Genomic DNA, 55,995 nt, shown 5'->3' on the forward strand with positions numbered 1-55,995 from the left:
CGCCCATTGAAAAGCCGCAGGTTCAGATAGCGCCAGAGGGTGCGGTCAACCTCACGAAAGTTGTACGTCACACGGTCAAGGAGCGGTAAAAGGTCACAGTGAGGCGTCTGTGCGTGCGCCGGACACCGGTCGTCGGCCCCGCCCGGCGGACGCGGTCAGCCGCGGCGCAGCAGGCGCGTCGCCCCCGCCGCAACCGTCGTCGCCAGGATCCAGCCCAGCAGGATCAGCGCCGCCGACAGCCACTGCCAGCCGCCGCTCAGCTGCCACTCACCGGCCTGCCCCAGGTCGATGACCGGAAGCAGCAGGTCGAGGGCGAACAGGGCGGGATTCCAGGGCGGGTGCCCGTCGTGGTCGACGGGCGGATGGGCGGCGTGCCCGAAGGCCAGCGAACTCGCCGCCCACAGCAGAGCCATCCACACCGCCGCGCGGCCCGGCCGGTACCCGTAGGCGACCGTCCAGTCCTGCGCATAGCCCCAGAGCTTCGCGGCGGGCGGCAGGGTCTCCCGCCGCCGCCGCTGCTTGGCGAGCAGTGCCTCGCGGGCGTCCTCGTCCTCCCCGCCGGCCCGCAGCACGGTGGCCAGCCGTTCGTACGGCTCCGGGGCGTACTCGGCCGTCGCCGCGGCCACCCAGCGCAGCCGCTCGGCCAGCGGGAACGGGCCCTGCGGCACCAGGTTCTCGTACGCGAAGCCGCCCATGTGCAGGCTGCCGGGGCCGGGCCAGGCGCTGGCCCGGTCGACCAGGTTGATCACCCGGGCGCCCGACAGCACCACCTTGCCGCGCCTCGGTGGTTCCCCGAGGAAGCGCAGCTCGGGCGTCTGCACCCGGCGCAGGGACAGTTCCTGGTCCTCCGTGAACAGGAACCGGGCCCGCTCCAGGTCCACGGCGTCCCCGAACCGCCCGTCGTCCAGGCGTACCCCGCCCCGGCACTCGAAGCGCTGGATACGCGTCCCGCGCGCGGGTGTCGTGCCGCTGAGCGCCTGGCCGCCGACACCGGCCGGAGTCAGGTACAGCGAGCGCTCCACCGTCAGCTGGGGCGCGTTCAGCGCGAGCCGCGTGTACGGGTTGGCCAGCCGCGCCCCGCGCAGGCTCAGGGAGACGCCGATCTTGGCACTGCGCAGGCTCAGCTCGCCGTGCGACTCGAGCAGCTCGGCCTGGAGGTCCTGGCCGACCGTCATGCCGTCGGCGGCGATCGAGCGGCCGCTGCGGTCGCGGTAGACGATCGCCTGGTTCAGCAGCAGATCGGTGCCGATGTGCGCGTCGGTGAGCCGCACGCCGTTGTGGAAGCGGCAGCGGGGCAGGTGGAGATCGCCCTCGGTGTGCACCCGGGCCGCCTCCAGGCGGGGCACCGAGCAGTCCACCATCCGCAGGGTCGTGAACCGGGCCTCCGGCAGCAGCACCTCCCGCTCGAACCGGCAGCGCTTCATCTCCAGATACGGCACCACCGTGCCGCCCGCGAGGTCCAGGCTGCCGCTGATCTGCACGCCCACCAGCTTCAGCGAGGCGACCCGGCCGGCCAGCGCGGGCGGCCCGGCCAGCAGCAGCCAGGCGACGATCCGCGCCCGCACGGTGCGCGACGCGCCCCAGGGGTGCCCCCCGTGCGGGTCGTCGACGACCGTGTCCCCGCTGCTCAGGTCGTACACGCTGCCGTTGCGGAAGGCCTGCCACATGCCGGCCTCGGCGGCGGTCAGGTCGTCCGGCAGATCGCCCGCGTCGTCTCCGGCACGGATGCTGGCCCCCTCGGTCACTCCACGTACCCCTTCCGTCACTGACGGGTGTCGCACAGCTGTTCATGCCCGGCGAGCGACCCCCGAACGCTAGACCCGAAGGCGATCTTCCGGATTCCGGCCACGTTCTGTATCAGCCATTGATACGTGCGGACGACGCCCGATCCCGGTCTGAGAGAATTGAGCCTGTGATCTCCCGAATCGATCTGCGCGGCGACGCCCTCCCCGAGGGACCCGCCCTGCGCGACCTGCTGCCCCGAGCCGACTTCGACGTCTCGGCCGCCCTGGAGAAGGTGCGTCCGATCTGCGAGGCCGTCCATCATCGGGGTGACGCGGCGCTGATCGACTTCGCCGAGAAGTTCGACGGTGTGAGGCTGGAATCCGTACGCGTTCCCGCGCGGGCGATCGCGGAGGCGCTGGAGCGGCTCGACCCGGCCGTGCGCGCGGCCCTGGAGGAGTCCATCCGCCGCGCCCGCCTCGTCCACCGCGCGCAGCGCCGCACGACGCACACGACCCAGGTCGTGCCCGGCGGGTCGGTGACCGAGAAGTGGGTGCCGGTCGAACGGGTCGGGCTGTACGCGCCCGGTGGCCGTTCGGTCTACCCGTCCTCCGTCGTCATGAACGTCGTCCCGGCGCAGGAGGCCGGCGTCGGGTCGATCGCGCTCGCCTCCCCGGCGCAGGCCGAGTTCGACGGCCTTCCGCACCCGACGATCCTCGCCGCGTGCGCCCTGCTCGGCGTCGACGAGGTGTACGCCGCCGGCGGCGCGACCGCCGTCGCGATGTTCGCGTACGGCACCGAGTCCTGCGCCCCCGCGAACATGGTCACGGGCCCCGGCAACATCTGGGTCGCCGCCGCCAAGCGTTACTTCGCCGGCAAGATCGGCATCGACGCCGAGGCGGGACCGACCGAGATCGCCGTCCTGGCGGACTCCACGGCCGACCCCGTCCACGTCGCCGCCGACCTGATCAGCCAGGCCGAGCACGACCCGCTGGCCGCCGCCGTCCTGGTCACCGACTCCGTCGAGCTGGCGGACGCGGTCGCGAAGGAGCTGGAGCCGCAGGTCGCGGCCACCAGGCACGTCGAGGACCGGATCGTCCCGGCGCTCGCCGGCCGGCAGTCGGCGATCGTGCTGGTCGACGGCGTCGACGAGGGCCTGCGGGTGGTCGACGCCTACGGCGCCGAGCACCTCGAGATCCAGACGGCCGACGCCGCCGCACTGGCCGACCGGGTCAAGAACGCGGGCGCAATCTTCGTCGGACCCTGGGCGCCGGTCTCCCTCGGCGACTACGCGGCCGGCTCCAACCACGTGCTCCCGACGGGTGGCTGCGCCTGCCACTCCTCCGGGCTGTCCGTGCAGTCCTTCCTCCGCGGCATCCACATCGTCGACTACACCCGGGACGCGCTGGCCGAGGTCGCGCACCACGTGGTGACGCTGGCGGAGGCGGAGGACCTGCCGGCCCACGGAGCGGCGATCAAGGCGCGGTTCGACTGGAAGGTACCGACGAGCAAGTGAGCTTCGGAATCGACGATCTCCCCGTCCGGGACGAGCTGCGCGGCAAGTCCCCCTACGGCGCGCCCCAACTGGACGTCCCCGTACGGCTGAACACCAACGAGAACCCCTACCCGCTGCCCGAGGCGCTCGTGGAGCGGATCGCGGAGCGGGTGCGCGAGGCGGCCCGCAACCTCAACCGCTACCCGGACCGGGACGCCGTGGAGCTGCGCACGCGGCTCGCGCAGTACCTGACGGACACCTCCGGGCACGAGGTCGGCCCGGCGAACGTGTGGGCCGCCAACGGCTCCAACGAGGTCATCCAGCAGCTGCTCCAGACCTTCGGCGGACCGGGCCGCACCGCGATCGGCTTCGAGCCGTCGTACTCGATGCACGGGCTCATCGCGCGCGGCACGGGAACCGGATGGATCTCGGGTCCCCGCAACGAGGACTTCACCATCGACCTGGCGGCCGCCGAGCAGGCCGTCGCCGAGCGCCGGCCCGACGTCGTCTTCATCACCACCCCCAACAACCCCACCGGCACCGCGGTCCCGGCCGAGACGGTCCTCGCGCTGTACGAGGCCGCGCAGCGCGCCAAGCCGTCGATGGTGGTCGTGGACGAGGCGTACATCGAGTTCAGCCACGGCGACTCACTGCTACCGCTGCTCGAAGGTCGGCCGAATCTCGTCGTCTCGCGCACCATGTCGAAGGCATTCGGCGCGGCCGGCCTGCGCCTCGGCTACCTCGCCGCGCACCCGGCGGTCGTGGACGCCGTCCAGCTCGTCCGGCTGCCGTACCATCTGTCGGCCGTCACCCAGGCGACCGCGCTGGCCGCCCTGGAGCACACCGACACGCTGCTGAAGTACGTCGAGCAGCTCAAGTCGGAGCGCGACCGGCTGGTCACCGAGCTGCTCGCGATCGGCTACGAGGTCACGGCGTCCGACGCCAACTTCGTGCAGTTCGGGCGGTTCGAAGACGCCCACACGGTCTGGCGGCAGATCCTCGACCGGGGCGTCCTGGTCCGGGACAACGGCGTACCCGGCTGGCTGCGGGTCACCGCCGGAACCCCCGAAGAGAACGACGCGTTCCTCGACGCGGTCCGTGATGTGAAGAAGGAGCAGAGGCCATGAGCCGCGTAGGACGTGTAGAGCGCACGACGAAGGAGACGTCGGTCCTCGTCGAGATCAACCTCGACGGCACCGGCAAGGTCGATGTCTCGACCGGCGTCGGCTTCTACGACCACATGCTGGACCAGCTCGGCCGGCACGGGCTGTTCGACCTCACCGTGAAGACCGACGGCGACCTGCACATCGACTCCCACCACACGATCGAGGACACGGCCCTCGCGCTCGGCGCCGCCTTCAAGCAGGCCCTCGGCGACAAGGTGGGCATCTACCGCTTCGGCAACTGCACGGTCCCGCTGGACGAGTCCCTCGCCCAGGTCACCGTCGACCTCTCCGGCCGTCCGTACCTCGTGCACACCGAGCCCGAGAAGATGGCGCCGATGATCGGCGAGTACGACACCACGATGACCCGGCACATCCTGGAGTCCTTCGTGGCCCAGGCCCAGATCGCGCTGCACGTGCACGTGCCCTACGGGCGCAACGCGCACCACATCGTGGAGTGCCAGTTCAAGGCGCTGGCCCGGGCCCTGCGCTACGCCGCCGAGCGCGACCCGCGCGCGGCCGGCATCCTCCCCTCCACGAAGGGCGCCCTGTAAGCCATGAGCGGACTGTCGACCGTCCTGATCGTCGTCGGCCTCTTCCTGGCCGGCGGCATCTACTCCTTCGTCAAACAGCAGATGCCCAAGAGCCTGATCGTGCTGCTCTCGATCGGCGCCGGGATGTGTCTCCTCGCCGGCGTCGTACGGCTGGAGGTGTGGAATTGAGCACCGCCCCGAACAGCTCGAAAAGCCCCAAGAAGGTCGTCGTCTTCGACTACGGCTTCGGCAACGTCCGCTCCGCCGAGCGCGCCCTCGCGCGCACCGGGGCCGACGTCGAGATCACCCGTGACTTCGACACGGCCATGAACGCCGACGGGCTGCTGGTGCCGGGCGTCGGCGCCTTCGCCGCCTGCATGCGCGGCCTGAAGGAGGCCCGCGGCGACTGGATCATCGGCCGCAGGCTGTCCGGCGGGCGCCCCGTGATGGGCATCTGCGTCGGCATGCAGATCCTGTTCGCCCGCGGCATCGAGCACGGCGTGGAGACCGAGGGCCTCGACGAGTGGCCCGGCGCGGTCGAGCCGCTCCGGGCCGAGATCGTGCCCCACATGGGCTGGAACACCGTCGACGCCCCGGCCGGCTCCGAGCTGTTCGCCGGACTGGACGCGGACGCGCGCTTCTACTTCGTGCACTCCTACGCCGTCCAGGACTGGTCCCTCGATGTGCACAACCCGCTGATGCGCGCTCCCAGGGTGACCTGGTCCACGCACGGCGGGCCGTTCGTGGCCGCCGTCGAGAACGGCGCGCTGTGGGCCACGCAGTTCCACCCCGAGAAGTCCGGCGACGCCGGAGCCCAGCTCCTCACCAACTGGATCGGAACACTGTGAGCAAGCTCGAACTCCTCCCCGCCGTCGACGTCCGCGACGGCCAGGCCGTCCGCCTCGTGCACGGCGAGTCGGGCACCGAGACCTCCTACGGCTCCCCGCTCGAGGCCGCCCTCGCCTGGCAGCGCTCGGGCGCCGAGTGGCTGCACCTGGTGGACCTGGACGCCGCGTTCGGCACCGGCGACAACCGCGCCCTGATCGCCGAGGTCGCGGGCGCGATGGACATCAAGGTGGAGCTGTCCGGCGGCATCCGCGACGACGACACCCTCGCCGCCGCCCTCGCCACCGGCTGCACCCGGGTGAACCTGGGCACGGCCGCCCTGGAGACGCCCGAGTGGGTCGCCGAGGTCATCGCCGAGCACGGCGACAAGATCGCCGTCGGTCTGGACGTCCGGGGCACGACTCTGCGAGGCCGCGGCTGGACCCGCGACGGCGGCGACCTCTACGAGACGCTGGCCCGCCTCGACAAGGAGGGCTGCGCCCGCTACGTCGTCACCGACATCGCCAAGGACGGCACCCTCCAGGGCCCGAACCTGGAACTGCTGAAGAACGTGTGCGCGGTGACGGACCGGCCGGTCGTCGCGTCCGGCGGCGTGTCCTCCCTCGACGACCTGCGGGCCATCGCCGAACTGGTGCCCCTCGGCGTGGAGGGCTCCATCGTCGGCAAGGCCCTGTACGCCGAGGCGTTCACCCTGGAAGAGGCGCTGGAGGCGGTCGCCCGGTGAGTGACGTACGACGTGTGACGACCGGCGCGCCCTGGGAGGACACCTTCGGGTACTCCCGCGCGGTGGAGCTGCCGAACGGCCTGGTGCTGGTCTCCGGGTGCACTTCGGTCGTGGACGGCGAGATCGCCGGCGGCGGCCCGTACGAGCAGACGGTCAACGCCTTCAACGTCGCGTTCGCGGCGCTGGAGCAGCTGGGCCTCGGGCGCGACGACGTCGTGCGCACCCGCCTGTACCTCACCCACGCACGGGACGTGGACGACGTCGGACGCGCCCACAAGGAGCTGTTCGACTCCGTCCGGCCCGCCGCGTCCATGCTCATCGTGTCCGGCCTCGTGGACCCCAGCCTCGTCGTCGAGGTCGAGGTGGAGGCCTACCGAGGAGGGTCCCCGGCATGACCCTTGCCGTACGAGTCATCCCCTGCCTGGACGTGGACAACGGCCGGGTCGTCAAGGGAGTCAACTTCCAGAACCTGCGCGACGCGGGCGACCCCGTCGAGATGGCCAAGGTGTACGACGCCGAGGGCGCCGACGAGCTGACGTTCCTGGACATCACCGCCTCGTCGGGCAACCGCGAGACGACGTACGACGTGGTGCGCCGCACCGCCGAGCAGGTGTTCATCCCGCTGACCGTCGGCGGCGGGGTGCGCACCCCCGAGGACGTCGACAAGCTGCTGCGGGCCGGTGCGGACAAGGTGGGCGTCAACACGGCCGCCATCGCCCGCCCGGAGCTGATCAAGGAGATCGCCGAGCGGTTCGGCAGCCAGGTGCTGGTGTTGTCGGTGGACGCCCGGCGGACCGCCGCCGGGACCTTCGAGGTGACCACCCACGGAGGCCGCAAGGGCACCGGCATCGACGCGGTCGAGTGGGCGCACCGGGCGGCCGAGCTGGGCGCGGGCGAGATCCTGCTCAACTCGATGGACGCGGACGGCACCAAGGACGGCTACGACCTGGAGATGATCGCCGCCGTCCGCAAGCACGTGACGGTCCCGGTGATCGCCTCCGGCGGCGCCGGCAAGCTCGCCGACTTCCCGCCGGCCGTCGGTGCGGGCGCGGACGCGGTGCTCGCCGCGTCGGTGTTCCACTTCGGCGACCTGCGGATCGGCCAGGTCAAGGACGCGCTGCGGGAAGCGGGCCACCCGGTGAGGTGACGCCGCCCGCTCCCGAGAGCCCCGGTCGCCCCAGGGAGACCGGGGCTCTTTCTCGTCCGGATGCGAAGGGAACCTGTGCTTCGGGCACCTGCGCCGCGCCGAACTGCCCCGCTGACCGCCCTCACTCCTTCGGCTGAGCCAGTTGCACCAGATTGCCCACCGTGTCGTCCAGGACGGCCGCGACGACCGGACCCTGGTCCTGCGGCGGCTGCGTGAAGCGCACACCCAGCCCGCGCAGCCGCTCGTACTCCGCCTCGATGTCGTCGACGGAGAAGACGATGCACGGCAGCCCCGCCTCCCGCAGCGCCGTCCGGTACGGCTCCGCGATGGGGCCCTGGCCGGGTTCCAGCAGCAGTTGGAGATCCTGCTGGGCCCCCTCCGGCGCGCCCACCGTGACGAGCAGCGTGCCCCCGCCGAGCTCCATGTGCAGACGCGTCTCGAAGCCCAGGACCTCCGTGTAGAACGCGTGGGCCTTCGCGACGTCGTCGACGTACACGCCCGTCATGGAGACCTTGATCATGTCCGGCCCTCTCAGATTCCGAGCTGCTTGGCGGCGTGCAGCCTGGCGATCGCGTCCTTCTCGCCGTCCAGCTCCACGTCGGCGGCGCTCTGGCGGCCGTGCAGGAACAGCAGCAGCTCCGACGGCTCACCGGTGGCCGTCACGACCGGCGTGCCCCGGTTGGCGACCGCCGTACGGCCGTCCGGGCGCCGCAGCACCAGACCGGTCGGGGTGCCGCGGCCCATCAGCCGCGCGGTGCGCTCCAGGCGGGACCACAGGGCGTCCTGGAAGACCGGGTCGAGCTCGCGCGGCGTCCAGTCCGGCTCGGCGCGGCGGACGTCCTCGGTGTGGACGTAGAACTCGATCGTGTTGGACGCCTCGTCGAGCTGCTTGACCTGGAAGGGGGAGAAGCGCGGCGGACCCGTGCGGATCAGCTGGATCAGCTCCTCGTACGGCTTGGCGGCGAACTCCTCCATCACCTTGTCCAGACGGGACGCGAGCTGCTTGATCAGGATGCCCCCGGCGGCGTCAGGACGGCGCTCGCGCACGACCACGTGCGCGGCCAGGTCGCGGGTCTGCCAGCCCTCGCAGAGGGTCGGAGCGTCGGGACCCGCCGTCTCCAAGAGGTCGGCGAGCAGGAGCCGTTCACGCTTGGCGAAAGTCGACATGCAGTCAGCCTACGACCGCGTACCGGCTCCGCCCACCCGTCGCCCCGCCACCGCCACCCACCGAAGCCCCTCGCGCCGCTCCTTCCGATCGGTGGACACGACCCGTCACCGCCGGTGGCGCGCGGCACAATGGCGGACATGACCAGCACGCCGTCCGCCCGCCGCCAGACCCCCACTCCCCGGTCAGGCGCTTCGCCCCACGGTTCCGCCTCCCCCGCCGGCCGCCTCGACCCCGAGATCGCCGCGCGCCTCAAGCGCAGCGCCGACGGCCTGGTCCCCGCCATCGCCCAGCAGTACGACACCGGTGAGGTGCTCATGCTCGGCTGGATGGACGACGAGGCGCTGCACCGCACCCTCACCACCGGCCGCTGCACCTACTGGTCGCGCAGCCGCCGCGAGTACTGGGTCAAGGGCGACACCTCCGGCCACTTCCAGTGGGTCAGGTCCGTCGCCCTCGACTGCGACGCCGACACCCTGCTCGTCAAGGTCGACCAGGTGGGCGCCGCCTGCCACACCGGCGCGCGCACCTGCTTCGACGCCGACGTGCTGGCCGTCGTACCGGCCCCGGACGCCGATTCCGGCGTACCCGCCACGGATCAGTAAGGTCAGCCGCCATGGACCTCGAGACGTTCCGCAAGCTGGCCACCGACCGCCGCGTCATTCCGGTCACCCGCAAGCTCCTCGCCGACGGCGACACCCCGGTCGCGCTGTACCGCAAGCTCGCCGCCGAGCGCACCGGCACCTTCCTGCTGGAGTCCGCGGAGAACGGCCGCACGGCATTTCAATGGTCCCGGTACTCCTTCGTGGGCGTCCGCTCCGCCGCCACCCTCACCGCGCTCGACGGCCGGGCCCACTGGCTCGGCACCCCGCCCGTCGGCGTCCCGGTCGACGGCGATCCGCTCGCCGCCCTGCGCGCCACCGTCGAGACCCTCCACACCCCCCACGAGGACGGTCTGCCGCCCTTCACCGGCGGCATGGTCGGCTACCTGGGCTACGACATCGTCCGCCGTCTGGAGAAGATCGGCCCCGGCGAGCGCGACGACCTGAAGCTGCCCGAGCTGACCATGCTCCTGACCAGCGACCTGGCCGTCATGGACCACTGGGAGGGTTCGGTCCTGCTGATCGCCAACGCGATCAACCACAACGACCTCGACACGGGCGTCGACGAGGCCTACGCGGACGCGACGGCCCGGCTGGACGCCATGGAGGCCGACCTCTCCCGCCCGGTCGCCCAGCCCCCGGCCGTCCTGCCGCCCTCCGAACTCCCCGAGTACAGCGCCCTGTGGGGCGGCCCGGACTTCCGGGAGGCCGTCGAGGACATCAAGGAGCGCATCCGGGCCGGCGAGGCCTTCCAGGTCGTCCCCTCGCAGCGCTTCGAGACGGCGTGCACGGCGAGCGCGCTGGACGTGTACCGGGTGCTGCGCGCGACGAACCCGTCCCCGTACATGTACCTCTTCCGCCTCGACGGCTTCGACGTCGTCGGCTCCTCCCCGGAAGCCCTGGTCAAGGTCGAGGACGGCCACGCGATGGTCCACCCCATCGCCGGCACCCGGCACCGCGGGGCCACCCCGCAGGAGGACCAGGCCCTCGCCGACGAACTGCTCGCCGACCCCAAGGAGCGCGCCGAGCACCTCATGCTCGTCGACCTCGGCCGCAACGACCTCGGCCGGGTCTGCGAACCGGGCTCGGTCGAGGTCGTCGACTTCATGTCCGTCGAGCGGTACTCGCACGTGATGCACATCGTCTCGACCGTCACCGGGAAGGTCGCGGCCGGCCGCACCGCCTTCGACGTCCTCACCGCCTGCTTCCCGGCCGGCACCCTCTCCGGCGCCCCCAAGCCGCGCGCCATGCAGATCATCGACGAACTGGAGCCGTCCCGCCGCGGTCTGTACGGCGGCTGCGTGGGCTACCTGGACTTCGCGGGCGACTCCGACACCGCCATCGCCATCCGTACGGCCCTCCTGCGCGACGGCACCGCCTACGTCCAGGCCGGCGCGGGCATCGTCGCCGACTCCGACCCGGTCGCCGAGGACCAGGAGTGCCGCAACAAGGCGGCGGCGGTCCTGCGCGCGGTGCACACCGCCAACCGACTGGCCGAGCACGGCGTTTCCGGACGGCCGGCCGGCGTGCCCGTCCACAAGTAGGACGCGTCTCACGTGAACCCCGGGTGCCGGTTCGCCCGGGGTTCAGGCGATAGTGGAGTACGTGACTGCCGTACCGCACCCTCGATCCGAAGCCGCCCCCGCCGGGTCCGGCCGCCGGAGCCTCGCGCTCGCCCTGCTGTTCGGCGCGCTGGGCTCGGCCGTGACCCTGCTGTCCACCCGGCAGCGCTGGTCGGAGGGCACGGCCACGGTGGCCGGCGGCGCCTTCCCGCTCACCGCCAGGGGCAGCGACGTCACGGGCGTGCCCGCGGCGCTCGCCATAGCGGCCCTCGCCGCGCTCGTCGCCGTGTTCGCCGTCCGCAAGGCCGGCCGCTTCGCGGTCTCCGCCCTCCTCGCGCTCTCCGGCGCCGGCATCCTGACCGCCGCCCTGCTCGGCGCCTCCGACGGCTCAGCGCTCGACGAGCAGGCCGCGCGCGCCTCCGGCGACACCTCGGCGACCGTCGCCTCGTTCAGCCACACCGCCTGGCCCTACGCCGCGGCCGCGGGAGGCGCCCTGATCCTCCTGGCCGGCCTGCTCGCCCTGCGCTACGGCCGCCTGTGGCCCGCCATGTCCGGCCGCTACGAACGCGACGGCACCCCGCGGCCCCGGCGCGCGGCCAGGCCCGTCGACCCGGACCGGCCCGAGGACATGTGGAAGGCCCTCGACCGGGGCGAGGACCCGACCGGCGCGGGTCCGGCCTGAACAGCGCGTCACCCACCGTCGACGGTCCGTCTCCGGCACGGGTCCGCGCCTGCGCGGCCGGGCGGCTCCCGGTGTGGTGAATCAGACGCGACCGGAAGCCACCCCCGCGTCCGGGACGTGCACGGGTACGGGACAATGGACCAGGAACGTCCGGCTCGGACGGACACAGAGACAGCAATGAGGAGCAAGTCATGGCGGGCAGCAGCCACGGACACACCCCGGCCGCCTGGACCGGTGTCACCATCGCCTTCATCGGTTTCGCCGTCGCGGGCGCGTTCATGGTGATGGCCGAGCCGATCGGCTTCTGGGCCGGCATGGCGATCGTGGCGCTCGGCGGTGTCGTCGGAGGCATCATGCGCGCGATGGGCCTCGGCATGCCGCGGGAGGCCCACCCCGTGCACCAGGTCACGGCCGCTCGCGAGCCGGCGGGCGCCGAGGGCTGAGCCCCCACGACCTCAGCAGGACACCCGTGAGGGGCGGCCGGTGCACACCGGCCGCCCCTCACGCGCGCGTGGCGCCCCCGCGGGGCACAATGCGAGGCGTGAACGCCGACAGCCGACGGGTGACGCCCCCGGCCCCCCGCACCAGCCCGGACACCGTGCGCGGACGGCTCGCGGTGCCCGCCGGGATCCTCGCGGCCGTCGCCGGGGCCTTCGCGTACGTCGGGACCGTCGACCCCAACGAGCCCGGCCACTACCCGGTCTGCCCCCTGCTGCGCGTCACGGGCCTGTACTGCCCGGGCTGCGGCGGCCTGCGCAGCGCGCACGCCTTCGTGCACGGGGACCTCGCCGCCGCCCTGCACGACAACGCGATGGCCGTCGTCGGCTTCCTGGGCTTCGCGGTGGTGTGGACCGTCTGGGTGGTCCGCGCGGCCCGCGGACGCCCCGCGCGCATGGAACTCACCCCGGTGCGACTGTGGACCCTGGGCGCGTTCCTGCTGGTCTTCACGGTTGTCCGGAACCTGCCGTTCGGTGGCTGGCTGCATCCTTGATCAACCGGTGAACGTCCACTATGGGGCGCCGCCCGCCCGGGCATGCGAAGCTTGTTCGAGAGCGGGGGAGCGGCCGCCGTCAACCGGATGCGAGGCCTTCGCCTTCCTCCGGATACCATCGCAGTGACCAACGGTTTCTCCCTGGTCGCTGGAACTGTCAACCGCCTGTCAGCCGTCTGAAAGGGGGCCGCTCGCGTGAGTGTGCTCGACGAGATCATCGACGGAGTCCGTGCCGACCTCGCGGAGCGGCAGGCGCGCGTCAGCCTCGACGAGCTCAAGGAGCGCGCGGCGAAGGCCTCCGCCCCCAAGGACGGGGTGGCCGCGCTCCGGGGCGACGGCGTCAAGGTCATCTGCGAGGTCAAGCGCTCCAGCCCCTCCAAGGGCGCGCTGGCCGCGATCGCCGACCCGGCCGGACTGGCCGCGGACTACGAGGCGGGCGGTGCGGCCGTCATCTCCGTCCTCACCGAGGAGCGCCGCTTCGGCGGCTCCCTCGCCGACCTCGAAGCGGTCCGCGCCCGGGTGGACATCCCCGTGCTGCGCAAGGACTTCATCGTCACCTCGTACCAGCTGTGGGAGGCCCGCGCGTACGGCGCCGACCTCGCGCTGCTGATCGTGGCCGCCCTCGAGCAGTCGGCCCTGGAGTCGCTGATCGAGCGTGCCGTCTCCATCGGCCTCACCCCGCTCGTCGAGGTCCACGACGAGGACGAGGTGGAGCGCGCCGTCGACGCGGGCGCCAAGGTCATCGGCGTCAACGCGCGCAACCTGAAGACCCTCGAGGTGGACCGGGGGACCTTCGACCGGGTCGCCCCCGAGATCCCCGCCCATGTCGTCAAGGTCGCCGAGTCCGGCGTCCGGGGCCCGCACGACCTGATCGCGTACGCCAACGCCGGCGCCGACGCGGTCCTGGTCGGAGAGTCCCTGGTCACGGGCCGCGACCCGAAGACGGCGGTGGCCGACCTGGTGGCGGCGGGCGAGCACCCCGCACTGCGCCACGGCCGGGGCTGAGACCCCGCTAGGCTTGCCCCGATGACTCCGACGACGCCCGGGACGATCACGGACCGGTACGCCCGCCTGGCGCGCGGCTGCCGCCCGCGGGGCTGCCGCGCGCCCGCCCGCAGGGTGCACGGCCGCCGGGTCCGGTACGTCATCGGCGACGAGCCGGGCCAGGTGAACGGCATGCGATGGCAGCGGCGCCCCGCCAGGGGCGCGGGGCTCGGTCGGCCATGCGGCTTCGCCGCGTGAGCGCGACCGGCCACGGACGGCCCGCGGCCGTCTGACAGACCCCGCCCCCACGGCGATTCGTGTTCACCCACACCGTCTCACCGTGAGGTTTCCGCATGCCCAGCGAGTTCTTCATTCCCGACCCCGAGGGTCTGGTCCCCAGCGCCGAAGGCTACTTCGGCGCGTTCGGCGGCAAGTTCATCCCGGAGGCCCTCGTCGCCGCCGTGGACGAGGTCGCCGTCGAGTACGACAAGGCCAAGCACGACCCGGAGTTCGCCCGCGAACTCGACGACCTGCTCGTGCACTACACCGGCCGCCCCAGCTCCCTCACCGAGGTGCCCCGGTTCGCCGAACACGCCGGCGGCGCCCGGGTCTTCCTCAAGCGCGAGGACCTGAACCACACCGGCTCCCACAAGATCAACAACGTGCTCGGTCAGGCGCTGCTCACCAGGCGGATGGGCAAGACGCGCGTGATCGCCGAGACCGGCGCCGGACAGCACGGCGTGGCGACGGCCACCGCCTGCGCCCTCTTCGGGCTCGAGTGCACCATCTACATGGGCGAGATCGACACCCAGCGGCAGGCCCTCAACGTGGCCCGCATGCGCATGCTGGGCGCCGAGGTCGTCGCCGTGAAGTCCGGCAGCCGCACCCTGAAGGACGCCATCAACGAGGCGTTCCGCGACTGGGTCGCCAACGTCGACCGCACGCACTACCTCTTCGGCACGGTCGCGGGGCCCCACCCCTTCCCGGCCATGGTCCGTGACTTCCACCGGGTCATCGGCGTCGAGGCCCGCCGCCAGATCCTGGAGCGCGCCGGACGCCTGCCCGACGCGGCCGTCGCCTGCGTCGGCGGCGGCTCCAACGCCATCGGCCTCTTCCACGCCTTCATCCCGGACGCCGGCGTCCGGCTCGTCGGCTGCGAACCGGCCGGTCACGGCATCGAGACAGGCGAGCACGCGGCGACCCTGACCGCGGGCGAGCCCGGCATCCTGCACGGCTCACGCTCTTACGTCCTCCAGGACGACGAGGGTCAGATCACCGAGCCGTACTCCATCTCCGCGGGTCTGGACTACCCGGGCATCGGCCCCGAGCACTCCTACCTCAAGGACACCGGCCGCGGCGAGTACCGCGCGGTCACCGACGACGCGGCGATGCAGGCGCTGCGTCTGCTGTCGCGCACCGAGGGCATCATCCCCGCCATCGAGAGCGCGCACGCGCTGGCCGGAGCCCTGGAGCTCGGCAAGGAACTCGGCAAGGACGGGCTGATCGTCGTCAACCTGTCGGGTCGCGGCGACAAGGACATGGACACGGCCGCCCGCTACTTCGGCCTGTACGACACCGACGGCGAGGTCGCCGCCAACGCGGCGGACACCGCCGAGATCGAGGGGGACGCCAAGTGAGCGGGGCCGCATTCACCGGTGGGAACAGCAGGCTGCTGTCGGACACCCTTGCCGCCGCCAAGGCGCAGGACCGCGCCGCTCTCATCGCTTACCTCCCGGCCGGTTTCCCGACCGTGGACGGCGGCATCGAGGCGATCAAGGCCGTCTTCGACGGCGGCGCGGATGTCGTCGAGGTCGGTCTGCCGCACAGCGACCCCGTTCTCGACGGCCCGGTCATCCAGACCGCCGACGACATCGCCCTGCGCGGCGGGGTGCGGATCGCGGACGTCATGCGGACGGTCCGGGAGGCCTTCGAGGCCACCGGGAAGCCGGTCCTCGTCATGACGTACTGGAACCCGATCGACCGCTACGGCGTCGAGCGCTTCACCGCCGAACTGGCCGAGGCGGGCGGAGCGGGCTGCATCCTGCCCGACCTGCCGGTCCAGGAGTCGGCGCTGTGGAGGGAACACGCGCACAAGCACGGTCTCGCGACGGTCTTCGTCGTGGCGCCGAGCAGCCAGGACGCGCGGCTCGCGCAGATCACCGAGGCGGGCAGCGGCTTCGTCTACGCCGCCTCGCTGATGGGCGTGACCGGCACCCGTGAGTCGGTGGGCACCCAGGCCCAGGACCTGGTCGAGCGGACCAGGGCCACCGGCACCGGTCTGCCCGTCTGCGTCGGCCTCGGCGTCTCCGACGCGGCCCAGGCCGCGGAGGTGGCCGCCTTCGCCGACGGCGTGATCGTCGGCTCGGCCTTCGTCAAGCGGATGCTGGACGCGCCCGACGACGCGGCCGGCGTCGAGGCGGTGCGCGCACTCGCGGGTGAGCTGGCGAGGGGCGTACGCCGACAGGCGTAGCCAGGACAAGAGGAACAGAGCGGGACATTTCCGCGGAGATGTCCATGGGTCACTCGAACGGGTGGACCTGGGACCGGGGAGGCGCAATGCGCCTCCCCGGTTCGTTCTGGGGGTGTGAGCGAGAAGAATCGTGCGGGAAAGCGCACCGCCAGGGAGCGGCTGGCGGTCGAGCGAGAGAAACAGAAGGCCGTGGAGCGGCGTCGGCGGACGCTGATCGTCGCCTCCAGCGTCCTCTGCGTCCTGGGCCTGGCGGCGGTGATCGGAGTGGTCGCCGCGAACTCCGGAAAGGACGACAGCAGCGACAAGGCGGGCCCGGTCGTGGCGCCCTCGGGGGCCCAGGGCCAGGACGCGCTCGCGATCCCCGTCGGCAAGGACGGCGCCACGTCCACGCTCACGGTGTGGGAGGACTTCCGCTGCCCGGCCTGCAAGGCCTTCGAGACGGCGTACCGCCCCACGATCCACGAACTGACGGACGCCGGGAAGCTCAGGGTCGAGTACCACCTGGCGACCCTCATCGACGGCAACATGGGCGGCAGCGGCTCCCGTAACGCGGCCAACGCGGCGGCCTGCGCGCAGGACGCCGGGAAGTTCCCCGCCTACCACGACGTGCTGTACGAGAACCAGCCGGAGGAGACGGACGACGCCTTCGCCGAGAACGGCAAGCTCCTCGGGCTCGCTGCCAAGGTGGACGGCCTCGACACGCCCGCGTTCCGTACCTGTGTAGAGGACGGCACCCACAACAGCTGGGTCGCGAAGTCCAACCAGGCCTTCCAGAACGGCCATTTCGGCGGTACTCCCACCGTGCTCTTCAACGGCAAGAACATCTACGCGGACCAGTCGATGACGCCGGCGAAGCTGAAGAAGATGGTGGAGGAGGCCGACAAGGGGTGACCGGGGCCGGCGGCCCCTCACTGCCGCCCGTTATGGAGCCGTAGCCGGGCTGCCTGCCGTCGGCCCGGTCCGGCACGGTAGCGTCGACCCTGCCATGGAACTTGCCTACATTCCCAGCCCGTCGCACGGGGTGCTGTATCTCGGCCCCGTTCCGCTGCGCGGCTACGCGTTCTGCATCATCATCGGCGTCTTCGTCGCGGTCTGGCTCGGCAACAGGCGCTGGGTCGCCCGTGGCGGGCAGACCGGCACGGTGGCCGACATCGCCGTCTGGGCGGTGCCCTTCGGCCTGGTCGGCGGCCGGCTCTATCACGTGATCACGGACTACGAGCTGTACTTCAGCGAGGGCCGTGACTGGGTGGACGCCTTCAAGGTCTGGGAGGGCGGCCTCGGTATCTGGGGCGCGATCGCGCTCGGAGCGGTGGGCGCGTGGATCGGCTGCCGCCGCCGGGGCATCGCACTGCCCGCGTACGCCGACGCCATCGCGCCCGGCATCGCGCTCGCCCAGGCGATCGGCCGCTGGGGCAACTGGTTCAACCAGGAGCTGTACGGCAAGGAGACCGACCTCCCCTGGGCCCTGCACATCACCTCCTCGGCGGACGGCCGGGTACCCGGCTACTACCAGCCGACGTTCCTGTACGAGTCGCTGTGGTGCGTCGCCGTCGCCCTCCTCGTCATCTGGGCCGACCGCCGCTTCAAGCTGGGGCACGGGCGGGTCTTCGCGCTGTACGTCGCCGCGTACTGCGTGGGCCGCGCGTGGATCGAGTACATGCGGGTCGACGACGCCCACCACATCCTCGGCCTGCGGCTGAACGACTGGACCGCGCTGGTCGTGTTCCTGCTCGCGGTGACCTACTTCGTGATCTCGGCGAAGAAGCGGCCGGGGCGCGAGGCCGTGGTCGAGCCGGGCGCGGATGCCTCCGGCGGCGGGACGGAGGCCGAGGGCGCCGACGAGGGCACGTCGAAGGACGCGTCGAAGAGCGAGGCCGACGGCGACGCGAAGTCCGACGCCGAGGGTGATCCGAAGGACGACGGCGAAGCGAAGGCCGAGACCGGCACGAAGGCCGAGACCGGCACGAAGGTCGAGACCGGCACGAAGGCCGAGTCCGACGTGAAGTCCGATGCCGCGACGGACGCCGGGGCGAAGTCCGGCGCCGACGTGAAGCGCGCCGGGGGCGCCAGGGCCGACGGCGCCGCCGAGGCGGCGGCCGAGGTCAAGGCCGCCGCCGACGCCACAGCCACGGTCAGGGCCGACGCGGACGGGCAGCGCGAGGCCGAGGAACCCGGCGGGGCCAAGGCCGAGGCCAGGGACGAAGCAGGGTCGGCCGGCAAGAAGGGCTGACGGCCGCAGGCCGTACGACGACGAGGGCGCCCGGGGTCACCCCGGGCGCCCTCGTCGTGTGGGGGCGGGCAGGGAGGCCTCAGCCTCCGCGGGCCGCCAGGGAAAGGGTGCGCCGGGCAGCCGCCACCACGGCCGCGTCGATGAACCGGCCGTCCGGGAGCGCCTGGGCGCCCTGGTCCGTGGCCGCCGCCTTCACGATCGTCTCGGCCTCCTCCAGTTCCTGCCGGGTGGGCAGGTAGGCCTGCTCGATGATCGGCAGCTGGCGGGGGTGGATGGCGGCGCGGCCCAGGAAGCCGAGGGTACGGCCTCGGGCGCAGCTGGTGGCCAGGCCCTCCAGGTCGCGGATGTCGGGGTGGACCGACTGCGGCGGGGGCGCCAGGCCGGCGGCCCGGGCGGCGACCACGACCCGGGCGCGGGACCAGTCGAGGCCGGCGTCGTCGCGGACGCCCAGGTCGGCCCGCAAATCCGCCTCGCCGAGGGCGATTCCGCGCAGGGAGGGGTGGGCGCGGGCGATGGCGTAGGCGTGTTCGATGCCGAGTGCCGTCTCCAGGAGGGCGTGGAGGGGGGTGGCTCCACGGTCCGCGGGCGGGATGCTCTCGGCGACGCGGGTGACCTGGTGCGGGGACGTCACTTTCGGCAGGCGCAGCGCGGAGACCCCGGGGAGGGCGGCCACCGTGCGGAGGTCCTCAGCGGCGAACGGGCTGTCCAGGGCGTTCACCCGGACGTGCACCGGGACCGGCTGGGGCTCGCCCAGGCGTTCGGCGGTGGCCGTGCGGGCGTACTCCTTGCGGTCCGGGGCGACCGCGTCCTCCAGGTCGACGATCACGACGTCGGCGCCGCAGGCGAGGGCCTTGGTGACGGTCTCCGGGCGGTCGCCGGGGACGTAGAGCCAGGTCAGAGGGGTCTTGTTCACAGGGCGCCCGCCTCGCGCAGGGAGGTCAGCTCGGCCGGGGTCAGGCCCAGTTCGGTCAGGACCGCCTCTGTGTCGGCGCCGTGCGGGCGGCCGGTCCAGCGGATCGCGCCGGGGGTGGAGGAGAGCCGGAAGAGGACGTTCTGCATGCGGATCCGGCCCAGTTCCGGATCGTCGACCGCGGTGATCGTGTCGAGCGCCTGGTACTGGGGGTCCGTCATCACGTCCCGCACGTCCTGGACCGGGGCGATCGCCGCCTCCGCCTTCTCGAAGGCGGCGAGCACCTCGGTGCGGTCGCGGGCGGCGATCCAGCCGCCGACCGCCTCGTCGAGGAGGTCGGCGTGGGCGGCCCGGTCGGCGCCGGTCGCGAACCAGGGCTCCTCGATCAGCTCGGGTCGGCCGACCAGGCGCAGCACGCGCTCCGCGACCGACTGGGCGGACGTGGAGACGGCGACCCAGCCGCCGTCGGCCGTGCGGTAGGTGTTGCGCGGAGCGTTGTTGGCCGACCGGTTGCCGGTGCGGGCCTGGACGTATCCCAGCTGGTCGTACCAGAGCGGCTGGGGGCCGAGGACGGTGAGGATGGGCTCGATGATCGCCATGTCGACGACCTGCCCCTCGCCGGTGCGGTCGCGCGCGGCGAGGGCCGTCATGACGGCGTAGGCGGTGGCCAGGCCGGCGATCGAGTCGGCCAGGCCGAAGGGCGGGAGGGTCGGGGACGCGTCCGGTTCTCCGGTGATCGCCGCGAACCCGCTCATCGCCTCGGCGAGGGTGCCGAAGCCGGGGCGGTGTGCGTAGGGGCCGAACTGACCGAAGGCGGTGACCCGGGCGAGGACGAGACCGGGGTTGGCCGCCGACAGCGCGTCCCAGCCGAGGTCCCACTTCTCCAGGGTGCCGGGGCGGAAGTTCTCGATGATCACGTCGGCAGTGGCGGCCAGCCGCAGCAGTGTGGCGCGGCCGCCGGGCTTGGAGAGGTCGAGGGTGATGGTCCGCTTGTTGCGGCCGAGGAGTTTCCACCAGAGGCCCACGCCGTCCTTCGACGGGCCGTGGCCCCGGGAAGGGTCCGGCCGGGTGGGGTGCTCGACCTTGACGACCTCCGCGCCGAAGTCGCCGAGCATGGTGGCGGCGAGGGGGCCGGCGAAGAGGGTGGCCAGGTCGAGGACGCGGACACCGTGCAGGGGAGGGGTCTTCTCGGTCATGACGCGCACGCCGTCCCGGTCTCGGAGCGGGAGGGCGTCGAGGCGGTGGCGCCCGGACGGGCGGCGGTGAGCGCCCGGGCGGCGCGCCTGCCGCCGGGGATCGTGCGGCACCGCCGTCGCGTCCCGCTCCGCCCGGGCCGCGGGGGCTGCTCGGGGCGGGCGACGAGGTCCGTGTCCGTGCCGCCGGGCACGACGATGTCGGTCATGGGCGGGAAGCCTCCCGGTGGGTGAGGGACCAGGTGAGGTGGGCCAGGGCGTCGAAGCCGACGCCGTTGAGGTCGGCGACCGAGGTGGCCAGGCGGTTCTTGAGGGGAGCCGTCCAGCGGTCGGGGAGGGCGGCCGGGTCGCCGGTGAGCAGGGCGGCGATCCCGCCGGCCGTCGCGCCGACCGAGTCGGTGTCCAGGCCGCCGGACACCGCACGGCCGATGGAGCCGGTGAAGTCGCCGTCCGCGTGGGTGAGGGCGGCGGCGAGCAGGGCGGTGTTGGGGACGGCGTGGACCCAGTGGTATCCCCTGTGGGTGGCGTGGAGTTCGTCCACCACGGTGTCGAAGTCGGGGTGTTCCGCCGCGAGCCGGACGGCGTGGGTGACGGCCAGCGCGAGGCGGGAGCGGGGCGGGACGACGGTCAGGCCGGCGCGCAGACAGGCGTGGACGTCCTGGGCGCCGGTCGCCGCCGTGGCGATGGTGGCCGCCGTGAACATCGCCGCGTGGACGCCGCTCGCGGTGTGCGTGAGGGTGGCGTCGCGGTGGGCCTGCTCGGCAGCCGCCGCCGGGTCCCCGGGGTTGGTCCAGCCGTGGACGTCGGCGCGGATGAGGGCGCCGATCCACTCGCGGAAGGGGTTGCGGTGGCGGGCGGTGAGCGGGGGTTCGATGCCGCACAGGAGGTTGCGCAGGGCGACGCGTTCGGCGGTGAAGGTGCGTCCCGCCGGGAGTTCGTCGAGCCAGAGCCCGGCCACGTCCGCGGTGGTGAAGTCCCTGCCATGGCGTTGCAGCAGCAGGAGGTTGAGGAGCGGGTAGTTGAGGTCGTCGTCCTCGGGCATGCCGTCGATGTTCTCCGCGAGGGAGGTGGTCGCCGAGCGGCGGTTCCAGGGGTGAGCCTCGAGGAGGGGCCGAGGGACTCCCCGAGCGGTGAAGTACTGGCTGAGCGGCCAGTTGCCGGTGGCCCGGGCGAGTTCACGGACGGCGTCCAGCGGCAGTTTCTCGACCGGTTTGCCCAGCAGGCAGCCGGCGGCCCGGCCCAGCCAGGCCGCTTCCAGGGCGGCCGGGGCGGGGGCCGCCGGGTGGGCGCCGGCCGGCCGGTCCGGCCACTGCGGGCACAGGGCCCTGATCCTGCCCAGGTCGGTCGGCTCGTGTTCCGTCAACCGGCTGGGCAGGTCGGCCAGTTCGTCCATCAGGTCCTCCGCGAGGAGGCGCAGGTAGCGCGAGGCGGGCTGGGGGGACGCGCCCGCCCTGACCGGCGCCTCGCAGCCGCCGGCCGCTTTCCAGCGCGCGGCGATCGCCCAGGGCTCACGGCCGTCCTCGGCTGCCTGGCGCAGTTCGTGACCGAGGAGGTCCTCGGGCTGGACCCAGGTCAGTCGGAGCACCGCGGGCCTCCGAGTGCGGAGAACGCCTGCTCGTGCGCGCGGCGCAGGCGGACGTCGCGGTCGAACATCTCCCGGGTGACCTCGGCGAGTGCCGCCGCGGGCTGCCAGAGGTCGAGGCGGCTGGCGTCCGCGACCTGCTTGGCCCAGTCGTCGGGGACCGGTGAGCCGAGGGCCCCCGCCACCGCGCCCGCCATCGTCGCGATCGAGTCGCAGTCGCGGCCGTAGTTGACCGCGCCCAGGACCGCCTGCCGGTAGTCGCCGTCGGCCACCAGCAACATTCCGAGGGCGACGGGCAGTTCCTCGATCGCATGCAGGCGGGAGGGGCGGCGGGCGGCCAGTGAGGGCCGGCGGTAGTCGGGCCCCACCGTGTCGTACGGCGTCAACGCCTCCCGCAGCGGGACCAGCGCGGACTCGAAGTCGGTGTACCGGGTCGCCGTTTCGCAGACCTTCTCGATCGCCGTGCGGGTGCCGTCCCGGGCCAGCTCCAGACACGCCGCGACGACGGTCTGCGTCGTCGCGCCCGGCGCACAGGCGGCGGCCACCGCCGCCGCGAAGACTCCCGCCGCCTCCCGGCCGTACGACGACTGGTGGGCGCCCGCGATGTCCAGCGCCTCGGCGTACGCGCCCGCCGGGTTGGCCGCGTTGACCAGGCCCACCGGGGCCATGTACATCGCCGCACCGCAGTTGACGATGTTGCCGACGCCTGCCTCCCGCGGGTCGACATGGCCGTAGTGGAGCCGGGTCACCAGCCATTTCTCCGCCAGGAAGATCCGGTGGAGGGGAAGTGCCTCCGCCTCGAGCTCCGGGATCCAGCGCGGTGTCGTCAAGAGGTCGGGGACCAGGTGGTCGGCGATCGCGTAGGCGTCCAGGTGATCGCGGACCGTGGCGTAGACCCTGATCAGCGCGTGGGTCATCAAGGTGTCGTCGGTGACGTGTCCGTCGCCCTTGTGGTAGGGGGCGAGAGGGCGGGCGGTGCGCCAGTCGTCGCCGTTCCAGGGGCCGACGATCCCGTGGACGCGGCTGCCGTGGCGCTGGAGGATCTGCTCGGGGGAGTAGCCCTCGACGGGACCGCCGAGGGCGTCGCCGACGGCCGCGCCGACGAGGGCGGCAGTGATGCGCTCTTCCAGGGCGGGTCCGGTGTTTTGTTGCGTTCTGGGCTTCATGCCCGAATCATCCACCTGGTGGGGCCGGTTGTGCGGCTTCCAGGAGTCCGGCGAGTTCCACCAGGTCGGTCCCGGTGAGCCGGGGCAGTACGCAGCCGGAGAGGGTGCGGCAGCTGTCCCGCCAGGAGGCCGGGATCGCGGAGCAGCCGCCCAACGCGCCGGTCAGCGCGCCCGCCAGGGCGGGGGCCGAGTCGGCGACCCTGGAGAGACAGGCCGCCGCCGGAACCGCTTCGCGGATCCGGCCGCCGGACCCGGTCACCAGCGCCAGGGCCACCGGGACGGTCTCCGCCGCGGCGATCCCGTAGCTGTAGACGTGGTCGACGATCTGGTGTTCCAGGAGCGGAACGAGCGCGAAGGCGCTGTCGGCCTCGCGGGTCAGCGCGAGGGCGTGCCGGGCGTTGCGGCCGATCTCCGTGTGCGCGGGGAGTTCGGCGAGCGCCGCCGTCACACAGGCCTCGGGGCCGGCGCCGACGAGGGCCAGGGCGACAGCCGCCGCCATGGCGCGGGCACCGTGCACGCCGTCGCCGTCCTGGGTGTAGCGGGCGTCGAACTCGGCGAGCTCGGCCGCCCCTCGGGGGTCGCCGGGGTGGGCCACCGCCAGGACGCAGGCCCGCATACAGGCGGCGTCGTCGAAGTAGTGCGGGTTGTCGTGGCCGGTGGCGGGAGGTCGCAGTCCGGCCGCGAGGTTGCCGAGTCCGGCGCGGACGGAGATACGGGCGCGCAGGGGGAGGACGGCGGACTCGACCTCGGGCGCGCGGTCGGCGGCCGCCGCGACCTCGCAGGCGACGGCGTTCCAGGTGAGGTCGATGGCGGCGCGCATCCGGCGTTCCCGGCTGAGGTCGCCGAGGGCGCTGTCGTCCCCGGCGCGCAGGACGGCCTCCGCCGCGAAGGCCGCCCACTCGGCGTCGTCGGAGGGGCCGAGGCGCAGCGGCTCCGGGGGCTGGTTGAGGGCGATGGGGACGGGGAGGGTGGTCGTCGCGTTGTGTTCGGCGAAGGTGTCGAGCTCGCGGGTGAGGCGGCGGGTCCACTCCGGCATGCGGGCGGCCCTGTGGCGGGCCGCGGGCCAGCCGGCGGCGTCGCCCGCGGCCAGGCCCAGCAGAAGGCCCTCGATGCGGTGCGCGTCCTGCGGGTGGGGGGGTGTCCCGGCCTCGGCTTCGCCCTCGGCGCGGGGCCTCCGGGGGAGAGCGGGTTCCTCGGCCCGGGCTTCGCCCTCGGCCGTGTGGTTCCCACCCGCACCTCCTGTGCGGCTCTCGTCGTCGGGTGCGGGTGGCCCCCACAGGGCGTCCTCGCCGTCGACGACCTCCAGCGCGTGCGGCTTCGCCGTGGTGGGTGGGGAGGGTGTGGGTGTGGGCGGCTTCGCCGTGGTGGGGGCGGCGGGCGTGGGTGTGTGCGGCTTCGCCTCTAGCGTGTGCGGCTTCGCCGTGGTGGGTGGGGAGGGTGTGGGTGTGGGCGGCTTCGCCGTGGTGGGGGCGGCGGGCGTGGGTGTGTGCGGCTTCGCCTCCAGCGTGTGCGGCTTCGCCGTGGTGGGGGCGGCGGGCGTGGGTGTGTGCGGCTTCGCCTCCAGCGTGGGTGGCTTCGCCGTGGTGGGTGGGGAAGGCGTGGCGGTCGTGGGTGCATCCGGCTTCGCCGTGGTCGGCGGCGTGTGCGGGTTCGCTGTGGTCTTCGGTGTGTGCGGGTTCGGTGTGGGTGGGGTGGTCGTCGGGGTGCCGACGGAGTCCGTGCCTGTTGCTCCCTCGTCCCACGGTGCGGGCGGTCTCATGTGCTCGCCTCCGTGGCGTCGTTGGCCGCCAGGGTGAAGGCGGTCGGGTCCGGCAGGGTGCAGCGGCCGAGGGTGATCAGGTTCGGTACGAGTTCCTCGACGACCATGCCCTCGCCCCATTTGCCGCCCTCGCCCGGCACCAGCAACTCCGCCACATCCAGCACGTGGTGGCCCGCCATGGACGGCAGACAGCTGCCGCGCGCCGGGCCGATCGCCGCCGCCCACTCCGCAGGGATCGCCGACGCCCCCCTCGTCGCACCGGCCAGCGCGCCCGCCACCGCCGCGGTGGTGTCCGCGTCGCGGCCCATGTTCACCGCTGTGAGAACGGCTTCGCGGAAATCGCCGTCGGCTGCCGCGTACGCGCCGAAGGCCAGGGCGACGGCTTCGGGGGCGAGGTCGGTCCAGGGATAGCCGCCGATGACGACGGCGGAGCGGACCGCCCGTTCGCCCCGGTGGGCCACCGCCACCGCCCGGCGCAGGGAGCGCGCCGTCCAGGAGTCCTCGGGGACCACGGCCAGGGCGGAGGCCACCACCGCCATCGCCGGCGCTCCCGCCATCGCCGCCGCCACTCCCGCCGCGACCGCCTGGCCGCCGTAGATGCCCTCGCCGTCGTGGCTCACCGCGCCGTCGATCGCGACCAGCCGGGCCGCTTCCGCCGGGCGGCCGGCGGCGAAGACGCCGAAGGGGGCCGCGCGCATCGCCAGGCCGTCGCTCCACGCGTGCCGGTGCTGCGCCGAGATGGGCGCGGCCAGGCCCCGGCGGAGGTTCTCCAGGGTGCCGCGTTCGCTGAAGCCCGCACCGCGGAAGGGTCCCTCGTCGAGGTCGGCGATCCACTGGTGCCAGGCCGCCTCGACATGGGCCGGGGTGAGTGCGGAGCCGTGGCGGGCCAGCAGCAGGCCGGAGAAGATCGCGTACTCGGTGTCGTCGGTACCGGCCGGCCGGTCGGCGACGTAGCCCGTGATGCGGCCCCAGCGGGCGCGGATCTCGGAGGGCTTCATGTTCTCCGCCGGGGCGCCCAGGGCGTCTCCCACGGCCAGGCCGAGCAGGGCTCCGCGGGCCCGTTCGCGGAGTGCGGCGGCGTCCCCCGGCGCCGGAACCGAGGGGATGCAGACGGTCGATGCCATACGGGGCCTCTCCTGAGGGGGTCCGCACGGGGCGCGGAGCCCTTTGCGGATGTGTCCCACCATCGGCGGTTGACCTCAGCCTCGGGAGCCTTCATGTCACCCGGTCGACATCTGTGCGGGCTTGCGATCGTATGAGCATTCGAGGGTAAAGCCGCAGGTTAGCGCAGCCTTTCCTTGCTGGCGGACGGGAATTCTCCGGCGTATCTTCAGTGTGTCGAAAAGTGGAATCAATCTAAACTTAGCCTTGCCTCAGCTTGCTGAGCCTCTCCGTAGCACCCGTCGCACCCGAAGCACCCGAAGTGCCCGAAACACCATCTGGGGGATCTCATGGCCATCATCGAGACCGAAGCCGCGCTCCACGAGGCGCACCGTGACAACCACACCCACCGGGATGTCAGCGGGGGCTGGCTGCGGCCCGCCGTCTTCGGCGCGATGGACGGCCTGGTCTCCAACCTCGCCCTGATGACCGGTGTCGCCGGGGGGTCGGTGACGCAGCAGACCGTCGTCATCACCGGCCTGGCCGGTCTCGCCGCCGGCGCCTTCTCGATGGCCGCCGGCGAATACACCTCCGTCGCCTCGCAGCGCGAGCTCGTCGAGGCCGAACTCGACGTCGAGCGGCGGGAGCTGAGGAAGCACCCCAAGGATGAAGAGGCCGAGCTCGCCGCGTTGTACGAGGCCCGGGGCGTCGAGCCGGCGCTGGCCCGCGAGGTCGCCCACCAGCTGTCGCGCGACCCCGAGCAGGCCCTGGAGATCCACGCCCGTGAGGAGCTGGGCATCGATCCCTCCGACCTGCCCTCGCCGCTGGTCGCCGCCGTGTCGAGCTTCGGGTCCTTCGCGCTGGGCGCGCTGCTGCCCGTGCTGCCCTACCTGCTCGGGGCCGCCTCGCTGTGGCCGGCCGTGCTGCTGGCCCTGTTCGGTCTGTTCGGCTGCGGGGCCGTGGTGGCCCGGGTGACCGCGCGGACCTGGTGGTTCAGCGGGCTGCGGCAGCTCGCCCTCGGTGGTGCGGCGGCCGGTGTGACGTACGCCCTGGGCGGCTTGTTCGGAACGGCCGTAGGATAGGGCGGATGCTATGTATGCGTTGGGCCGCATAAATAGTCGTTACCGGCTGGTTTCGAATGCTTAACCAGCGGGCATGAGCCGTAAGCGCTGTGGGCAATGACGCCTCCGGCGCACTTGCGGGGTGAACGACGCCGCTCCCCCCTCGCCTTCCGGCCCGGCGGACTCCGATCAGATCGATCACGTCCCGTCCGGTCCCCACATACTTCCAGCCACGTGCGCGACACCCCCCTCGCGACTCCGTGGCGTCCGCATGCTGGAACGGAGTATCCGGTTCCCGAGAACCGCTCCATCATGTAACCTGCACGAAATTTTGCGTTACGCAGAGGGCCAACGTCGTCCCTTCGCCAGCAGACATGCCACTTGAGACGACGACGGGAGAGCCGATGCGTACGCCGCGCCAGCCGTCCCAGCATTCCGCGAATGGCCAGAACTGGTCCTTCATGGATGCTCGCCCTGCTGCGCAGGGTATGTACGACCCCCGCAACGAGCACGACGCCTGTGGCGTCGGCTTCGTGGCGAACCTCACCGGCGAGGCGAGCCACACGCTGGTCGAGCAGGCGCTCACCGTTCTGCGCAACCTCGAACACCGCGGCGCCACCGGCTCCGAGCCGGACTCCGGCGACGGCGCGGGCATCCTGACCCAGGTCCCGGACGCCTTCTTCCGCGAGGTCGCCGGATTCGCGCTCCCCGAGGCCGGTGGCTACGCCGTCGGTATCGCCTTCCTCCCCGAGGACGGCCTCCAGGACGCCGTCTCACGGATCGACACGATCGCCGCCGACGAGGGCCTCACCGTCCTCGGCTGGCGCGAGGTCCCGGTCGCCCCCGGGCTGCTCGGCGCCACCGCCCGCTCGACGATGCCGGCCTTCCGCCAGATCTTCGTGACGGACAACGCCAGCACGGGCATCGACCTCGACCGCAAGGCGTTCGTGCTGCGCAAGCGCGCCGAGCGCGAGGCCGGCGTCTACTTCCCGTCGCTGTCCGCCCGGACGATCGTCTACAAGGGCATGCTGACCACCGGCCAGCTCGAGCCCTTCTTCCCGGACCTGTCCGACCGCCGCTTCGCCTCGGCCGTGTCGCTCGTCCACTCGCGCTTCTCGACGAACACCTTCCCGTCGTGGCCGCTCGCGCACCCGTACCGCTTCGTCGCGCACAACGGTGAGATCAACACCGTCAAGGGCAACCGCAACTGGATGACCGCCCGCGAGTCGCAGCTCGTCTCCGACCTGTTCGGCAAGGACGAGAAGTCCATCGAGCGGATCTTCCCGGTGTGTACGCCGGACGCCTCCGACTCGGCGTCCTTCGACGAGGTGCTCGAGCTGCTCCACCTCGGTGGCCGCTCGCTGCCCCACTCCGTGCTGATGATGATCCCGGAGGCGTGGGAGAACCACGACTCCATGGACCCGGCCCGGCGCGCCTTCTACGAGTTCCACTCCACGATGATGGAGCCCTGGGACGGCCCGGCCTGTGTCACCTTCACCGACGGCACCCAGGTCGGCGCCGTGCTCGACCGCAACGGTCTGCGCCCCGGCCGCTACTGGGTCACCGACGACGGCCTCGTCGTCCTCGGCTCCGAGGTCGGCGTCCTCGACATCGACCCCGCGAAGGTCGTCCGCAAGGGCCGCCTCCAGCCCGGCCGGATGTTCCTCGTCGACACGGCCGAGCACCGCATCATCGAGGACGACGAGATCAAGGCGCAGCTCGCCGCCGAGAAGCCCTATGCCGAGTGGCTGGAGGCCGGCGAGATCGAACTGGTCGACCTGCCCGAGCGCGAGCACATCGTGCACACGCACGCCTCGGTCACCCGCCGCCAGCAGACCTTCGGCTACACCGAGGAAGAGCTGCGCGTCATCCTCGCGCCGATGGCCAAGACCGCAGGCGAACCGCTCGGTTCCATGGGCACGGACTCGCCGATCGCCGCGCTCTCCGCGCGCCCGCGACTGCTGTTCGACTACTTCACCCAGCTGTTCGCGCAGGTCACCAACCCGCCGCTGGACGCGATCCGCGAGGAGCTCGTCACCTCGCTGCGCTCCTCCCTCGGCCCGCAGGGCAACCTGCTCGAGCCGAGCGCCGCGTCGTGCCGCACGGTCACCCTGCCATTCCCGGTCATCGACAACGACGAGCTGGCCAAGCTCATCCACATCAACGCCGACGGCGACATGCCCGGCTTCAAGGCCGCCACGCTCTCCGGCCTGTACCGGGTGCACGGCGGCGGTGACGCGCTCGCCGCACGCATCGAGGAGATCTGCGCCGAGGCCGACGCGGCCATCGAGAACGGCGCACGCCTCATCGTCCTGTCGGACCGACACTCGGACGCCGAGCACGCCCCCATCCCGTCGCTGCTGCTCACCGCGGCCGTCCACCACCACCTCATCCGCACCAAGCAGCGCACCGAGGTGGGCCTGCTGGTCGAGGCCGGCGACGTCCGCGAGGTCCACCACGTCGCCCTGCTGATCGGCTTCGGCGCCGCCGCCGTCAACCCGTACCTGGCGATGGAGTCCGTCGAGGACCTGCTGCGCGCGGGCACCTTCATCAACGGCCTGGAGCCCGAGCAGGCGATCCGCAACCTGATATACGCGCTCGGCAAGGGCGTCCTGAAGGTCATGTCCAAGATGGGCATCTCGACCGTCGCCTCCTACCGCGGCGCCCAGGTCTTCGAGGCCGTCGGTCTCGACGACGCCTTCGTGGAGAAGTACTTCAACGGCACCGCCACCAAGATCGGCGGCGTCGGCATCGACGTCATCGCCAAGGAGGTCGCCGCCCGGCACGCCAAGGCGTACCCGGCCAGCGGCATCGCGCCGGCCCACCGCGCCCTGGACATAGGCGGCGAGTACCAGTGGCGCCGCGAGGGTGAGCCGCACCTGTTCGACCCGGAGACGGTCTTCCGCCTCCAGCACTCGACGCGCACGGCCAGCTACGACATCTTCAAGAAGTACACGGACCGTGTGAACGAGCAGTCCGAGCGCCTCATGACGCTGCGCGGCCTCTTCGGCTTCAAGTCGGACCGGCAGCCGATCTCCATCGACGAGGTCGAGTCCGTCGACGAGATCGTCAAGCGCTTCTCCACCGGCGCGATGTCGTACGGCTCCATCTCCAAGGAGGCGCACGAGACCCTCGCCATCGCCATGAACCAGTTGGGCGGCAAGTCCAACACCGGTGAGGGCGGCGAGGACGCGGACCGGCTGTACGACCCGGCGCGCCGCTCGTCGATCAAGCAGGTCGCCTCCGGCCGCTTCGGCGTCACCTCCGAGTACCTGGTCAACGCGGACGACATCCAGATCAAGATGGCCCAGGGCGCCAAGCCCGGCGAGGGCGGCCAGCTGCCCGGCCACAAGGTCTACCCGTGGGTCGCCAAGACCCGGCACAGCACCCCCGGTGTCGGCCTGATCTCCCCGCCGCCGCACCACGACATCTACTCCATCGAGGACCTCGCCCAGCTGATCCACGACCTGAAGAACGCGAACCCGCAGGCGCGGATCCACGTGAAGCTGGTCTCCGAGGTCGGCGTCGGCACGGTCGCCGCGGGTGTCTCCAAGGCGCACGCGGACGTCGTGCTCATCTCCGGCCACGACGGCGGCACCGGCGCCTCCCCGCTCACCTCGCTCAAGCACGCGGGCGGCCCCTGGGAGCTCGGCCTCGCCGAGACCCAGCAGACGCTGCTGCTCAACGGCCTGCGCGACCGCATCGTCGTGCAGACCGACGGCCAGCTCAAGACCGGCCGTGACGTGATCATCGCCGCGCTGCTCGGCGCCGAGGAGTTCGGTTTCGCGACCGCGCCGCTCGTCGTCTCCGGCTGCGTCATGATGCGCGTCTGCCACCTCGACACCTGCCCGGTCGGCATCGCCACCCAGAACCCGGTGCTGCGCGACCGCTTCGCCGGCAAGGCGGAGTACGTCGTGAACTTCTTCAGGTTCATCGCCGAAGAGGTCCGCGAGATCCTCGCCGAGCTGGGCTTCCGCACCATCGAGGAGGCCGTCGGCCACGCCGAGGTGCTGGACGTCGAGCGCGCCGTCGACCACTGGAAGGCACAGGGCCTGAACCTGGCCCCGCTGTTCCACGTGCCCGCACTGCCCGAGGGCGCCGCGCTGCACCAGGTCATCACGCAGGACCACGGCCTGGAGAAGGCGCTCGACAACGAGCTGATCAAGCTCGCCGCCGACGCCCTGGCCGCGGACTCCGCGACCGACGCCCAGCCGGTGCGCGCCCAGGTCGCCATCCGCAACATCAACCGCACGGTCGGCACCATGCTCGGCCACGAGGTGACGAAGAAGTTCGGTGGCGCGGGTCTGCCCGAGGACACCATCGACATCACCTTCACCGGTTCCGCCGGCCAGTCCTTCGGCGCCTTCCTCCCGCGCGGTGTCACGCTGCGCCTGGAGGGCGACGCCAACGACTACGTCGGCAAGGGCCTCTCCGGGGGCCGGGTGATCGTCCGTCCCGACCGGGGCGCCGACCACCTCGCCGAGTACTCCACGATCGCGGGCAACACCATCGCCTACGGTGCGACCGGCGGCGAGCTGTTCCTGCGCGGCCGCACCGGTGAGCGGTTCTGCGTCCGCAACTCCGGCGCGACGGTCGTCTCCGAGGGCGTGGGCGACCACGGCTGCGAGTACATGACCGGCGGTCACGCGGTCGTCCTCGGCGAGACGGGCCGCAACTTCGCGGCCGGCATGTCGGGCGGCATCGCCTACGTGATCGACCTGAACCGCGAGAACGTCAACCCGGGCAACCTCGGCGCCGTCGAGACGCCCGGCGAGGCCGACAAGCAGTGGCTGCACGACGTGGTGCGCCGCCACGCCGAGGAGACCGGCTCCACGGTCGCCGCGAAGCTGCTCGCCGACTGGGACGCCGCCGCGGAGCGCTTCAGCAAGATCATCCCCAGCACGTACAAGGCAGTGCTCGCCGCCAAGGACGCCGCCGAGCAGGCGGGACTCTCCGAGTCCGAGATCACCGAGAAGATGATGGAGGCGGCGACCAATGGCTGACCCGAAGGGCTTCCTGAACCACGGCCGTGAGGTCGCCAAGTCCCGTCCGGTCGACGTGCGTCTGAAGGACTGGAACGAGGTCTACGTCCCCGGTTCGCTGCTGCCGATCATCAGCAAGCAGGCCGGCCGCTGCATGGACTGCGGCATCCCGTTCTGCCACAACGGCTGTCCGCTGGGGAACCTGATCCCCGAGTGGAACGACTTCGCGTACCGCGAGGACTGGTCGGCGGCCTCCGAGCGCCTGCACGCCACGAACAACTTCCCGGAGTTCACGGGCCGGCTGTGCCCCGCTCCGTGCGAGTCGGCGTGTGTGCTGGGCATCAACCAGCCGGCCGTCACCATCAAGAACGTCGAGGTCTCGATCATCGACAAGGCGTGGGAGACCGGTGACGTCGCCCCGCAGGCCCCCGAGCGCCTGTCCGGCAAGACCGTCGCGGTCATCGGCTCGGGCCCCGCGGGCCTGGCCGCCGCCCAGCAGCTCACCCGGGCCGGCCACACCGTCGCCGTCTACGAGCGCGCGGACCGCATCGGAGGCCTCCTCCGGTACGGCATCCCCGAGTTCAAGATGGAGAAGCGGCACATCAACCGCCGTATCGAGCAGATGCGCGCGGAGGGCACCCGCTTCCGTACCGGGATCGAGATCGGCCGCGACCTCAAGGCGACCGACCTGAAGAAGCGCTACGACGCCATCGTCATCGCCGCCGGCGCCACGACCGCCCGTGACCTCCCGGTCCCCGGCCGTGAGCTCAAGGGCGTGTACCAGGCGATGGAGTACCTGCCGCTGGCCAACAAGGTCCAGGAGGGCGACTTCGTGGCGCCCCCGATCTCGGCCGAGGGCAAGCACGTCGTGGTCATCGGCGGCGGCGACACCGGCGCCGACTGCGTGGGCACCGCCCACCGGCAGGGCGCGGCCTCGGTCACCCAGCTGGAGATCATGCCCCGCCCGGGCGAGGAGCGGGACGCGGTCTCCCAGCCGTGGCCGACCTTCCCGATGCTGTACAAGGTCACCAGCGCGCACGAGGAGGGCGGCGAGCGGGTCTACTCCGTCTCCACCACCCACTTCGAGGGCGACGAGGACGGCAACGTCCAGTGGCTGCACCTCAGCGAGGTCGAGTTCGTCGACGGCAGGCTGACCCCCAAGCCGGGCACGGAGCGCAAGATCCCCGCCCAGCTGGTCACCCTCGCCATGGGCTTCACCGGCACCGACCGGGAGAACGGCCTGGTGGAGCAGTTCGGTCTGGAGCTCGACGCGCGCGGCAACGTCGCCCGCGACGCCGACTTCCGCACCAACGTCCCCGGCGTGTACGTCGCCGGTGACGCGGGCCGCGGTCAGTCGCTCATCGTGTGGGCGATCGCGGAGGGCCGTTCGGCCGCCCGCGGCGTCGACCGTTTCCTGACCGGCACGAGCGAGCTGCCGGCCCCGATCCGCCCGACGGACCGTTCGCTGCTGGTCTGACGGCCCGGCCCGAAGGGCCCCCACACGTCCCGTACAAAGGCGTACGGAACACAGACGGCGCCTGCCCCACAGTCCCCGACCGGACGACCGGGCAGGCGCCGCCGCATGTCCGCGTACCCGCCGCTTCCCTGCCCGGCGCCCGTGCGAGCCTGCCGGCGCACCGGCCTACGGCACCTCGAACGTCTCCCCGTACACCTCCCACCGCAGCGGCGGGCGCAGGCCGAGGTTGCCCTCGCGCAGGAACCGGCGCTGCGTCGTGTCGACGCGGGAGGTGTCGATGCCGGGGTGGCGGGTCAGCATCGCCCGGCGGCGGGCGTCGAGGAAGGCGTCGAGGTAGGCCGTCTCGTCACCGCCCCGGGCGGGGGTGCGGGCCTGCCGCACGGCGCGCGAACGGATGCCGTCGAAACTGGTCGGACCCGCGCCCGGCCCGTGGAAGACCAGGGCGTCGTAGTAGATGAACTGCCCGAGCGCGCCCAGCCCGTCGGCCCGGCCCCGGTGGACCGCCGGGTCGAAGTAGACCCGGTCACGCTCGACGTCCTGCGCCGCCCGGAAGGCGGGCACCCTCGACTCCGTCCGCCACGCGGCCGGGAACCCGGGGTCCAGACCGGCGTGCGAGGCGGTGCCGTCCACCCGGCGCAGGGCGGGAAGGTAGCGGGCCAGCGCGTTGCCGGGATGGTCACGGGTGTAGCGCTCGACGAGGGTGCGCAGATCGTGGGTGCCGGTGCAGAAGCCGATCAGGCCCGCCGTGTAGCCCTGCCCGTCCCCGATGTCCTCGACATAGCCGTACGCCTCGCGCCAGTTCAGCGTCCCGTTCTCGGCGCTCGCCACGATCTTCTGGGCGAGTTCCTTGCTGCCGGGGGTGGCGAGGCCCGGCGAGGCCGCCCGGACGCCGGCGGTCGGCTGGGCGAACGGGGCGGGAGTGAGCAGGTACACCGTCGACGCCACGGCGGCGCAGACCAGGGCGGCGGCACGTTTCATGCCGCACACCCTAGAGCCGGAATATCATATTCCTTGTCATTCCATCCCAATCGGCCGCCGAACGAACAAAAGGGCGAAGGACGGTGGGTGTGGGAGGCTGTGCGCCATGGTCGCGATCAGTCTCACCAAGGTCCAGGAGACCGCACCCGCGCTGGTCAGCCTCTACAAGAGCGCCGGGGTGTCCCTCAGCAAACACGGTCTCGACGGGCAACGGGCCGCCGTCTACCTCGTCGTCGACTACTCCGGGTCGATGAAGCCGTACTACCAGGACGGCAGTGTGCAGGCGCTCGCCGACCGGGTGTTGGGGCTGTCCGCGCACCTCGACGACGACGGCCGGGTACCGGTCGTCTTCTTCTCCACCGACGTCGACGCCGTCACCGACATCGCCCTCGCCGACCACCAGGGGCGGGTGGACCGGATCGTCGCCGGGCTCGGGCACATGGGCAAGACCAGCTATCACCTCGCCATGGACGCCGTCATCGACCACTACCTCGACAGCGGCTCGACGGACCCCGCGCTCGTCGTCTTCCAGACCGACGGCGGCCCGATCAACAAACTCGCCGCGGAACGCTATCTGTGCAAGGCCTCCAAACTGCCGATGTTCTGGCAGTTCATCGGCTTCGGCGACCGGGGCAGCAAGCAGTTCGACTTCCTGCGCAAGCTCGACGAACTACCCGTACCGGCGAAGCGGGCGGTCGACAACGCCGGCTTCTTCCACGCCGGTTCGGACCCGCGGGAGGTGCCGGACACGGAGCTGTACGACCGTCTGGTGGGAGAGTTCCCGCAGTGGCTGGGGTCGGCCCGGGCGCAGGGGATCATCCGGTGACCCTCCTGCTGCCCGCCGCCGGCCGTGCGGCCATGCCCTGGAAGAACGGCGGCGGCACGACCCGTGAGATCGCCTGCTCCCCGGCGGGCGCCGGTATGTCCGCCTTCACCTGGCGGGTCAGCCTCGCGGAGGTGGCCGCCGACGGCCCGTTCTCCGCGTTCCCCGACGTGGAGCGGACCCTGACGCTGGTCGAGGGCGCGGGGATGGAGCTGACCGTGGGCGGTCGCCGGCGGCTCGTCGACGCCCGCCACGTGCCCCACGACCTGCCCGGCGACGAGCCCACCGACTGCCGGCTGCTGGACGGGCCCGTCGTCAACCTCAACGTGATGTGGCGCAGAGGCGCTCCGGCCCCCAACGTCGCGGTCGTACGCGGTCGGCTCGGTCTGCGCGCGGCGCACGCCCTGGTCATCGCCCTCGGCGAAGGCGGCTCCACGGAAGTCGAGGGGACGCCGCTCGCCCGCCACGACGCCCTCCTGCTGACCGGGGAGGACGTGAGCGTCGACGCGCACGGTCCGACGGCGGTCGTCGGCCTCACCCCGTGACGCCGGGCCCGTGACCCGCAGCTCCGTCCGCGGCTCGAACTGCCACCGCGTGGTCCCGCCCGCCTGTCCCCGGGGCTCCCGGGTGTCGCTCGCGAGGGCTGTCCGCACCGTTGGCTCGACCGGCCCCTCGTGCCACCCTGGTGGGGTTGATCCGAGGGGGAGGCGACGACGCATGGCTGACGGCGCGCGATCGGTGAACGAGGGCGCGAACGGGGGGAGTCCGCGTCCGGAGGGAGAGCCGGGCAAGGGCGAGAGGATCGCCGACTGGGCCGACGGGCGGCTCGGCCTGTACGCACTGGCCAAGGCAAACCTGCGCAAGGTGTTCCCGGACCACTGGTCGTTCATGCTGGGCGAGATCTGCCTCTACAGTTTCCTCGTCCTCCTCCTCACCGGCGTCTACCTCACGCTCTTCTTCGAGCCGAGCAGCGCCGAGGTGGTCTACCACGGCACGTACGTCCCCCTCAACGGCGTCACGATGACGAGGGCCTACGAGTCGACGCTCGACATCAGCTTCGACGTGCGCGGCGGGCTGCTGATCCGGCAGATCCACCACTGGGCGGCCCTGGTCTTCGTCACCGGCATGCTCGTGCACATGATGCGGGTGTTCTTCACCGGCGCGTTCCGCAAACCCCGCGAGGTCAACTGGCTGTTCGGCTGGCTGCTCCTGTTCCTCGGCATCCTCACCGGACTGACCGGCTACTCCCTCCCGGACGACCTGCTCTCCGGCACCGGAGTCCGGTTCGCCGACGGCGCGATCCTTTCCATCCCGATCGTCGGGACGTACCTCTCGTTCTTCCTCTTCGGCGGGGAGTTCCCGGGGCACGACATCATCGCGCGGTTCTTCCCGATCCATGTGCTGCTGCTGCCGGGGATCATGCTGGGTCTCGTCGTCGCCCACCTCATCCTGGTGTTCTTCCACAAGCACACGCAGTACCCGGGGCCCGGACGCGACCAGAAGTCGGTCGTCGGCATGCCCTTCATGCCCGTCTACATGGCGAAGGCGGGCGGCTTCTTCTTCCTGGTCTTCGGTGTGCTCGCGGTCATGGGCGGCATCGCCAGCGTCAACCCGGTGTGGGCGTTCGGGCCCTACCGCCCCGACCTGGTGACGACCGGCGCGCAGCCGGACTGGTACCTCGGCTTCTCCGAGGGGCTGATCCGGGTGATGCCCGGATGGGAGATCAACGTCTGGGGACACACCCTGGTGCCGGGCGTCCTCATCCCCTTCACGCTCTTCCCGCTGATCCTGCTGGCCATCGGCGTCTATCCGTTCGTCGAGGCGTGGATCACCGGTGACAAGAGGGAGCACCACATCCTCGACCGGCCGCGCAACGCGCCCGTGCGCACCGGCCTCGGAGTGGCCTGGCTGACCCTGTACGCGGTGCTGCTGATCGGCGGCGGCAACGACATCGTGGCGACGCATCTGCATCTGTCCATCAACGCGATCACCTGGTTCGTGCGGGTCGCCGTGTTCGTCGCCCCCGTCCTCGCCTACATGGTCACCAAGCGGATCTGTCTCGGCCTGCAACTGCGGGACCGGGACAAGGTGCTGCACGGCCGCGAGACGGGCACCATCAGGCGCCTCCCGCACGGCGAGTACGTCGAGGTCCACGAACCCCTGGGCCAGGCACAGCTGTTCACCCTGACCCAGCACGAGCAGGCGCCGCCGTACGAGATCGGGCCGCTCACCGACCACAACGGCGTGCGGCGGCAGGTCAGGGTGTCCCAGCGGGTACGGGCGAGGCTGGCACGCGCCATGTTCGGGGCGGACAGCCACATCCCCAAGCCGACGCCGGAGGAGCGCCGCGAACTGACCGGCGGCCCGGGGCACTGACGGCGGCTGTGCCCGCCGCCCCGGTCAGGGCCCGGGCGGCGGCCAGTTGCGCAGCAGGGCGTCCATGGCGTCCAGGATCCGCGTCCAGGTCTCCTGGGTGTCGGGGGCGCTGTGGCTGAAGCCGCCGCCCAGCTCCAGGGTCACGTAGCCGTGGAACACGCTGCCCAGGAGCCGGACGGCGTGCGTCCGGTCCGGCTCGGCGAGGTCGTAGCCGCGCAGGACGGCCCGGGTCATGCGCGCGTGCCGCGGGCCGGCGCTCGCGGCCGCCGCCTCGGAGTCGAGCCTCAGCTGGGCGGCGGCGTAGCGGCCGGGGTGCGTGCGGGCGTAGTCGCGGTACACGTCGGCCAGGGCGGTCAGCGCATCCTTGCCGGCCCGCCCGGCCAGCGCGTGGTCGCCCCGGTCGGCGAGCTCCTCCAGGGCGAGCAGCGCGATCCGGGTCCGCAGGTCGTCGGAGTTCCTCACGTGCGAGTACAGACTCGCCACCTTGACGTCGAAGCGGCGGGCCAGCGCCGAGACGGTCACCCGGTCGAAGCCGACCTCGTCGGCCAGCTCTGCGCCCGCCCGGACCAGGCGTTCCGTGCTCAGCCCCACACGCCCCATGCTCATCCTCTCGTCAAGCCCTGTGCGGCCGGTCCCGCCCGTCCGCCCCGCTCGCCCGGTCCCACCGGCGCGGCGTGCTCGCACAGTCGGTCCGGTCGGTCCGGTCGATCCGGTCCGGTCCGGTAGAGCCGGTGGGTCCGGTCCGGTCGAGCCGGTCGGGCTCGCTCCGGTCGCTCTCGGTGAGCCCTCCGCCGACAACAATTATGCGTTTGCCTAAAACATTTAGGCAAATTAGCCTGAGCCTTATGAGGCCGCTGACCGAGCAAGAGATCCGTGCCGCGTTCGTGAACTGCACCAAGGGGGAGGCGAAGCGCCTGACCGTACCGCGTGACCTGGCCGACCGGCCCTGGGACGATCTGGACTACCTGGGCTGGCGGGATCCCCAGGCCCCCGACCGGGCCTACCTCGCCGTCGAGCTCGACGGCCGGCCGAAGGCCCTCGCCCTGCGCTCCTCCACCTCCGGCTCCTGGCAGTCGCGCCGCAGCATGTGCACGTTGTGCCTGACCACCCACTCCGGCGGGGTCTCGCTGATGGTCGCGCCGAAGGCGGGCAGGGCCGGCCAGCAGGGCAACTCGGTGGGGGCCTACATCTGTAGCGATCTCGCCTGCTCGCTGTACGTGCGGGGCAAACGGGACGCGGGCGTCGGGGCCCGGCTGCCCGAGACGATCACCCTGGAGGAGAAGATCGGGCGGACCGTGGCCAACCTCGCCGCGTTCCTCGCGAAGGTGACGGGCTGACGCCGCCCGGAGCCGCCACCGATCCACCCCGCGCCGCGGCCGAGCCGCCTCGTATCGGGGGCCCGAGCCGTCCCGTGCAGCGGCCGAGCCGTCCCGGCCGCTGCCGAGTCGCCCCCCGCGGTGTCCGTGTTCGTGTCCGTGTCGGTACCCGTGCCGGGGCCGTCCCGGCTGTCGTCGAACCCCCGGACCGTGGCGGGGGTTACCCGTGCCCCCGCAGTACCTCCGTCCGGCAGGCATCCGCGCTGCCCCAGGCGGTGCGCAGGGCGCGGGCCTTGGTGAGCCAGAGCGACAGGTCGTACTCCGCCGTGTACCCGATCGCGCCGTGCAACTGGAGAGCGGCGCGCGCCGTCGTGTACGCCGCCTCGCAGGCGCTCACCTTCGCGGCGGCGACGTCCGCCGGGCTCATCGTGACGGCGGCGCCCAGAACCAGGGGGCGGGCGAACTCCAGCGCGATCTTCGCGTCCGCCAGCCGGTGCTTGACCGCCTGGAACGAGCCGACGGGGACGCCGAACTGGACCCGCTGCCCGACGTACGCCACGGTCCGCTCCAGCAGCGCGAGGCCCACGCCGAGAGCCTGTGCGGCGGTGGCCAGGCGGGCCCAGAGCAGGGCGCGCTCCGCGGGCGGATCGGGAGTGAGGAGCTCGCCGCCCGGCAGGAGACGGGTGAGCCGGCGGGCGGGGTCGAGGGAGGCGTGGACCGGACCGTGACCGGGGGCGAGACGCAGCCCGTCGGGGGTCAGGGCCAGGCGCAGCGTCGCCGCGTCGCCGTCCACGGCGTACGAGCCCTCGCGCGCCAGCGTCACCATCTCCGCGCCCGACGCCAGCGCGGGCAGGAACCGCTCGGCGGGGCCCGGATCGAGCAGCAGGGCCGCCGCGGCGACCGTCTCCACCAGAGGGCCCGGGACCGCGTGCCGCCCCAGCTCCACGAAGGCGACGGCCAGTTCCACCGGCCGCGGCCCCACCCCCTCGTAGGCCTCCGGCACCGCCAGCGCGAACACGCCGGCCTCGGCGATCCGCGACCACAGCGCCCGCCCGCGCGCCTGCTCGCCCCGGCTCCAGTCGCGCACCACGGCGGGGGTGCCGGCCGCACCCAGCATCGCGTCCAGCGACTGCGCGAAGGCCCGCTGTTCGGTGTCCAGGAGGAAACGCATCACCGGCGGAGCCGGCCTCGGCGAGGTCATCGGCGGCGTCCCCTCGGCAGGCCGAGCAACTGCTCGGCGACGATGTCGCGCTGGATCTCGTTCGTGCCCGCGTAGATCGGCCCGGCGAGCGAGAAGACGTAACCCTCCGCCCAGCCCGTGTCGGCCGCCTCCCCTTCCTCGCCGAGGAGATCCAGCGCCGTCTCGTGCAGCGCGATGTCGTACTCCGACCAGAAGACCTTGTTCAGGCTCGACTCGGGCCCCAGCCGCTCCCCGGCGAGGAACCGGGAGGCGGCCGCATAGGTGAACAGCTGGTACGCGCGGGCGCCGATCAGGGCGTCGGCGACGCGCGCCGCGCCGGCCGGCGGGCTGCCCCGCTCCAGCCAGAGGGCGTGCAGCCGGTCGGCGGCAGCAAGGAAGCGGCCGGGGGAGCGCAGCGTGAGCCCGCGTTCGTTGGCCGCCGTCGACATCGCGATCCGCCAGCCCCGGCCCGGTTCCCCGATCATGTCCTCGTCCGGCACGAACACCTCGTCCAGGAACAGTTCCGCGAACGCCGGCTTCCCGTCGAGGCGGCCGATCGGACGGACGGTGACCCCTGGGGCCCGCAGGTCGAACATGACGTAACTGAGCCCCTGATGCGGCTTCTCGGTGTCGGGGTCGGTGCGGAACAGGCCGAAGGCGCGGTCGGCGAAGGCCGCCCGCGAGGACCAGGTCTTGCTGCCGCTCAGCCGCCAGCCGCCGTCCACCCGGACCGCCCTGGCGCGCAGCGCGGCCAGGTCCGAACCGGCCTCGGGCTCCGACCACGCCTGCGCCCAGACGACCTCACCGGTGGCCATGGCGGGCAGCACCCGGGCCCGCTGTTCCTCCGTGCCGTGGTCGAGCAGCGTGGGGGCGAGCAGGCTCACGCCGTTCTGGTTGACGCGGCCCGGGGCGCCCGCCGCGTAGTACTCCTCCTCGAAGACCAGCCAGCGCATCAGCCCGCAGTCCCGCCCGCCGTAGCGCGTCGGCCAGCTCACCGCCGACCAGCCGTCCGCGGCCAGTTCCGCCTCCCACGCGCGGTGCGCCGCGAAGCCCTCGGCGGTCTCCAGGGAAGGCAGCGGCCCGGGCGGCACATGGGCGCGCAGCCAGGCCCGGGCCTCGGCGCGGAACGCGTCGTCGGCGGGGGAGTGTGCGAGGTCCACGGGCGCCTCCTCGGGTCCGCGTTCTTCCCTAACAAGTGTTTGGTAGGTTAGCGTGCCGTCATGAAGAACGTCGAGACTCCGCCGTACGTTCCCGGGCACGCGCTGCTCGACGGCCGCACCGCCGTCATCACCGCGGCGGCCGGCGCGGGCATCGGCGGAGCCACCGCGCGCCGCTTCCTGGAGGAAGGCGCGCGCGTGCTGATCAGCGACGCCCACGCGCGGCGGCTCAAGGCCCACCAGGCCGAACTGGCCGAGGAGTTCGGCGAGGCGTCGGTGGCCGCACTGCCGTGCGACGTCACCGACGAGAGCCAGGTGCGGGCCCTGTTCGACGCCGCCGTACGCGAACACGGGCGGCTGGACGTCGTCGTCAACAACGCCGGCCTCGGCGGAACATCGGACCTCGTCGACATGACCGACGAGCAGTGGACACGGGTCCTGGACGTCACCCTCAACGGCACCTTCCGGTGCACCCGGGCCGCGCTGCGGCTGATGCGGGACACCGGCGGGGGAGTCGTCGTCAACAACGCCTCTGTCGTCGGCTGGCGCGCCCAGGCCGGACAGGCGCACTACGCCGCCGCGAAGGCGGGCGTGATGGCGCTGACCCGCTGCGCGGCGATCGAGGCGGCCGGGTACGGAGTGCGGGTCAACGCAGTCTCACCGAGCCTCGCCATGCACCCGCACCTGGTGAAGGTGACCTCGGCCGAACTGCTGGAGGAACTCACCGCCCGCGAGGCCTTCGGGCGGTACGCCGAACCCTGGGAGGTGGCCAACGTGATCGTGTTCCTGGCGTCGGCCTACTCCTCGTACATGACGGGCGAGGTCGTCTCCGTCAGCGGCCAGCACGCCTGAGGACCGGAGCAGCCCACAATGGACCTGTGCCGACCAAGAAGAAGCCCCAGGTGACCGCCGCAGAGCCCGCGACACCCGCCACGGAGCCCGCCGCGCCCGCCACGGAGCCCGCCGCGCCCGCCACGGAGCCCGCCGCGACCGCCGCCGCCCGCGACCGGCGCGGCGAACTCCTCGGCACCGCCGCCGAGGTCTTCGCCGAACAGGGCTACAACGCCACCACCGTCCGCAAGATCGCGGACCACGCGGGCATGCTGGCGGGCAGCCTCTACTACCACTTCGACTCCAAGGAGTCGATGCTCGAGGAGATCCTGCGCACCTTCCTCGACGAGCTGTGGAGCGGCTACGACACCGTCCTGGCCGCCGGACTGGGCCCCCGCGAGACCCTCGAAGCGCTGGTCACCGAGTCGTTCCGGGAGATCGACCGGCACCGCGCCGCCGTCGCGATCTACCAGAAGGAGAGCCGGCAGCTCGTGACGCAGGAACGCTTCGTGTTCCTCGCCGAGTCGCAGCGCAGGTTCGAGCAGGCCTGGCTGTCCACCCTGCAACGCGGTGTCTCCGACCGCGTCTTCCGCTCCGACCTCGACATCCGCCTCGCCTACCGGTTCGTCCGCGACACCGTCTGGGTCGCCGCGTCCTGGTACCGGCCCGGCGGACAGCACAGCCCGGAGGAGATCGCCCGCCAGTACCTGTCGATGGTGCTGGACGGGATCGCCGTCACGTGAACCACCCTTTCCTGTGAGGGAGTCGCCATGGCCGAGGCCTACATCGTCGAAGCGGTCCGCACGCCTGTCGGACGGCGCGGAGGAGGACTGAGCAAGGTCCATCCGGCCGACCTGGGCGCGCATGTGCTCAAGGAGCTCGTCGCGCGGGCCGGGGTCGACCCGGCGGCCGTCGAGGACGTCGTCTTCGGCTGCCTGGACGCGGTCGGACCGCAGGCCGGGGACATCGCGCGGACCTGCTGGCTGGCCGCCGGACTGCCGGAGGAGGTGCCGGGCGTGACCGTGGACCGGCAGTGCGGCTCCTCGCAGCAGGCCGTGCACTTCGCCGCCCAGGGCGTCCTGTCCGGCACACAGGACCTGGTGGTCGCGGGCGGCGTGCAGAACATGTCGCAGATCCCGATCGCGTTCGCCACCCGGCAGGCCGCCGAGTCCCTCGGCTTCACCCAGGGCCCCTTCGCGGGCAGCGAGGGCTGGCGCGCCCGCTACGGCGACCGGCCGGTGAACCAGTTCGCCGGCGCCGAGATGATCGCCGCCAAGTGGGGCATCACCCGCCAGGACCAGGAGGAGTTCGCCCTGCGCTCGCATCATCGGGCCTTGCGCGCACTCGACGAGGGCCGCTTCACCCGCGAAACCGTCGCCTACGGGGACGTCACCGCCGACGAAGGACCGCGCCGGGACACCTCCCTGGAGAAGATGGCCGCGCTCAAGCCGGTCATCGACGGCGGGACCGTCACGGCCGCCTGCTCCTCCCAGGTCTCCGACGGCGCGGCGGCCATGCTGCTGGCCTCGGAACGGGCGGTGCGCGAGCACGGTCTCACCCCACGCGCGCGCGTGCACCACCTCTCCGTCCGCGGCGAGGACCCGATCCGCATGCTGACGGCCCCGATCCCGGCCACCGCCCACGCCCTGAAGAAGACCGGGCTGTCGATCCACGACATCGACCTCGTCGAGATCAACGAGGCCTTCGCGCCCGTCGTCCTGGCCTGGCTGAAGGAGACCGGCGCGGACCCGGAGAAGGTCAACGTCAACGGCGGCGCCATCGCCCTCGGCCACCCCCTCGGCGCGACCGGCACCAAGCTGATGACCACCCTGCTGCACGAACTGGAGCGCACCGGCGGCCGGTTCGGCCTCCAGACGATGTGCGAGGGCGGCGGCCAGGCCAACGTGACGGTCATCGAACGGCTCTGAGCCCGGTCGTGGAACGGCTCTGAGCCCGGTCGCGGAACGGCTCGGAGCCGCGCCGCCGAGCCGGGTCGCCGAGCCGCGCCGCCGAGCCGGGTCGCCGAGCCGCGCCGCCGAGCCGCGCCGCCGAGCCGGGTCGCCGAACGGCTCAGAGCCCGCTCATCGAACGGCTCTGAGCCCGTTCAGGGAGGCCAGCCGCTCCTCCGCCTCCTTCATGATCCGCTCCACCAGGTCCGCGCACGACGGCAGGTCGTCGATCACCCCGGCGACCTGCCCGGCCGCCATCACCCCACCGTCCGTACGCCCCTCCACCATCGCCGACCTCAGCAGCATCGGCGTGTTCGCGGCGAGCAGCACCTGACTCCAGGTGAGGTCCTTGCCGTGACGCAGCGCCGTACCGTCGCGGACCATCTCCCGCCAGGTGAGGCCGGACAGCCTGCGGAAACCGGCCGCGTGCCGCACCGCCCGCAGCAGGGCCCTGACCCGGCCCGCGTCCTCCAGGGCGTCGACCAGCCCGCTGCGCAGCATGCGGTGCGGGAGGCCGTCCACCGCCCGTGTGACGACGACGTCCCGGACCGTCGCCGCCAGATACCGCGCCTTCACCGCCTCCGGGACCGGCGAGTCCGAGGTGAGCAGGAACCGGGTGCCCATCGCGACCCCGGCCGCCCCGTACGCCAGCGCCGCCGCCAGCCCCCGCCCGTCGAAGAAGCCGCCCGCCGCCACGACCGGTATGTCCACGGCGTCCACCACCTGCGGCAGCAGGACCGTCGTCGCCACGTCCCCGGTGTGTCCGCCGCCCTCGCCGCCCTGCACGATCACCGCGTCCGCCCCCCACCCGGCGACCTTCTCCGCGTGCCGCCTGGCCCCGACCGACGGGACGACGACGACACCCGCCTCCTTGAGCACGGCGATCAGCTCCGGGGACGGCGCGAGCGCGAAGGACGCCACCCGCACCCCCTCGTCGACGATGATCCGCACCCGGTCACCGGCGTCCGCCGCGTCGGCCCGCAGATTGACCCCGAACGGCTGCGCCGTCCGCGACCTCACCTCGCGCACCGCCTCACGCAGCCGTCCGGGGGTCATGGTCGCCGAGGCCAGCACCCCCAGCGCCCCCGCCTCGGCCGCCGCCGACACCAGCCGCGGGCCGGCCACCCACCCCATCCCGGTCTGCACGATCGGGTGCCGGACCCCGACCAGCCGGGTGAACGCCGTCTCCATCAGGCCGCGACCTCCCGGGTCCGGGCGCCGTGCGGGTCGATCACCTCGCGGATGAGGCGCAGTTCACCGGCGGACGGTGCACGGGTGCGCGGTACCTCGTCCGGCACGACGAGGTCGAACCCTGTCGCCTCCCGGACCTGCTCGACACTCACGCCGGGGTGCAGCGAAGCCAGCCGCATCGCGTGGTCGGGTGTGGCGAAGTCGAAGACCCCGAGGTCGGAGACGACCCGGGGAATGCGGTGGTGGCGGGCGCCGGCCGCCCGGTCGTACCCGACCCCGCACACCATGTCGACCCGCTCGACGAAGACGCGCCGCGAGTGCCTCGGTATCCAGTAACTCGTCGGATTGTTCAGCGTGTTGACCGGCGCCCCCCGCACCCCGAGCAGCTGCCGCGTGGGCCTGGCCCAGTCGCCGATGCACGAGATGTTCTGGTTGCCGTACCGGTCGATCTGGCTCGCGCCCATCATCACGTGCCGCCGGCCCCCGGTGACCAGGGCCAGGTGCTGCCGGTACGGCAGCCAGCCCTCGACGGTGCCGTCCAGGCCGACGAGCAGGGCCTCGCCGTCGGTCAGCAGCAGGTCCGGCGCGAAGGTGTGCCGGGCGAGACGGGCGCCGACACCGGGGATCACTCCCATGGGGCTCGCCAGGATCTCGCCCGCGCCGCGCCACGCCTCCGCGCAGGCGATCACGCAGTACTCGGCGCGCGTCACCTCGCTGGTCACCTCGCTCACGACTCCTCCCCGGCCGCCGCCCGGTACGCCTGCTCGTCCCCGCCGAGGTACCGGGCCGCGAACTCCGGCCAGGGCGCCGTCGCGTACCGCTTCTGGAACGCCTCGTCCCGGCCGTAGTCGGGGGCGCAGGACGTGAAGTGCGCCCCGTTCGGGGCCTCCACCACGCCTGTCACCGTGTGCCGCTTGACCAGGAGCGACTGCGGTGGCGCCTCCTTCGTCAGCTCGGCCGTGTCGACGATGCGTTCGCAGCTGACGTACGCCTCGTCCGCCGCCTCGCAGAAGAGGTCGTCGAAGTACGGGTCCGGGCCCAGGTACTGCCCGTTGCCCAGCCGGTCGGCCCGGTTCACGTGCACCAGCGCCGCGTCCAGCCGCAGGGCCGGCATCGCCACGAACGTCTCCTGGTCCTCGTACGGCGACGTCACCGTCCGCAGACCGGGATTGACCCGCATCACGTCCGATCCGACGCCCGCCCGCACCGGCAGGAACGGGAGCCGGTTCGCGGCGGCGTGCAGACCCCACATGAACATCGCCTCGTCGATCTCCGTCAGCTCGAAGGCCCCACGCTCGCGGGCGGCGCGGTAGTGCGGTTCCAGGGGGATCGAGTCGAGGGTGACGAAGGCGGCGACCAGCCGGCGGATCCGCCCGGCCGCGGCGAGCATGCCCACGTCCGGACCGCCGTACGAGACCACGGTCAGGTCGGTGACCTCCGACCGGAGCAGCGCTCTGACCAGCGCCATCGGCTTACGGCGTGAGCCCCAGCCGCCGATGCCCAGGGTCATGCCGCTGCGCAGCCGGGACACGGCCTCCTCGGCGCTCATCGTCTTGTCACTCATCCGAGCCCTCCTGCTTCCCCGCCCTGCCGAAGGTGTCGCGGACCCGGTCGGCCACCCCGCCGACGCTCGCCTCATAGGTGAAGCCCTGCTCGAAGCGGTAGCTGCGGCGCACGTCGACCGGGTCGATGCCGTTGATGGCCGCCTTCGCCAGACGCAGCAGCTCACCGTCCTTCGCGGCGATCTCGACCGCCAACTCCAAGGCGGCCGCCGGCAGTTCGCTCGGCGGAACCACCCGCCACACCGAGCCGTGCCTGTGCAGCTCGGCCGCCGTGACCGTGCGCGAGGTGTAGTACAGGGCGCGCAGCAGGTGCTGGGGGACCAGCCTGGCCAGATGCGTGGCCGCGCCCAGCGCGCCCCGGTCCAGCTCGGGCAGTCCGAACACGGCGTCCTCACTCGCCACGATCACGTCCGCGTTCCCCACGAGGCCGATGCCGCCGCCCAGACAGAAGCCGCGCACCGCCGCTACCACCGGGACCTCGCATTCGTACACCGCCGAGAATGCCTCGAAACAGCCGCGGTTGGCGCCGACCAGCGCGCTCGCGCCCCGCGCCTGGATCTCCTTGATGTCCACGCCCGCGTTGAACCCGCGCCCCTCGGCGGCCAGCACCACACACCGCGTGTCGGGATCGCGGCCGGCCGCGCGCACGGCGTCGGCCAGGGCGAACCAGCCGCTCACCGGCAGCGCGTTCACCGGCGGGTAGTCGACCGTGACGAGCGCGATTCCCTTTTCCGGCCCCTTTTCCGGGGACGAGGTGGAGACACCCATGGAAGCATCAGCTACCTTTCCACCAAACGTTTGTTAGGTGGAAGGTAGCAGCGAATGGAGCTGGACGGAAAGGTCGCCGTCGTCACCGGCGGCACCCGCGGCGTGGGCGCCGGCATCGCTCGCTCCCTCGCGCAGGCGGGCGCCCACGTCGTGGTCTGCGCCCGCACACCCCCTCACGCCCCCGTCGCACCAGCCGAGTTCGTGCCGCTGGACGTGCGGGACGCCGACGCCGTACGGCATTTCTTCACCGGGCTGCCCCGGCTCGACATCCTCGTCAACAACGCGGGCGGCACCCCCTACCGCACCCTCGCCCACACCGACGCCGAACGGCACGCGCGCGTGATCGAACTCAACCTCCTCGCACCGCTGACCGTGTCCCTCGCCGCCCACGACCACCTCAAGCGCACCGGGGGCTCGATCGTGATGATCGGCAGCGTCAGCGGCAGCCGCCCCTCACCCGGCTCCGCCGCCTACGGCGCCGCCAAGGCGGGCCTGGAGCACCTCGCCCGGTCCATGGCCGTCGAGTGGGCGCCGGAGGTACGCGTGAACACCCTGGTCGTCGGCATGGTCCGCACCGAACTGGCGCACCTCCACTACGGCGACGAGGACGGCGTGGAGGCCGTCGCCCGCACCGTCCCGCTCGGCCGCCTCGCCCTCCCCGGCGACGTGGGCTCGGCCGCCGTCTTCCTCGCCTCCGACGCGGCCCGCTACATCAGCGGAGCGAGCCTGCTCCTGCACGGAGGCGGCGAACGGCCTGCCTTCCTCGACGCCGCGACCGCCGGCAACGAGACCCAGGAGAGCGAGCCGATCGAGGAGGAGGCCGGGAAGAAGGCGTGAGCTGACGGGACACGTCACTCAGGACACAAGAGTCGCCAGGACACAAGAGGTGCCAGGACACAAGAGGTGCCAGGACACAAGAGGTGCCAGGACACAAGAGGTGCCAGGACACCTGAGGTGAGGGGAGACGCGGGATGAGCGGAATCTGCGACCGGCGGGTCGTCGTCGTCACGGGCGCGGGACGCGGACTCGGGCGCGCCCACGCGCTCGCGTTCGCCGCCGAGGGCGCGTGTGTCGTCGTCAACGACCTCGGCGTCGGCCTCGACGGCACACCCGGCCCCGACAGCCCGGCAGCGCGGACCGCCGACGAGATCCGCGCGGCGGGCGGCGAGGCGATCGCGCACGGCGGCGACATCGCCACCTCCGACGGCGCCGCATCCCTCGTCCGTGCCGCGCTGGACACCTACGGCCGCCTCGACACCCTCGTCAACAACGCCGGCTTCCTGCGCGACCGCATGCTCGTGAACCTCGCCGAGGACGACTGGGACGCCGTCCTGCGCGTCCATCTCAAAGGCCACTTCCTCACCCTGAAGCACGCCGCCGCCCACTGGCGAGCCGAGGCCAAGGCCGGCCGGTCGCCCGCCGCCCGCGTCGTCAACACCAGCAGCGGCGCGGGACTGCTCGGCTCGGTAGGCCAGGGCAACTACAGCGCCGCCAAGGCCGGGATCGTCGCCCTGACACTCGTCGCCGCCGCCGAACTCGCCCGCTACGGCGTCCAGGTCAACGCCATCGCGCCCGCCGCCCGCACCCGCATGACCGAGCGCACCTTCGCCGCGGCCATGGCCGCCCCCGACGACGGCTTCGACGCCATGGCCCCGGAAAACGTCTCCCCGCTGGTCGTGTGGCTCGGCTCGGCCGCAAGCGAGGGCGTCACCGGGCGCGTCTTCGAGACGGAGGGCGGGCGGATCACCGTCATGGAGGGCTGGCGGCCCGGACCCACCCTGGACAAGGCGGCCCGGTGGACCGCCGCCGAAGCCGGAGAGGCCGCACGCGAACTCCTGACGCAGGCGACGGCACCGGGACCGGTCTACGGGGCCTGAGGCACCCGGACCCGTCACCGGCGAGCCGGGGCCTTGATCACCCGGACCCGTCCTGCGCGAGCCGGGCCGTCGCCCCCCGCTGCGCTTCGGTCATGACCGCGAGGAAGCGGTTCACGGTCTCCAGTTCCTGCGTGCCGAACTGCTCGCAGGCCGCCACGATGTCCCGCGCCCAGGCCTCGAAGAACACGGCCAGTTCGCCGAGTTTCGCCTCGTTCAGTTCGACGAGCACGCGCCGCTTGTCCGTGGGGTGCTTGACGCGGTGGACGAAGCCCTTGGCCTCCAACCGGTCGACCAGGCCGGTGACCGAGGCCGGGGCGAGGCCCGTGAGCTCCGCCAGGTCCTTCGCGGTGAGCGGGCCCTGGCGCTGGAGGAAGTCGAGGGTCTTCTCCTCGGTGGCGTTCAGGCCCTGCTTGGCGGCGATCGCCGAATGGAACATCACTGTGACGGCGCTGTGCTCCCGGCCCACGGCCATGAGGCGGTCCAGGGCCGCGGCCCGCCGGGCGTCTGCCTCTGTCATGGAGTCAGCTTAACAAATATTTCGTTCGCTCGAACTAACTACTTGCGCCCGGCGGCGGTGGGGTGCAACTCTTTCGTTAGGCCGAACGAAATAAATCCGGCCTGCGCCGACCTGCCCGGCTGAGCCCGTCGGCCCTGCTCCACGCACTCTCCGCGACCCGACAGGAGACACCCATGACCGCCACACTGACCCCGCCGCCACACACCGGTGCGGAGCCCCACCCACGCCGCTGGGCCGCCGCCGCCGTGATGATGACCGCCGCGCTGATGGACCTCCTCGACACCACCATCGTCAACGTCGCGATCCCCTCCATCGGCCGCGACCTGCACGCCTCCACCAGCGAACTGCAGTGGACCGTCTCCGCCTACCTGCTCGGCTTCGCCGCCGCCCTGATCGTCTCCGGGCACCTCGGCGACCGGCTCGGCCGCCGCACCCTCTTCCTCGCCGGAACCGCCGGATTCGGACTCGCGAGCCTCGCCTGCGGCCTGGCCCAGACGCCCGCTCAGCTCATCGCCGCCCGCGCCCTACAGGGCCTCCTGGCGGCGGTCCTGATACCCCAGGTGATCGGCTCCTTCCGCACCCTCTTCCAAGGCCGGGAACGCGGCACCGCCTTCGGCATGTACGGCGCCGTCGCCGGGTTCGCCTCCGCGCTCGGACTGCTGCTCGGCGGAGTCCTCACCGACGCCGACCTGTTCGGCTGGGGCTGGCGGTCGGTGTTCCTGGTGAACGTGCCGGTGGCCGCGGCGACCCTCGCCGCAGGGGCGCTCCTGGTGCCCGCCACCAAGGAGCGGTCCGCCGGACGACCCGACGTGATCGGCAGCCTCGTCCTCGCCGGCGCCCTGGTGGCCATCGTGCTGCCCCTGGTACAGGGCCGGGCAAACGGCTGGCCGCTGTGGGGCTGGGCCTGCCTGACCACCGGACTGCTCTCGGTCGCCGCGCTCGCCGTGTCCGAGGCACGCCGACGCGGTGAAGCCACGGTCCCGCTGCTCCCCGCCCGCGCCTTCCGGCTCCCCGCGTTCTCCGTCGGCGTCCTCGTCCAGCTCCTCTTCTCCGTCGGTATGCAGGGCTTCTTCCTCGTCTTCGCCGTCTGGCTTCAGGCCGGCCAGGGCTACACGCCGATGCAGGCCGGAGTGGTCACCGTGGCCTTCTCGGCCGGCGGCTTCCTCACCGCACCGACCGCCGACGCCCTCGCCGTGCGCTACGGCAGGCTCGTCCTCGGCGCCGGAGCACTGCTCATGGCGGCAGGCTTCGGCTGGGTGTGGGCCGCGATCCGCGACGCCTCCGACGCCCACACCGCGGCCTGGCCACTGACGCCCGGCCTGATCATCGCCGGCGCCGGACTCGGCTTCCTCGTCGTGCCCCTGGTCAACGTGGTCCTGTCCGCCGTACCCGCCGACCTCGCCGGCGGCGCGTCCGGCATCTTCTCCACCGCCCAGCAGTTCGGCGGCGCACTCGGCGCAGCAGTGATCGGCACGGTCTTCTTCGGCCACGCGGACCACGGCCTGACACAGGCGCTGGACACGGCGATGCCATGGGTGACCGGCGGCTTCGTCCTGTGCGCGGGACTGTGCGCGCTGCTGCCGCACACCGCGACCTCCGACCCCTCCGCCACATGAACAGTCACGTGTCGCACTCCAGCACCGTGCGGCACAACCCGCACCGCGCCCGCACCCGTCCCCGCACCGGCACCCTGATCCGCTGATGGCAGGTGGGACAGGGAAACGTCACCCGCAGCGACCCCGGCGGGTCCGGGACGAAGGCGTACGGAGTGTCCGGCGCCGCCGCCGACCCATGGGCCTGGGCATGCCGGCGGTCCCGGGCATAACGCCGCCGGCCCGCCCAGCCCGCCGCCGTCAGCGGAGGCTGCCGCTCGTCATGACGCGCCCGCTCCATGCCCCGCCCGTACGCCGTGTACGCCTGCGCACTGGTGAACCACACCGACGGATCCTCACCGAAGACCAGCGACCGCTTCGCCAGCACATACCCGAACTCCTCCGGCGTCAGATACCCCAGCTTCTGCGAGGACGCCGCGTCCTCCCGGTAGGCGTCCAGGAGGAGCCAGCCCGCCCCCAGATACGTCGTCGCCGTGTCCGTGAGGATCTCGTTGTCCCGCGTGCCCCGGAACGACAGCCCCAGACGATGCAGATAGACGTGCATGATCTCGTGCGCCAGAGCCGCGCCGATGTCCCGCCGATGCGTACGGAACCGGTCGTTCAACTCCACGAAGTACTCCGGCCCCGCCGTGAGTTCGATGTTCGCCGCATGCTCCATCTCACGGAAGGCCACGATCACCCGCGCGTCCGGCAGCCGATAGTGCCGCACCAGCTCACGGGCCACCCGCTGCACCCCCAGATGCAGGTCGTCGGTGTCGCAGAACGCCACATCCGCCGGGACCACACTGCTCGCGAACTGATGGACCGTGTCGTACGACAACCGTTTGTACAACGCCGTGACAGCCGCCCGCACCGTCTCGAGATGCGGGTATCCGTGCTCCACCGGCCCGCCGTTCGCCACGCCCGCACCCCCAAGACGCCGAGAACCCCGTTCCACTGTACGGGCAGCACGGAAACCCGGCCGGGGCATGCCCTAGGGTGATCGCCCATGACCACCAGCAACACCCCCGAAACCGGCGGCGACGTCGACCCCGCCGTCCGCGAGGAGCTCGCCCGGCTGCGCGACAGCATCGACAACATCGACGCGGCCGTCGTCCACATGCTCGCCGAGCGCTTCAAGGCCACCCAGCAGGTCGGACACCTCAAAGCCCGCCACCAGCTGCCGCCCGCCGACCAGGCCCGCGAGGCCCGCCAGATCGCCCGGCTGCGCACCCTCGCCGAGAACGCCAAACTCGACCCCGCGTTCGCCGAGAAGTTCCTCAACTTCATCATCGCCGAGGTGATCCGTCACCACGAGCGCATCGCCGAGGACACCGTCAACGGCTCGGCCCCCACACCGCACTGAACGCACCCGCGCACCGGACCGACGCCAGGCCGTGAGACACCGAGCATGAGAAACCGGCGTGAACACGGGCGTGGAACACCGAGCGTGAAACCCCGGACACGCACCGTCGACAGCCCCGCCCCCTGAGGCACCACCAGTGCCACCCCCGCGCCAGGCCGTCCCACCGGAACAGCGCCCGGCGCGAGAAGGGACATAGGGCGCGTACCGATCCGCCCCTGTGCCGGACCAGCACTATCAGGCAGCATGTCGTTCATGTCCGTACTGACGCGCGACGAAGCGCAGAGCCGTGCCAAGCTCCTCGACGTCCACCGCTACACCATCGAGCTCGACCTGACGACCGGCGACGAGACCTTCGAGTCCAGCACCGTCATCCGCTTCGCCACCCGAGCCCACGGGGACACCTTCATCGAGCTCAGGCCCGCGGCACTGCACTCCGTCACCCTCGACGGCGAGCCCCTCGACCCCCGCACCCTGGTCGACAACCGGCTCCCGCTGAACGACCTCACCGCCGGCGACCACGAACTGCGCGTCCGGGCGAGCATGCGCTACTCCCGCACCGGCGAAGGCATGCACCGCTTCACCGACCCCACCGACGGCGAGACCTACCTCTACACCCAACTCTTCATGGACGACGTCCAACGCGTCTTCGCCGCCTTCGACCAGCCCGACCTCAAATCGGTCTTCGAGCTCACCGTCAAGGCCCCCGACACCTGGACCGTCCTCGCCAACAGCATCACCGAACACCTCGGCGACGGCCACTGGCGGGCCGCCCCCACCCCCCTCATCTCCACCTACCTCGTCGCCGTCGCCGCCGGCCCCTGGCACTCCGTACGCACCGAACACCACGGACTCCCCTTCGGCCTGCACTGCCGCCGCTCCCTCGCCCCCCACCTCGACGCCGACGCCGACGAACTCCTCGAGATCACCCGGCAGTGCTACGACCGCTACCACGAGAAGTTCGAGGAGCCCTACCCCTTCGACTCCTACGACCAGGCGTTCGTCCCCGAGTTCAACGCCGGCGCCATGGAGAACCCCGGCCTCGTCACCTTCCGCGACGACTTCATCTACCGCTCCGCCGTCACCGACACCGAACGCCAGACCCGCGCCATGGTCATCGCCCACGAAATGGCCCACATGTGGTTCGGCGACCTCGTCACCCTCCAGTGGTGGGACGACATCTGGCTCAACGAGTCCTTCGCCGAGTACATGGGCTACCAGACCCTCACCGAAGCCACCCGCCACACCGACACCTGGACCGACTTCGGCGTCGTCCGCAAAGCCTGGGGCTACGACGCCGACCAGCGCCCCTCCACCCACCCCGTCGCCCCCGAGAACGTCGACGACACCGCCTCCGCACTCCTCAACTTCGACGGCATCTCCTACGCCAAGGGCGCCTCCGCCCTCCGCCAGCTCGTCACCTGGCTCGGCGAGAAGGACTTCCTCGCCGGCATCAACACCCACTTCGCCCGCCACAAGTTCGCCAACGCCACCCTCGCCGACTTCATCGACTCCCTCGCCGCCCACACCGACCGCGACGTCCACGCCTGGGCCGACGCCTGGCTGCGCACCACCGGAGTCGACACCCTCACCCCCACCCTCACCGGCAGCAACGGCGACCACACCCTGACCGTCGACCACCACGGCAGCCGCCCGCACCGCGTCGCCGTCGGCCTCTACGACCTCGACCTCGCCGACGAAGGCCGCCTCACCCTCCGCGAACGCCTCGAAGTCGACATCCCCCAGACCACCCCCCGCCCCATCGGCAAACGCCCCGCCCTGCTGCTCCTCAACGACGGCGACCTCACCTACACCAAGGTCCGCTTCGACCCCACCTCCTTCGAAACCGTCCGCACCAGCCTGTCCGGACTGCCCGACCCGCTCACCCGCGCCGTCGTCTGGAACGCCCTGCGCGACGCCGTCCGCGACGGAGACCTCGCCCCCACCGCCTACCTCGACGCCGCCCGCGCCCACCTCCCCAGGGAAACCGACCTCGCCCTCGTCGAAGGCGTCCTCTCCTTCGCCTCCCGCCAGGTCGCCGACCGCTACGTCACCCCCGAACAACGCCCCGCCGCCGTCGCCACCCTCTCCGCCCTCTGCCGCGACCTCATCCGCCGCACCGAGGACGGCGACCACCCCGGCCTGCGCCTCATCGCCGTCCGCCACTTCATCGCGGTCGCCGCGCACCCCGACACCATCGCCGCCTGGCTCGCCGACGGCACCGTCCCCGGCGGCCCCGAACTCGACCCCGACCTGCGCTGGCGCGTCCTCGCCCGGCTCGCCGTCCTCGGCGCCACCGACGACGCCGCGATCACCGCCGAACTCGACCGCGACCCCTCCGCCACCGGCCGGGAAGGCGCCGCACGCTGCCGCGCCGCACTCCCCGACGCGGACGCCAAACGCGCGGCCTGGGCCACCATGTTCGAGGACGACAGCCTCTCCAACTACCTCTTCACCGCCACCGCCCAGGGCTTCTGGCAGCCCGAACAGAGCGACCTCCTGGCCGACTACGTCCCCCGCTTCTACCAGGACGCCGTCGCCGTCGCCGCCCGCCGGGGCCCCGCCATCGCCGAAGCCGCCGGCCGCTGGGCCTTCCCCGCCCACGCCGCCGATCCCGACACCCTCCGCCTCGGCGAGCAGTGCCTGGCCGACGCCGACCCCATCCCCGCCCTGCGCCGCAAACTCGTCGACCAACTCGACGACCTGGCACGCGCGTTGCGGGTGAGGGGAGCGTAGGGCCCCGCCCGGGAGCCCGGGAGCCCGGGAGCCCGGGAGTCCGAGAAGCCCGGGAGCCCGGGAGTCCGAGAAGCCCGGGAGTCCGAGAAGCCCGCCGACCCGGGGGCCCCGGGCCGCCGTGCCACTCAGCGCCCGGTCAGCAGAATCCAGCCCGTCCGGCGCTTGAGGACGGCGGGCCGCCGTGCCACTCAGCGCCCGGTCAGCAGAATCCAGCCCGTCCGGCGCTTGAGGA

55 protein-coding genes (1 of these 55 cut by a window edge) are annotated in these 55,995 nt (G+C 72.3%); 34 read left to right on the forward strand and 21 right to left on the reverse strand.

Annotation, left to right across the window (positions count from 1 at the left end; translation table 11 throughout):
- Together OHS71_RS30200 and OHS71_RS30205 are read right to left on the reverse strand one after the other, a co-directional pair.
- Window positions 1-7 carry the 5' end (the start) of a hypothetical protein gene (locus OHS71_RS30200; RefSeq protein ID WP_328482484.1) on the reverse strand. The gene continues 1,040 nt to the left of window position 1, outside the view, so the window shows 7 of its 1,047 coding nt (coding positions 1-7); the start codon lies at window positions 5-7; the stop codon falls past the left edge of the window.
- Window positions 8-155: 148 nt separating this feature from the next.
- Window positions 156-1,745 carry an oxidoreductase gene (locus tag OHS71_RS30205; RefSeq protein ID WP_328482485.1) on the reverse strand — a complete coding sequence of 530 codons (1,590 nt, stop codon included), beginning with the start codon at window positions 1,743-1,745 and terminating at the stop codon, window positions 156-158.
- A 167-nt stretch (window positions 1,746-1,912) separates the two neighbouring features.
- Here OHS71_RS30205 and hisD point away from each other — a divergent pair, with 167 nt between their 5' ends.
- The 8 genes from hisD to hisF are packed head-to-tail and all read left to right on the forward strand — an operon-like array spanning window position 1,913 to window position 7,630.
- Window positions 1,913-3,238 (forward strand): histidinol dehydrogenase, encoded by a 1,326-nt coding sequence (hisD, locus tag OHS71_RS30210; protein WP_328482486.1) that lies wholly within the window; start codon window positions 1,913-1,915, stop codon window positions 3,236-3,238.
- Window positions 3,235-4,344: a histidinol-phosphate transaminase gene (locus OHS71_RS30215; RefSeq protein ID WP_328482487.1), complete on the forward strand. Its 1,110-nt coding sequence runs from the start codon at window positions 3,235-3,237 to the stop codon at window positions 4,342-4,344. The genes hisD and OHS71_RS30215 overlap by 4 nt, the downstream gene beginning before the upstream one ends.
- The gene (gene hisB, locus OHS71_RS30220; RefSeq protein ID WP_328482488.1) at window positions 4,341-4,934 is read left to right on the forward strand and encodes an imidazoleglycerol-phosphate dehydratase HisB; all 594 of its coding nucleotides are present in this window, start codon (window positions 4,341-4,343) and stop codon (window positions 4,932-4,934) included. The genes OHS71_RS30215 and hisB overlap by 4 nt, the downstream gene beginning before the upstream one ends.
- A gap of 3 nt (window positions 4,935-4,937) precedes the next feature.
- Window positions 4,938-5,102 (forward strand): hypothetical protein, encoded by a 165-nt coding sequence (locus OHS71_RS30225; protein WP_328482489.1) that lies wholly within the window; start codon window positions 4,938-4,940, stop codon window positions 5,100-5,102.
- Window positions 5,093-5,761: an imidazole glycerol phosphate synthase subunit HisH gene (gene hisH, locus OHS71_RS30230; protein WP_398150750.1), complete on the forward strand. Its 669-nt coding sequence runs from the start codon at window positions 5,093-5,095 to the stop codon at window positions 5,759-5,761. The genes OHS71_RS30225 and hisH overlap by 10 nt, the downstream gene beginning before the upstream one ends.
- On the forward strand, window positions 5,758-6,483 hold the full coding sequence (priA, locus tag OHS71_RS30235) for a bifunctional 1-(5-phosphoribosyl)-5-((5-phosphoribosylamino)methylideneamino)imidazole-4-carboxamide isomerase/phosphoribosylanthranilate isomerase PriA (RefSeq protein WP_314222596.1): 726 nt from the start codon (window positions 5,758-5,760) through the stop codon (window positions 6,481-6,483). Before hisH ends, priA begins: the two co-directional genes overlap by 4 nt.
- Window positions 6,480-6,878, forward strand: coding sequence for a RidA family protein (locus OHS71_RS30240; RefSeq protein WP_328482491.1), 399 nt, complete (start codon window positions 6,480-6,482; stop codon window positions 6,876-6,878). The genes priA and OHS71_RS30240 overlap by 4 nt, the downstream gene beginning before the upstream one ends.
- Window positions 6,875-7,630: an imidazole glycerol phosphate synthase subunit HisF gene (hisF, locus tag OHS71_RS30245; RefSeq protein ID WP_328482492.1), complete on the forward strand. Its 756-nt coding sequence runs from the start codon at window positions 6,875-6,877 to the stop codon at window positions 7,628-7,630. The genes OHS71_RS30240 and hisF overlap by 4 nt, the downstream gene beginning before the upstream one ends.
- A gap of 121 nt (window positions 7,631-7,751) precedes the next feature.
- On the opposite strand, the gene OHS71_RS30250 is transcribed toward hisF, so the two are convergent.
- Together OHS71_RS30250 and OHS71_RS30255 are read right to left on the reverse strand one after the other, a co-directional pair.
- Window positions 7,752-8,150, reverse strand: coding sequence for a VOC family protein (locus OHS71_RS30250; RefSeq protein WP_328482493.1), 399 nt, complete (start codon window positions 8,148-8,150; stop codon window positions 7,752-7,754).
- A gap of 11 nt (window positions 8,151-8,161) precedes the next feature.
- Window positions 8,162-8,797: a TIGR03085 family metal-binding protein gene (locus tag OHS71_RS30255; RefSeq protein ID WP_328482494.1), complete on the reverse strand. Its 636-nt coding sequence runs from the start codon at window positions 8,795-8,797 to the stop codon at window positions 8,162-8,164.
- A gap of 138 nt (window positions 8,798-8,935) precedes the next feature.
- On the opposite strand from OHS71_RS30255, the gene hisI reads away from it, so the two are divergent.
- From hisI to lgt, 11 genes are all read left to right on the forward strand, one after another.
- Window positions 8,936-9,400 carry a phosphoribosyl-AMP cyclohydrolase gene (gene hisI / locus OHS71_RS30260; RefSeq protein WP_328482495.1) on the forward strand — a complete coding sequence of 155 codons (465 nt, stop codon included), beginning with the start codon at window positions 8,936-8,938 and terminating at the stop codon, window positions 9,398-9,400.
- Between the two features lie 11 nt (window positions 9,401-9,411).
- Window positions 9,412-10,941 (forward strand): anthranilate synthase component I, encoded by a 1,530-nt coding sequence (locus OHS71_RS30265; RefSeq protein WP_328482496.1) that lies wholly within the window; start codon window positions 9,412-9,414, stop codon window positions 10,939-10,941.
- Window positions 10,942-10,993: 52 nt separating this feature from the next.
- Window positions 10,994-11,641: a TIGR02234 family membrane protein gene (locus OHS71_RS30270; protein ID WP_328482497.1), complete on the forward strand. Its 648-nt coding sequence runs from the start codon at window positions 10,994-10,996 to the stop codon at window positions 11,639-11,641.
- A 191-nt stretch (window positions 11,642-11,832) separates the two neighbouring features.
- The gene (locus OHS71_RS30275; protein ID WP_328482498.1) at window positions 11,833-12,084 is read left to right on the forward strand and encodes an HGxxPAAW family protein; all 252 of its coding nucleotides are present in this window, start codon (window positions 11,833-11,835) and stop codon (window positions 12,082-12,084) included.
- Window positions 12,085-12,173: 89 nt separating this feature from the next.
- Window positions 12,174-12,632 (forward strand): DUF2752 domain-containing protein, encoded by a 459-nt coding sequence (locus tag OHS71_RS30280; RefSeq protein ID WP_328482499.1) that lies wholly within the window; start codon window positions 12,174-12,176, stop codon window positions 12,630-12,632.
- A 195-nt stretch (window positions 12,633-12,827) separates the two neighbouring features.
- The gene (trpC, locus tag OHS71_RS30285) at window positions 12,828-13,637 is read left to right on the forward strand and encodes an indole-3-glycerol phosphate synthase TrpC (protein WP_328482500.1); all 810 of its coding nucleotides are present in this window, start codon (window positions 12,828-12,830) and stop codon (window positions 13,635-13,637) included.
- A gap of 21 nt (window positions 13,638-13,658) precedes the next feature.
- Window positions 13,659-13,874 (forward strand): tryptophan biosynthesis modulator TrpM, encoded by a 216-nt coding sequence (trpM, locus tag OHS71_RS30290; RefSeq protein WP_328482501.1) that lies wholly within the window; start codon window positions 13,659-13,661, stop codon window positions 13,872-13,874.
- A gap of 95 nt (window positions 13,875-13,969) precedes the next feature.
- Window positions 13,970-15,253, forward strand: coding sequence for a tryptophan synthase subunit beta (gene trpB / locus OHS71_RS30295; RefSeq protein ID WP_328482502.1), 1,284 nt, complete (start codon window positions 13,970-13,972; stop codon window positions 15,251-15,253).
- Window positions 15,250-16,086 carry a tryptophan synthase subunit alpha gene (gene trpA / locus OHS71_RS30300; RefSeq protein ID WP_328482503.1) on the forward strand — a complete coding sequence of 279 codons (837 nt, stop codon included), beginning with the start codon at window positions 15,250-15,252 and terminating at the stop codon, window positions 16,084-16,086. Before trpB ends, trpA begins: the two co-directional genes overlap by 4 nt.
- Before the next feature lie 114 nt (window positions 16,087-16,200).
- On the forward strand, window positions 16,201-16,977 hold the full coding sequence (locus OHS71_RS30305; RefSeq protein WP_328482504.1) for a DsbA family protein: 777 nt from the start codon (window positions 16,201-16,203) through the stop codon (window positions 16,975-16,977).
- 94 nt (window positions 16,978-17,071) lie between these two features.
- Window positions 17,072-18,316, forward strand: a complete 1,245-nt coding sequence (gene lgt, locus OHS71_RS30310) for a prolipoprotein diacylglyceryl transferase (protein WP_328482505.1) — start codon at window positions 17,072-17,074, stop codon at window positions 18,314-18,316.
- 79 nt (window positions 18,317-18,395) lie between these two features.
- On the opposite strand, the gene OHS71_RS30315 is transcribed toward lgt, so the two are convergent.
- The 7 genes from OHS71_RS30315 to OHS71_RS30345 all read right to left on the reverse strand — a co-directional run bounded on the left by OHS71_RS30315 (window position 18,396) and on the right by OHS71_RS30345 (window position 26,050).
- Window positions 18,396-19,229 carry an HpcH/HpaI aldolase/citrate lyase family protein gene (locus tag OHS71_RS30315; RefSeq protein ID WP_328482506.1) on the reverse strand — a complete coding sequence of 278 codons (834 nt, stop codon included), beginning with the start codon at window positions 19,227-19,229 and terminating at the stop codon, window positions 18,396-18,398.
- Complete coding sequence (locus OHS71_RS30320; RefSeq protein ID WP_328482507.1) at window positions 19,226-20,422, reverse strand: CaiB/BaiF CoA transferase family protein; 1,197 nt, start codon at window positions 20,420-20,422, stop codon at window positions 19,226-19,228. The genes OHS71_RS30315 and OHS71_RS30320 overlap by 4 nt, the downstream gene beginning before the upstream one ends.
- Window positions 20,419-20,628, reverse strand: coding sequence for a hypothetical protein (locus tag OHS71_RS30325; RefSeq protein WP_328482508.1), 210 nt, complete (start codon window positions 20,626-20,628; stop codon window positions 20,419-20,421). Before OHS71_RS30325 ends, OHS71_RS30320 begins: the two co-directional genes overlap by 4 nt.
- Window positions 20,625-22,004 (reverse strand): ADP-ribosylglycohydrolase family protein, encoded by a 1,380-nt coding sequence (locus tag OHS71_RS30330; RefSeq protein ID WP_328482509.1) that lies wholly within the window; start codon window positions 22,002-22,004, stop codon window positions 20,625-20,627. Before OHS71_RS30330 ends, OHS71_RS30325 begins: the two co-directional genes overlap by 4 nt.
- Complete coding sequence (locus tag OHS71_RS30335; protein ID WP_328482510.1) at window positions 21,992-23,167, reverse strand: ADP-ribosylglycohydrolase family protein; 1,176 nt, start codon at window positions 23,165-23,167, stop codon at window positions 21,992-21,994. Before OHS71_RS30335 ends, OHS71_RS30330 begins: the two co-directional genes overlap by 13 nt.
- A gap of 7 nt (window positions 23,168-23,174) precedes the next feature.
- Window positions 23,175-24,671 carry an ADP-ribosylglycohydrolase family protein gene (locus OHS71_RS30340; RefSeq protein WP_443047178.1) on the reverse strand — a complete coding sequence of 499 codons (1,497 nt, stop codon included), beginning with the start codon at window positions 24,669-24,671 and terminating at the stop codon, window positions 23,175-23,177.
- Between the two features lie 251 nt (window positions 24,672-24,922).
- On the reverse strand, window positions 24,923-26,050 hold the full coding sequence (locus tag OHS71_RS30345; protein WP_328482511.1) for an ADP-ribosylglycohydrolase family protein: 1,128 nt from the start codon (window positions 26,048-26,050) through the stop codon (window positions 24,923-24,925).
- Window positions 26,051-26,377: 327 nt separating this feature from the next.
- Between OHS71_RS30345 and OHS71_RS30350 the strand changes: the two genes are divergently transcribed.
- From OHS71_RS30350 to OHS71_RS30360, 3 genes are all read left to right on the forward strand, one after another.
- Window positions 26,378-27,109 carry a VIT1/CCC1 transporter family protein gene (locus tag OHS71_RS30350; protein WP_328482512.1) on the forward strand — a complete coding sequence of 244 codons (732 nt, stop codon included), beginning with the start codon at window positions 26,378-26,380 and terminating at the stop codon, window positions 27,107-27,109.
- Window positions 27,110-27,492: 383 nt separating this feature from the next.
- On the forward strand, window positions 27,493-32,091 hold the full coding sequence (gene gltB, locus OHS71_RS30355; protein WP_328482513.1) for a glutamate synthase large subunit: 4,599 nt from the start codon (window positions 27,493-27,495) through the stop codon (window positions 32,089-32,091).
- Window positions 32,084-33,547 carry a glutamate synthase subunit beta gene (locus OHS71_RS30360; protein ID WP_328482514.1) on the forward strand — a complete coding sequence of 488 codons (1,464 nt, stop codon included), beginning with the start codon at window positions 32,084-32,086 and terminating at the stop codon, window positions 33,545-33,547. The genes gltB and OHS71_RS30360 overlap by 8 nt, the downstream gene beginning before the upstream one ends.
- A 165-nt stretch (window positions 33,548-33,712) precedes the next feature.
- Here OHS71_RS30360 and OHS71_RS30365 read toward each other — a convergent pair whose 3' ends face one another.
- On the reverse strand, window positions 33,713-34,525 hold the full coding sequence (locus tag OHS71_RS30365) for a chitosanase (protein ID WP_328482515.1): 813 nt from the start codon (window positions 34,523-34,525) through the stop codon (window positions 33,713-33,715).
- Window positions 34,526-34,631: 106 nt separating this feature from the next.
- Between OHS71_RS30365 and OHS71_RS30370 the strand changes: the two genes are divergently transcribed.
- From OHS71_RS30370 to qcrB, 3 genes are all read left to right on the forward strand, one after another.
- A complete protein-coding gene (locus tag OHS71_RS30370; RefSeq protein WP_328482516.1) occupies window positions 34,632-35,351 on the forward strand; it encodes a vWA domain-containing protein in 720 nt (239 codons plus the stop codon).
- Complete coding sequence (locus OHS71_RS30375) at window positions 35,348-35,893, forward strand: HutD/Ves family protein (RefSeq protein WP_328482517.1); 546 nt, start codon at window positions 35,348-35,350, stop codon at window positions 35,891-35,893. Before OHS71_RS30370 ends, OHS71_RS30375 begins: the two co-directional genes overlap by 4 nt.
- Before the next feature lie 172 nt (window positions 35,894-36,065).
- A complete protein-coding gene (qcrB, locus tag OHS71_RS30380) occupies window positions 36,066-37,724 on the forward strand; it encodes a cytochrome bc1 complex cytochrome b subunit (RefSeq protein ID WP_328482518.1) in 1,659 nt (552 codons plus the stop codon).
- Between the two features lie 24 nt (window positions 37,725-37,748).
- Here qcrB and OHS71_RS30385 read toward each other — a convergent pair whose 3' ends face one another.
- Window positions 37,749-38,324: a TetR/AcrR family transcriptional regulator gene (locus OHS71_RS30385; protein ID WP_328482519.1), complete on the reverse strand. Its 576-nt coding sequence runs from the start codon at window positions 38,322-38,324 to the stop codon at window positions 37,749-37,751.
- A 245-nt stretch (window positions 38,325-38,569) separates the two neighbouring features.
- Here OHS71_RS30385 and OHS71_RS30390 point away from each other — a divergent pair, with 245 nt between their 5' ends.
- Window positions 38,570-39,061, forward strand: a complete 492-nt coding sequence (locus tag OHS71_RS30390) for an FBP domain-containing protein (protein ID WP_328482520.1) — start codon at window positions 38,570-38,572, stop codon at window positions 39,059-39,061.
- A gap of 199 nt (window positions 39,062-39,260) precedes the next feature.
- Here the strand turns inward: OHS71_RS30390 and OHS71_RS30395 are convergent, their stop codons facing one another.
- Both OHS71_RS30395 and OHS71_RS30400 read right to left on the reverse strand, forming a co-directional pair.
- The gene (locus OHS71_RS30395) at window positions 39,261-40,211 is read right to left on the reverse strand and encodes an acyl-CoA dehydrogenase family protein (protein ID WP_328484691.1); all 951 of its coding nucleotides are present in this window, start codon (window positions 40,209-40,211) and stop codon (window positions 39,261-39,263) included.
- Window positions 40,212-40,237: 26 nt separating this feature from the next.
- On the reverse strand, window positions 40,238-41,380 hold the full coding sequence (locus OHS71_RS30400; RefSeq protein WP_328482521.1) for an acyl-CoA dehydrogenase family protein: 1,143 nt from the start codon (window positions 41,378-41,380) through the stop codon (window positions 40,238-40,240).
- A gap of 60 nt (window positions 41,381-41,440) precedes the next feature.
- Between OHS71_RS30400 and OHS71_RS30405 the strand changes: the two genes are divergently transcribed.
- From OHS71_RS30405 to OHS71_RS30415, 3 genes are read left to right on the forward strand one after another with little or no spacing between them, the layout of a single operon-like run.
- Window positions 41,441-42,229, forward strand: a complete 789-nt coding sequence (locus OHS71_RS30405; RefSeq protein WP_328482522.1) for an SDR family oxidoreductase — start codon at window positions 41,441-41,443, stop codon at window positions 42,227-42,229.
- Between the two features lie 26 nt (window positions 42,230-42,255).
- Window positions 42,256-42,951, forward strand: coding sequence for a TetR/AcrR family transcriptional regulator (locus OHS71_RS30410; RefSeq protein ID WP_328482523.1), 696 nt, complete (start codon window positions 42,256-42,258; stop codon window positions 42,949-42,951).
- Between the two features lie 27 nt (window positions 42,952-42,978).
- On the forward strand, window positions 42,979-44,136 hold the full coding sequence (locus OHS71_RS30415) for an acetyl-CoA C-acetyltransferase (protein ID WP_328482524.1): 1,158 nt from the start codon (window positions 42,979-42,981) through the stop codon (window positions 44,134-44,136).
- A 153-nt stretch (window positions 44,137-44,289) separates the two neighbouring features.
- Here the strand turns inward: OHS71_RS30415 and OHS71_RS30420 are convergent, their stop codons facing one another.
- The 4 genes from OHS71_RS30420 to OHS71_RS30435 are packed head-to-tail and all read right to left on the reverse strand — an operon-like array spanning window position 44,290 to window position 47,678.
- Window positions 44,290-45,348 carry an NAD(P)H-dependent flavin oxidoreductase gene (locus tag OHS71_RS30420; protein ID WP_328482525.1) on the reverse strand — a complete coding sequence of 353 codons (1,059 nt, stop codon included), beginning with the start codon at window positions 45,346-45,348 and terminating at the stop codon, window positions 44,290-44,292.
- A complete protein-coding gene (locus OHS71_RS30425) occupies window positions 45,348-46,079 on the reverse strand; it encodes a CoA-transferase subunit beta (RefSeq protein WP_328482526.1) in 732 nt (243 codons plus the stop codon). The genes OHS71_RS30420 and OHS71_RS30425 overlap by 1 nt, the downstream gene beginning before the upstream one ends.
- Window positions 46,076-46,912, reverse strand: a complete 837-nt coding sequence (locus OHS71_RS30430; RefSeq protein ID WP_328482527.1) for a CoA transferase subunit A — start codon at window positions 46,910-46,912, stop codon at window positions 46,076-46,078. The genes OHS71_RS30425 and OHS71_RS30430 overlap by 4 nt, the downstream gene beginning before the upstream one ends.
- Window positions 46,905-47,678, reverse strand: a complete 774-nt coding sequence (locus OHS71_RS30435) for an enoyl-CoA hydratase family protein (RefSeq protein ID WP_328482528.1) — start codon at window positions 47,676-47,678, stop codon at window positions 46,905-46,907. The genes OHS71_RS30430 and OHS71_RS30435 overlap by 8 nt, the downstream gene beginning before the upstream one ends.
- A gap of 54 nt (window positions 47,679-47,732) precedes the next feature.
- Between OHS71_RS30435 and OHS71_RS30440 the strand changes: the two genes are divergently transcribed.
- A complete protein-coding gene (locus OHS71_RS30440; RefSeq protein WP_328482529.1) occupies window positions 47,733-48,515 on the forward strand; it encodes an SDR family oxidoreductase in 783 nt (260 codons plus the stop codon).
- Window positions 48,516-48,649: 134 nt separating this feature from the next.
- The gene (locus tag OHS71_RS30445) at window positions 48,650-49,555 is read left to right on the forward strand and encodes an SDR family oxidoreductase (protein WP_328482530.1); all 906 of its coding nucleotides are present in this window, start codon (window positions 48,650-48,652) and stop codon (window positions 49,553-49,555) included.
- A gap of 37 nt (window positions 49,556-49,592) precedes the next feature.
- On the opposite strand, the gene OHS71_RS30450 is transcribed toward OHS71_RS30445, so the two are convergent.
- On the reverse strand, window positions 49,593-50,072 hold the full coding sequence (locus tag OHS71_RS30450) for a MarR family winged helix-turn-helix transcriptional regulator (RefSeq protein ID WP_328482531.1): 480 nt from the start codon (window positions 50,070-50,072) through the stop codon (window positions 49,593-49,595).
- Between the two features lie 173 nt (window positions 50,073-50,245).
- Here OHS71_RS30450 and OHS71_RS30455 point away from each other — a divergent pair, with 173 nt between their 5' ends.
- Window positions 50,246-51,688 (forward strand): MFS transporter, encoded by a 1,443-nt coding sequence (locus OHS71_RS30455; protein ID WP_328482532.1) that lies wholly within the window; start codon window positions 50,246-50,248, stop codon window positions 51,686-51,688.
- A gap of 4 nt (window positions 51,689-51,692) precedes the next feature.
- Here OHS71_RS30455 and OHS71_RS30460 read toward each other — a convergent pair whose 3' ends face one another.
- On the reverse strand, window positions 51,693-52,586 hold the full coding sequence (locus OHS71_RS30460) for a hypothetical protein (protein WP_328482533.1): 894 nt from the start codon (window positions 52,584-52,586) through the stop codon (window positions 51,693-51,695).
- Window positions 52,587-52,673: 87 nt separating this feature from the next.
- Here OHS71_RS30460 and OHS71_RS30465 point away from each other — a divergent pair, with 87 nt between their 5' ends.
- Window positions 52,674-53,030 carry a chorismate mutase gene (locus OHS71_RS30465; RefSeq protein WP_328482534.1) on the forward strand — a complete coding sequence of 119 codons (357 nt, stop codon included), beginning with the start codon at window positions 52,674-52,676 and terminating at the stop codon, window positions 53,028-53,030.
- 252 nt (window positions 53,031-53,282) lie between these two features.
- Window positions 53,283-55,763: an aminopeptidase N gene (pepN, locus tag OHS71_RS30470; protein WP_328482535.1), complete on the forward strand. Its 2,481-nt coding sequence runs from the start codon at window positions 53,283-53,285 to the stop codon at window positions 55,761-55,763.
- Window positions 55,764-55,995: the final 232 nt, after the last annotated feature.

Source organism: Streptomyces sp. NBC_00377 (assembly GCF_036075115.1).
Taxonomy (GTDB): Bacteria; Actinomycetota; Actinomycetes; order Streptomycetales; family Streptomycetaceae; genus Streptomyces.

Coding starts and splice junctions, on each gene's coding strand:
- OHS71_RS30420 (WP_328482525.1), bottom strand. CDS start 45,348: ATGGAGACGGCGTTCACCCGGCTGGTCGGGGTCCGGCACCCGATCGTG.
- OHS71_RS30350 (WP_328482512.1), top strand. CDS start 26,378: ATGGCCATCATCGAGACCGAAGCCGCGCTCCACGAGGCGCACCGTGAC.
- OHS71_RS30250 (WP_328482493.1), bottom strand. CDS start 8,150: ATGATCAAGGTCTCCATGACGGGCGTGTACGTCGACGACGTCGCGAAG.
- OHS71_RS30465 (WP_328482534.1), top strand. CDS start 52,674: ATGACCACCAGCAACACCCCCGAAACCGGCGGCGACGTCGACCCCGCC.
- OHS71_RS30360 (WP_328482514.1), top strand. CDS start 32,084: ATGGCTGACCCGAAGGGCTTCCTGAACCACGGCCGTGAGGTCGCCAAG.
- OHS71_RS30445 (WP_328482530.1), top strand. CDS start 48,650: ATGAGCGGAATCTGCGACCGGCGGGTCGTCGTCGTCACGGGCGCGGGA.
- OHS71_RS30345 (WP_328482511.1), bottom strand. CDS start 26,050: ATGGCATCGACCGTCTGCATCCCCTCGGTTCCGGCGCCGGGGGACGCC.
- pepN (WP_328482535.1), top strand. CDS start 53,283: ATGTCCGTACTGACGCGCGACGAAGCGCAGAGCCGTGCCAAGCTCCTC.
- OHS71_RS30430 (WP_328482527.1), bottom strand. CDS start 46,912: ATGAGTGACAAGACGATGAGCGCCGAGGAGGCCGTGTCCCGGCTGCGC.
- lgt (WP_328482505.1), top strand. CDS start 17,072: ATGGAACTTGCCTACATTCCCAGCCCGTCGCACGGGGTGCTGTATCTC.
- OHS71_RS30455 (WP_328482532.1), top strand. CDS start 50,246: ATGACCGCCACACTGACCCCGCCGCCACACACCGGTGCGGAGCCCCAC.
- OHS71_RS30415 (WP_328482524.1), top strand. CDS start 42,979: ATGGCCGAGGCCTACATCGTCGAAGCGGTCCGCACGCCTGTCGGACGG.
- OHS71_RS30440 (WP_328482529.1), top strand. CDS start 47,733: ATGGAGCTGGACGGAAAGGTCGCCGTCGTCACCGGCGGCACCCGCGGC.
- OHS71_RS30395 (WP_328484691.1), bottom strand. CDS start 40,211: ATGCGTTTCCTCCTGGACACCGAACAGCGGGCCTTCGCGCAGTCGCTG.
- OHS71_RS30275 (WP_328482498.1), top strand. CDS start 11,833: ATGGCGGGCAGCAGCCACGGACACACCCCGGCCGCCTGGACCGGTGTC.
- OHS71_RS30370 (WP_328482516.1), top strand. CDS start 34,632: ATGGTCGCGATCAGTCTCACCAAGGTCCAGGAGACCGCACCCGCGCTG.
- OHS71_RS30335 (WP_328482510.1), bottom strand. CDS start 23,167: ATGAAGCCCAGAACGCAACAAAACACCGGACCCGCCCTGGAAGAGCGC.
- gltB (WP_328482513.1), top strand. CDS start 27,493: ATGCGTACGCCGCGCCAGCCGTCCCAGCATTCCGCGAATGGCCAGAAC.
- hisF (WP_328482492.1), top strand. CDS start 6,875: ATGACCCTTGCCGTACGAGTCATCCCCTGCCTGGACGTGGACAACGGC.
- OHS71_RS30450 (WP_328482531.1), bottom strand. CDS start 50,072: ATGACAGAGGCAGACGCCCGGCGGGCCGCGGCCCTGGACCGCCTCATG.
- trpB (WP_328482502.1), top strand. CDS start 13,970: ATGCCCAGCGAGTTCTTCATTCCCGACCCCGAGGGTCTGGTCCCCAGC.
- OHS71_RS30265 (WP_328482496.1), top strand. CDS start 9,412: ATGGACCTCGAGACGTTCCGCAAGCTGGCCACCGACCGCCGCGTCATT.
- OHS71_RS30325 (WP_328482508.1), bottom strand. CDS start 20,628: ATGACCGACATCGTCGTGCCCGGCGGCACGGACACGGACCTCGTCGCC.
- OHS71_RS30435 (WP_328482528.1), bottom strand. CDS start 47,678: ATGGGTGTCTCCACCTCGTCCCCGGAAAAGGGGCCGGAAAAGGGAATC.
- hisB (WP_328482488.1), top strand. CDS start 4,341: ATGAGCCGCGTAGGACGTGTAGAGCGCACGACGAAGGAGACGTCGGTC.
- OHS71_RS30385 (WP_328482519.1), bottom strand. CDS start 38,324: ATGGGGCGTGTGGGGCTGAGCACGGAACGCCTGGTCCGGGCGGGCGCA.
- OHS71_RS30390 (WP_328482520.1), top strand. CDS start 38,570: ATGAGGCCGCTGACCGAGCAAGAGATCCGTGCCGCGTTCGTGAACTGC.
- OHS71_RS30320 (WP_328482507.1), bottom strand. CDS start 20,422: ATGACCGAGAAGACCCCTCCCCTGCACGGTGTCCGCGTCCTCGACCTG.
- trpM (WP_328482501.1), top strand. CDS start 13,659: ATGACTCCGACGACGCCCGGGACGATCACGGACCGGTACGCCCGCCTG.
- hisI (WP_328482495.1), top strand. CDS start 8,936: ATGACCAGCACGCCGTCCGCCCGCCGCCAGACCCCCACTCCCCGGTCA.
- qcrB (WP_328482518.1), top strand. CDS start 36,066: ATGGCTGACGGCGCGCGATCGGTGAACGAGGGCGCGAACGGGGGGAGT.
- OHS71_RS30405 (WP_328482522.1), top strand. CDS start 41,441: ATGAAGAACGTCGAGACTCCGCCGTACGTTCCCGGGCACGCGCTGCTC.
- OHS71_RS30365 (WP_328482515.1), bottom strand. CDS start 34,525: ATGAAACGTGCCGCCGCCCTGGTCTGCGCCGCCGTGGCGTCGACGGTG.
- OHS71_RS30255 (WP_328482494.1), bottom strand. CDS start 8,797: ATGTCGACTTTCGCCAAGCGTGAACGGCTCCTGCTCGCCGACCTCTTG.
- OHS71_RS30280 (WP_328482499.1), top strand. CDS start 12,174: ATGCGAGGCGTGAACGCCGACAGCCGACGGGTGACGCCCCCGGCCCCC.
- OHS71_RS30225 (WP_328482489.1), top strand. CDS start 4,938: ATGAGCGGACTGTCGACCGTCCTGATCGTCGTCGGCCTCTTCCTGGCC.